Origin of the sequence: Calidifontimicrobium sp. SYSU G02091 (genome assembly GCF_022631395.1) — a bacterium.
Classification (GTDB): Bacteria; Pseudomonadota; Gammaproteobacteria; order Burkholderiales; family Burkholderiaceae_C; genus Calidifontimicrobium; species Calidifontimicrobium sediminis.
This window is the reverse complement of sequence record NZ_JALBGB010000001.1, coordinates 1-54,341: the sequence shown is the minus strand read 5'-3', so window position 1 is coordinate 54,341 and position 54,341 is coordinate 1. Positions and strand designations below refer to the sequence as shown.

The window sequence follows — 54,341 nt, the reverse complement described above, 5'->3', positions numbered from 1 at the left end:
GGTCGGCCGCGTACGCCGGCTTGCCGTCGCGGTGCTTCAGGCGGCAGAAGATACCCAGCACCTTCAGGTGGCGCTGCAGCCCCATCCACTCGAGCGCGCGCCAGCACTCGCCGAAGTCCTGGCCGATCGGGTGCTCGCCGAACAGCCCCGCGTCGCGCGCCTGCTGCCACCAGCGCACCGCCCAGTCGATCTCGCGCTCCTCGTCCCACGAGACGAAGGCGTCGCGCAGCAGCGACGCGATGTCGTAGGTCACGGGGCCGCGCACCGCGTCCTGGAAGTCGAGGATGCCGGGGTTCGGCTGCGCGACCATCAGGTTGCGCGGCATCCAGTCGCGGTGCACCGCGACCACCGGCTGCGCCAGCGCGCTGGCCACCAGCAGCGCCGTCAGGCGCTCCCAGCTCGCGCGCTCGCGCTCGCCCCAGGCGATGCCGTACTCGCGCTGCACGCACCACTCGGGAAACAGCGCGAGCTCGCGCTGCAGCAGCGCGGCGTCGTACGGCGGCAGCGTGGTGGCGTCGACGTCGCGTTGCCAGCGCACCAGCGCGCCGATCGCGTCGCGCATCAGGCGGTCGGCGCCGGCGGCATCGGCGGCGGAAAGCGCCTGCAGGTACGGCGTCTGGCCGAGGTCGGCGAGCAGCACGAAGCCGAGCGCTTCGTCGGCGGCCAGCACGCGCGGGCTGTGCAGCCCAGCGCGCTCGATCAGCGCCGCGACGTGCAGGAACGGGCGCACGTCTTCCTGCGGCGGCGGGGCATCCATCACGATCAGGCTGCCGCCGCCGTCGGTGTCGACGCGCAGGTAGCGGCGAAAGCTCGCGTCGGCCGACGCCGGGCGCAGCGTGTCGAGCCGCAGGCCGTGGCGCGCCGCCAGCGGCGCGATCCAGGCGGCGAAGCCGTCTCGACGGGCCGGGGTGGCCCAAGTCACGCGGTCGGGCAGGGGCATGGTGTGGATGGGCGGCGGCTCACGCGCCTCGCTGGTGGCGAAATCGGGTGCGGGCCTCGCAGATAATGAATTCTACGGATCGCCGCCGCGGGCACGGACCGGCCGCGTGCGGGGTCCGGGCAGCGATCCTGCACTCACCCGCACGCCCCGTCGCGTCCACGCCGCGCCCTTGCCTTCCGTGCCACCGTTTCCGGTCCACCCGCTGTCGCCACCGTGCACGATGCGCCGCATCGCCAGCGCCGTGCTGGCGCTGACGGCGGCCGCGCTGGTGTCCGCCTACGCGCAGCCGGCCGGCGAGCCGGTCGAACTCGAGGCCGCGCGCATCGACGCGCGCACCGACGTCGACGCCGTGGCCAGCGGCGACGTGCGGCTGCGCCGCGGCCCGCTGACGATTCGTGCCGACCGCCTGAGCTACACGGTGGCCACCGACGTCGCGCGCGCGAGCGGCGCGGTCGAGATCCGCGCCAACGGCGACGTCTACCGTGGCCGCGAGCTCGAGCTGCAGCTCGAGCGCTACGAGGGCTACTTCCTCGAGCCGGACTACTTCATCTCGCGCGCGCAGGCCGGTGGCCGCGCCGAGCGCATCGACTTCATCGACCGCCAGCACGCACGCATCGTCGACGGCGACTACACGAGCTGCGCGCGCGACGGCACCGGCGCGCCCGACTGGCTGCTGTCGGCGCGCCGTGTCGACCTCGACTTCGAGAACAACGAAGGACGCGCCGAAGGCGCCGTGCTGCGCTTTCTCGGCGCGCCGATCCTGGCGGCCCCGGTGCTGACGTTTCCGCTGACCTCGGCGCGCAAGTCCGGGTGGCTGCCGCCGGACCTGAAGTTCGACAGCCGCAGCGGCCTGACGGTGGGCGTGCCGTACTACTGGAACATCGCGCCACCGTACGACGCCACGCTGGTGCCCACGGTCTACGCGAAGCGCGGAGCGGGGCTCGGCGGCGAGTTCCGCTACCTCGGTGCGGCGTATCGTGGGATCGTGCGCGCGCACGTGCTGCCCGAAGACCGCGTCGCCGAGCGCACGCGCTCGGCGCTGGCGCTGCAGCACGAGGGCGTCCTCGACGGCTGGCGTTACCGCGCCGACCTGCAGCAGGTCTCCGACGACGATTACTGGAAGGACTTCGACCGCGACGGCGCGCGCTTCACGCCCCGCCTGTTGCCGCGCGAGCTCGAGGTACACCGCCGCTTCGGGGTGTTCGGCCGTGAGTGGACGGCGTATGGCGGGCTGCAGCACTGGCAGGTGCTGCAGGGCGATCCGCTGGCGGTGATCGTCGCGCCGTACCAGCGCAGCCCGCAGCTGGGCGTGCGCGGGCGCGGGCGCTTCGATTCCGGCGTCGAATACGGGCTGGAGACCGAATTCAACCGCTTCGACCGCCCGCCCGGCAGCGATGACACGCTGCCCACCGGCCAGCGCGTGCACCTGCTCGGCAGCGTCGCGTGGCCGCTGCGTGCGTCGTACGGCGCGCTGGTGCCGCGGCTCGCGCTCAACGCGGCGGCGTACGACACCGACGAGCCGATGGCCGACGGCCGTCGCCAGGCCGCTCGCGCGATCCCGACCCTCAGCGTCGACGGCACGCTGCTCTTCGAGCGCCGCACCCGCTGGCTCGGCCTGGATCTGCGGCAGACGCTCGAGCCGCGCATCCTGTACGCGCACACGCCGCGGCGTGACCAGTCCGCGCTGCCGAACTTCGATGCGGCGCCGAAGGACTTCAACGAGGTCTCGATCTACAGCGACAACGCGTTCAGCGGCATCGACCGCGTCTCCGACGCGCACCAGGTCACGGCCGGCGTGTCGACGCGCTTCGTCGACGTCGCCACCGGCGTCGAGAAGCTGCGCTTCGCGCTCGTGCAGCGCTACCTGTTTCGCGACCAGCGGATCTCGGCCGAGGGGCCGCCGCTGACGCAACGCTTCTCTGACGTGCTGCTCAGTGCGTCGTCGACGCTGTCGCCGCAGTGGACGCTCGACGCGTCGGCGCAGTACAGCCCGAGCCTGGGCAGCACGACGCGCTCGATCGTCGGCGCGCGCTACTCGCCGGGGCCGTTTCGCACCGTCGGTATGCGCTACCGCCTCGCGCGCGACCTGAGCGAACAGGTCGAGGCTGGCTGGCAGTGGCCGCTGTTCGGACCCGTCGAGGGCGAGCGCCGCGACGCAGGTGCCTGCAAGACGAGCGCCTACAGCGTCGGGCGGCTGAACTACAGCCTGCGTGACCAGCGGTTGACCGACTCGCTGCTCGGCGTCGAGCTCGACAGCGGGTGCTGGATCGCGCGCATCGTCGCCGAGAGGACGTCGACCGGACGCACCGAAGCGGTGTCGCGCGTGATGCTGCAGTTGGAGCTCGTCGGCCTGTCGCGGCTGGGTTCGAACCCGCTGTCGACGCTGAAGGACAATATCCCCGGCTACCGACTGCTGCGCGAGCCGGACACCACGCCGCCGCCACCCCGAAGCTATGACTGATCGATCGATTGCCGGCGAGCCGGTGCGGGTGCTGCGCCTCGTCGTGGCCGCTGTCGCCGTCGCGCTGGCCGGTGCCGTCGTCGCGCCCGGCGCAGCCGCCCAGCCGCGCACGGCCGACTACATCGTCGCCGTCGTCAACCAGGAGTCGGTGACTGCGGTCGAGATCGACCAGCGCCTGGCGCGCGTGCGCGAGGGCGCTGCGCGCGCCAACACCCCGCTGCCGCCACCGGCACAGCTGCGCCGTGAAGTCCTCGACAGCCTGATCGACGAGCGCGTCGTGCTCAGCTTCGCGCGCGACAGCGGGGTGCGCATCGACGACGCCGAGCTCGAGCGCGCGCTGGCCAGCGTCGCGCTGCAAAACCAGATTCCACCTGGGCAGCTGCGCGCGCGTATCGAGCGCGAAGGGATGGACTTCAACCGCTTCCGCGCCGACATCCGCGACCAGCTGCTCGTCGAGCGCGTGCGCGAGCGCGAGGTTGCGCGGCGCATCCGCATCACCGACGAGGAGATCGACGCCTACCTCGCCGAGCGCCGCGCCGCGGCGGCCGGCGCGCGCCAGTTCAACATCGCGCAGATCCTCGTGCCGGTGCCCGAGGGCGCCGACGCCGCCGTCGAGGCCGAGCGGCGCGCGCGCGCCGAGGCGGCTCTGGCGCGCGTGCGTGCCGGCGAGGACTTCGCCGCCGTCGCGCGCGAGCTGTCGCAGGACCCGAACCGCGAGCGTGGCGGCGAGATCGGCCTGCGCCCGGCCGACCGCCTGCCCGAGCTGTTCGTCGATGCGGTGCGCGATCTGCGCGCCGGCGACGTGGCGCCGTCGCTGGTGCGCAGCGGCGCGGGCTTCCACGTGCTCAAGCTCGTCGAGCGCCGCGACGCCAACGCGTTCGTCGTCACGCAAACGCGCGCGCGCCACATCCTGCTGCGGCCGAGCACGCCGGCGGGCACGTCGGCGGCGCAGCGCCAGCTCGCCGAGGTGCGCCGCGCGATCACGACGGGGGCGCGGCGCTTCGAGGACGTCGCGCGCGAAATCTCCGAGGACGCGTCGGCGCCGCAGGGCGGCGACCTCGGCTGGACCGCGCCGGGCAGCTTCGTGCCCGAGTTCGAGCAGGCGATGAATGCGCTGCCGGTCGGCGGGGTGTCCGAGCCGGTCGTCTCGCGCTTCGGCGTGCACCTGATCCAGGTGCTCGAGCGGCGCAGCGTCGAGCTCGACGCGCGCCAGCAGCGCCAGCTGGCGACCAATGCACTGCGTGAGCGCAAGTACGAGCAGGCGTACCGCGACTGGGTACGCGAGCTGCGCGCGCAGGCGTACATCGAACTGCGCGACGACGCGCGTTGAATGCGCGGGTCGGGGCGCCGGTGAAGCACATCGCGCGCAAGCGCTTCGGCCAGCATTTCCTCGTCGACGCCGGCGTCATCGACGCCATCGTCGCCGCCGTCGACCCACGGCCTGGCGACGCGCTCGTCGAGATCGGGCCCGGCCTGGGGGCGCTGACGGCGCCGCTGCTCGCGCGCTGCGGCGCGCTCACCGTGATCGAGCTCGACCGCGACCTCGCCGCGCGGCTGCGCCAGCGCGCCGGGCTCGACGTCGTCGAGGCCGACGTGCTGACGGTGGACTTCGCGGCATTGGCGCGCGGGCGCGGCCAGCCGCTGCGCATCGTCGGCAACCTGCCGTACAACATCTCGACGCCGATCCTGTTCCACCTGCTCGACGCCGCCGCGCACTGGCGCGACGCGCACGTCATGCTGCAGAAGGAGGTCGTCGAGCGCATGGCGGCGGCGCCCGGCGGCAAAGACTACGGGCGCCTGACGGTGATGCTGCAGTGGCGCTGCGCGGTCGAGCCGCTGTTCGACGTGCCGCCGCAAGCCTTCGAGCCGCCGCCGCGCGTCGACTCGGCCGTCGTGCGGCTGCGCCCGCACGACGCGCCGCCGGCCGTCGACGCCGAGCGGCTCGGCGAGCTGGTGACGGTGGCGTTCTCGCAGCGGCGCAAGCTGCTGCGCCACACGCTAGGGCGCTGGCTCGACGCGCAGCACTTCGCCGGGTCGTTCGACCTGCAGCGGCGCGCCGAGGAGGTGCCGGTGGCCGAGTACGTCGCGCTGGCCGCAGCATTGCCGCGCTGAAAGCAACAGCGGCGGCCCGCAGGCCGCCGCCGTTCACGCCGCGGGCCGGGCCGGCCTCAGGCGGCGTCGAGCCACATCGCAGTGTCGAAGGCGCTCGTCATCATCGGCATGTTCATGCCGAAGTGGGGATTCACGCCGTTCTTCGGCACCGCGATCTTCGCCGCCGGCTTCAGCGTGCTGTTGTGGGCCACTTCCGTCGCCCGCTCCCATGACCCGATTTCCTGGGAGCGGGCTACCGAAAAGAATAGAAGCACCTGAACGGTACCTTGCGCTCGGCCCAGAAGTCGGCCGCGTCGCGGAACACGTCGAGCAGCTGTTCGCGTGCTTCGCGGTCGAAGCGCGGGTTGTCCGGGATCTGGTCGAGCACGACGACGAATCCCGGCTGCGCGCCGGCCTTGTGCACGAGGTCGGTCATGCAGTCGTACAGCGCGTCGAGGTTCTTGCCGAAGTGCGCCGGGAACAGGAACGACTGCGCGATCGTCTCGAGCACGTCCTGCTTGGTCTGCGCCTCGCCGAGGTTGGCGTACAGGAAATGCTGGCCCGCGGTCTGCGCGGCCTGCATCAGGTCATCGACGCGGTAGGCGCGTATCGCCTGCACGATGTTTGGTCGGACGGTCTGCAAGAGCATGGTCACGATCCTCCAGGATCACGAAAAACGAAACCGGCTCACGGTGCCTGCACGATGCGCGCGAAGCTCGCATAGTGGTCGGCGGTGTAGTAACAGGCCTGCGGCGCGGTCGGCACCGTCCCGCCGCAGACGATGCGCCGCGCGCCGCGGTGGGGCGCGCCGGGCGTGGGCACCGTGTACTCGCGGTACCAGCCGCGCGGCTGCGCAGGCAGCAGGCGCTCGCGGTTGAAGAACACGGTGCCGTCCTTCGCGTAGGGAAACGGCCCACCGCTCACGATGCGCTGGTGCGTCTCGCGCGCCTGCGGCGGCAGCTCGGACCACGCCACCGTCGGCAGCGTGTCGGCCGGCGCGCGCGCCGACGCAGGTGCCGAAGCCAGCAGCGAAGCGGTCAACGATGCCGCCAGCGCGACGCCGGCCACCCACGCCGCGCGCGGCCGCCGACGATTCCACGGCCGGTCGGCCCGTGCCGTGTGAGCGTTCACCAACTCGCTTCGAGCGGGCGACGACGGCGGCAGACCGGACTCAGACACGGGGTAACCCTGACTGGAAAACCCGTCATGGTACTGAAACGGGCCGAAAACCTCAAGCCGGACGGGCTGGAAACGCAGGTGCGCAGAGGTAAATAAGTGTGAGCTCACATCCTCTCAACGGCTGTCGTGTCGAGCGTTTCACGTTGCGTGTCGTCCTTCAGTGGTCCGGCGGCACGGTGGCCAGGCGCGCCGCGACCGCGTCACCGACGTGCTGCATGAAAGCGCGCACCCGCGCGGTCTGGCGCAGATCCGGGTGGGTGAGCATCCACACCGGCACCGACAGCTCGGGGATCGGGTCCGACACCGGCACCAGCTCGGGATGACGCGCCGCCATGAAGGTCGGCAGCACGCCGATGCCCACGCCGGTGCGCAGCATCGCCGCCATCGCGTTGAAGATGTCCACCCGCACCCGCACGCGCGCCTGCGCGAGTTGGCTGCGCATCCAGCGGTCGTAGACCCGCGCGTGGGCGTCGCGCTCGAACGCGACCCACGGCACCTCGCGAACCAGCGTCTCGAGCGGCTGCACCGACTGCGGCAGCCCGGCGCCGCCGCGCAGCGCGTAGGCACGGCACTGCGTCGTGCCGAGCTGGCGACCGACGAGGTGCTCGGCCACGTGCGTCGACATGCGCAGCGCGACGTCGGCCTCGAGCCGGGCCCAGGTCTGCGCCTGGTCGGCGTGGCGGCGCGACAGGTCGACGAGGAACGCGTTCTCGACCACCTCGACCTCGATGCCGGGGTAATCACGCGCGAAGGCCGCCAGCGGGTGCGGCAGCAGGTGCTCCATGATCACGAACGCCGTCGTCACCCGCAGCAGGCCGGTCAGCTCGCGGTCGCGGCCGAGCACCCGGCGCTCGATCTCGTCGGCCTGGTCGGCCATGCGGCGCGCCTGCTCGATCACGAGGCGTCCCGCGTCGGTGGGTACGTAGCCGCGCCGCGAGCGGTCGAACAGCCGTGCGCCCAGGCGTGCCTCGAGTGCGTCGAGGCGGCGCAGCACCGTCGTCGCATTGACGCCGAGTCGGCGCGCCGCCGCGCCCAGCGAACCGGCATGACCCACCGCCAGTGCGTACCGCAGGTCGCTCCAGTCGAGCTCGGCCATGCATCGCCCTTTGTTGCTGCAATTTTGCAGCGAAGATCTGCAAAGATGATTATTGCGTGCACATCCGCAAAGCCTCTACAGTTTTTGCGTAGGCACTAACCCTCAGTCCGTGCGAGGAGTCGGAATGGGTACTTGGGTTCAACCGGCGAGCGGCTCGTCAGCGTTTTCCACGCCACTCGAGACGGCCCCGCTGCGTCTGCTCGAACGCCGCCCGAGCGCGCGCCGCAGCGACGGCACGGCGCGGCCGCAGGCGGTGGCGCGCCCAGACTGGCTCAGCCGGCTGGCGGCTTGGGCCGAGGCGCAGCCGGTGCACCGTCGCTTCGGCAGCTGGACACGGTTGCCGTGAGACCGCACCGGCCGGGGCGGCTCCGCGATCGGGCTGCCTAGAATCGGCCGATGCCGCTTCCGCCCGCCGCTCCGCCCCCCGGTTCCGCGGCGCGGCAAAGCAGGCTCCCCGGGGTGGCCGAACGCCTCGCGCGGGCGCACCGCCTCGTCGTCGTCACGCTGCTCGGCTTCGCGTCAGGGCTGCCGCTGGCGCTGACCGGTCAGGCCCTGCAGGCCTGGATGACGGTCGACGGACTCGACGTCGCGACGATCGGCTTCCTCAGCCTGGTCGGCCTGCCGTACACGTTCAAGTTCCTGTGGGCGCCGCTGATGGACCGCTTCGACCTGCCGTGGCTCGGCCGGCGGCGCGGCTGGCTGGTGGCCACGCAGCTCGCGCTGGCCGCGGTGCTGTGGGCGCTGTCGCACACGTCGCCGGCCGGTGCGCTGCAGGTCTTCGCGCTGCTGGCGGTGGCGCTGGCGTTCGCGTCGGCGTCGCAGGACGTCGTGATCGACGCCTACCGCACCGACCTGCTGCCGGCGGCCGAGCGCGGGCTCGGGTCGTCGCTCAACGTGCTCGGCTACCGGCTGGCGATGATCGTCTCCGGCGGCGTCGCCTTCATCTGGACCGACCCGGCCGGCGCGACGGCCGGCGGTGCGTGGACCTGGCCCGAGGTCTACCGCCTGATGGCATGGCTGATGGTCGCTGCCGCGGTGCTGTCGGCCACCGTGCTGCCCCGCGTGCCGCGCCCCGACGCGACGCCGACGCTGGCGCGTCATGACATCACCGGCTTCTTCGCCGTCGTCGCCGCGGTCGCCGCGGGCTACGTGCTGACGCAGCAGGCCTTCGTGCCGCTGGCCGGCGCGCTGCTCGGGCCGTGGCTCGACGCGAGCGCCCTCGTCGAGCCGCTGCGCCGCCGCTGGACCGACCTGCTCGCGCTGCTGCTCGGGCTCGCGGTGACGCTGCCGCTGGCGGCGTGGGCGGCGCGGCGTGCCCGCTTCCACACGCTGCTCGACGGCCTGCACAACTACTTCAGCCAGGCGGGCGCCTGGGGCTTCCTCGCCTTCATCGTGCTCTACAAGCTCGGCGACGCGTTCGCCGGCGCGCTGATGACGCCGTTCCTGCTCAAGGCGATGGCCTACAGCTCGGCCGAGGTCGGTGTCGTCAACAAGGTGATCGGGCTGTGGCTCACGATCGGCGGCGCGCTGGTCGGCGGCGTGCTGATGCTCAAGCTCGGCCTGTGGCGCTCGCTGATGCTGTTCGGGCTGTTCCAGATGGCAAGCAACCTCGGCTTCTGGTGGCTGGCCGTCAACGGCCGCGGCGTGCTGCCCGGGCTCGAGCTGCCGGCCTTCGACTGGGGCTTCGTCGCGCTCGCGCAGCCCACGCAGGTCGACGGCGGGCTGCTGATGGTGATCGCGTTCGAGAACTTGTCGGGCGGCATGGGCACGGCCGCGTTCGTCGCGTTCCTGATGAGCCTGTGCAACCAGCGCTTTACCGCGACGCAGTTCGCGCTGCTCAGCGCGTTCGCATCGGTCGGGCGCGTGTGGGTCGGCCCGCTGGCCGGCGTGCTCGCCGAGAGCATCGGCTGGCCGACGTTCTTCGTCGTCAGCACCGTCGCTGCGCTGCCGGCGCTGGTGCTGTTGTGGGTGCTGCGTGCACCGGTGCGTGCGCTCGAGGTCGACCCGGCCACGGCGGGCGCCAGCGAAGACTGAGGCCGCCGCCCGCTGCCTAGAATGGGCCCGCGCGCTGCAGGGGGAACCCCCTGCAGCCGACCCGGGTCCGAGACCGTATGCCACGCCACGCCTTCCGCACCGACGCCGACCTGACGCCGGCCCCGATCGGCATCGGGGCGCACGGTGCCGGCTGCCGCTGTGCCATGCACGGCCGGCGGGCGTTCACCGCCGGGCTGGCCGGTGCGGCGCTGCTGCCGCTGCCAGCGCTCGCCGAAGGCGTGCGCGACGATGTCGGTCGCACGTCGCGCTTCGCGCAACTGGTGCCGGCGCAGGAGGTCGAGCGCGCCGCGGCGGCGCAGTACCAGCAGATGACGCGCGAGGCCGCGCAGCAGCGCGCGCTCGCGCCGGCGACGCACCCGCAGGTCGTGCGGCTGCGCGCGATCGCGCAGCGCATGATCCCGCACTGCGAGCCGTGGAACCCGCGCGCGAAGCAATGGCAGTGGGAAGTCAACCTGCTGGGCAGCGGGCAGATCAACGCGTTTTGCATGCCCGGCGGCAAGATCGCTTTCTACTGGGGCATCCTGCACAAGCTGCAGCTCAACGACGACGAAGTGGCCGCCATCATGGGTCACGAGATGGCGCACGCGTTGCGTGAACACGCGCGCGAGCGCATGGGCAAGACGGCGGCCACGCGCGTCGGTGCCAACATCGTGTCGTCGCTGCTCGGCTTCGGCGCCGTCGGCGACACCGTGCTCGGCATGGGCGCGCAGCTGCTGACGCTCAAGTTCAGCCGCGACGACGAGAGCGAAGCCGACATCGTCGGCATGGAGCTCGCTGCGCGCGCGGGCTACGACCCCGCCGCCGGAATCACGCTGTGGGAGAAGATGCTCGCGGCCAACCGCAACGCGCCGCCCGAGTTCATGTCGACGCACCCGGCCGGCGAGACGCGCATCCGAGACATCCAGGCCAAGCTGCCGAAGGTGCTGCCGCTGTACCAGCGCGCCGAGAAGCCCGCGCAGCGCTTCGGCCCGCCACCGAAGGCCTGAGCCCGCGGCTGCCTGCGTGCCTGCGCACGCACGGACGGGCGAAGGGGCCCGAGCTCTGCGAGGGCGCGGCCGGTACGGCCTGTGCCCGGGGCTCCACACGGTGGTGCGTCACGACGACGCCGCGGCCCGTCAGGTGCCGCCGACGTAGGGGTTGTCGCGCCGCTCGCGCCCGAACGTGCTCTCGGGCCCGTGGCCGGGGATGAACACGGTGTCGTCGCCCATCGGCCACAGCCGCTCGACGATGCTCGCGATCAGCTGCTCGTGACTGCCGCCGGGGAAGTCGGTGCGTCCGATGCTGCCGGCGAACAGCACGTCGCCGACGAAGCAGCGCCGCGCCGCCGCGCTGTGGAACACGACGTGCCCCGGCGTGTGGCCCGGGCAGTGGCGCACGGTGAGCACTTCGTCGCCGACTCGCACCGTGTCGCCGTCGGCGAGCCAGCGCGTCGGTGTGAACGGCTCGGCCGGCGGGAAGCCGAACATGCGGCTTTGCTGCGGCAGCGCGTCGATCCAGAACTGGTCGCCCGGATGCGGGCCGATCACCGGCAGGCCCTCTTCGCGCGCGAGCGTGCCGGTGGCCCCGGCGTGGTCGATGTGTGCATGCGTGAGCCAGATCGCCACCGGGCGCACGCCGAGCTCGGCCACCGCGGCGCGCAGCCGCGGCAGGTCGCCGCCGGGGTCGACGATGACGGCGTCGAGGGTGTGGTCGCACCAGACGATCGAGCAGTTCTGGGCGAACGGCGTGACGGGGACGGTCAGGTAGCGCAGCATCGCGCGCAGCCTACCGCACGCCGGCTCGCCGCGTGCTCAGCGCGCGGGCGTCGCGATCGGCGCCACCGGCTCGGGCGCGAGCAGGCTGCCGTCGCGCAGCCCGCGCAGTGTGCCCAGCAGCAGCCCCGCGATCACGAGCGAGGTCAGCGCCAGCAGCACGACGCCGGCCAGCGCGATCGCGCTGCCCGGCGAGGCCAGGCGCAGCGTCAGCGCCGTGAGCGCCGCCAGCGGGAACGACAGCGCCCAGTGCGGCAGCGAGAACGGCAGCGCCGCCAGACGCCGCAGCTGCGTGCCCACCCACAGCAGCGTGAACAGCGCCATGCCCCACAGCGCCCACGCCACCGGCAGCGGCGCGCCGAGCTGCAGCAGCGCGAGCGCCGACACCGCCGGCGGCGCGATCAGGATGAACACCGTCGGCAGCAGGCGCTCGGGGAACATGCCCTGCACGGCGATGCGCACCAGCACCAGCGTCAGCACGACGGGCCAGAAGAGCAATCCGATGCCGAACTGCGCGGCCGCCCACTCGGCGTGACCGAGCGGCACGCCGGCCAGCGGCGGCAGCACGTTGCCGACGACCGGGATGAACAGCGCCGGCGTCACGCCGGCCCACGCCAGCCCCGGCGGCAGGCCTTCCTTCAGGTTCGCGTTCTGGTTGCCGCGCCACCAGCGCCCGAGCACCCACATGGTGGCGACGAGCTGGCTGCCGCAGCCGAGCCACCACAGCGCACCGGCCCACCACGACGGCCCGAGCAGCGCCACCGCGACGGTGGCCAGCAGCAGGATCGCGATCGGCAGCGTCGCGACGAAGCTGTGGCGCACCGGGTGCAGGCGGTCCTCGCGCCACGCGTCGGCGTGGTAGAGGCCGCGCAGCACGGTGGCCACCGCGAGCACGGCGAACACGCCGGCCGCGAGCGCGCCGACGACGAGCGCGACGCCGGTGGCCATCGCGCCCATCAGCGGCTCGGCGCGGTGCCACGCCAGTGCCAGGCCGGTCAGGCCCATCACGATCGCGTACCAGCCGGGAAACAGGTAGCGCAGCTTGGGCAGCACGGCCCGCGTCGCGGTCGCGGCGGCTTGCGGGTTGGGCGATGTCGAGGTCGTCACGCGTGCCTCCTCCTCAGGGTGTGGCCCGGCGGCTGCCGGCCATCGCACCGAGCGGCCACGCGAACGCGGCCGCGACGAGGCCGAAGCCGGCGGCCAGCGCCAGCAGGTTGGCCCAGTCGACCCAGTAGGCCATGTCGGCGAGCGACGCTTGCGTCGCCCCCGGCAGCCACAGCACGGTGGCCACCGCCGCCAGCACCGCGGCGCCGAGCGCGAACTTGACGCCGCCGCGCCAGTTCGCGCCGCGGCGGCGCAGCGCGGTGACCATCAGCGCGGCCCACAGCACGGCCGCACCGAGCAGCAGCGGCCACAGGTCGAGCGCGATCTCCCAGACGATGTTGATCACGAGCCAGATCTCGTACATGGCGTTCTCCTGCGCGCGTCAGACGCGGCCCTTGAGCACCGCGAGGTACGCGGGCTTGAGCATGCGGTACTTCATCAGCCACGCCATCCAGCTCTCCTGCAGCGGCTCGATCATCGGCAGCGACGGCGTCAGCCTGCCGTCGTAGTCGAACTCGATCAGCATCGCCGAGCCTTCGCGCACGATCAGCGGGCACGAGGTGTAGCCGTCGAACTTCTGGTCGGCGTCGCGGCCGGCGACGACCTCGACCAGGTTGTGCGCGACGATCGGCGCGCTCTTCTTGACCGTCGCGGCGGTCTTGCCGCGCGGCGTGCCGTTGATGTCGCCGATGCCGAACACGTTCGGGAAGCGCTTGTGGCGCAGCGTGTCCTTGTCGACCTCGAGCCAGCCGCCGGGCGCCATCGGCCCGTCCTGCGCGGCCAGCGCGCTGTTCTTGACCGCGTCGGGCGCGCGCATCGGCGGCACGACGTGGAGGAAGTCGTACGGCACCTCCTGCCGATCGCCCTCGGGGCTCGCGAAGGTCGCGCGCCGCGCACCGATGTCCACCGCCACCAGCTTGCTCAGGTGGTGGCGCTCGACGCCGAACGCGTCCCAGTACGCGAGCACCTTGTCGTTGACGACCTTGACGCCGAACACGGTGTCTTGCGGCAGCCCGGTGTGGAACAGGATCTTCGACGCGGCGAGCGTGCCGGCCCGGCGCAGCCGGTCGGCGACCATGAACGTCATCTTCAGCGGTGCGCCGGCGCACTTCAGCGGCCCGGCGGGCAGCGTCATCAGCGCGGTGCCGCCGCGCCTGCGGAATGCGTCGAGCGCGCTCCACGTCGCCTGCGCCGCCTGCGGGCTGGCGTAGACGCTGGCCAGGCCGTCGCGGCCGATCGCGCCCACGTCCATGCCCTCGATCTGCGCGTAGTCCAGGTGCAGGCCGGTGGCGACGACGAGGAAGTCGTAGCCGATGCGCCTGCCGCTGGTGGTCACGACGGTGTTGGCCGCGGGGTCGAACTCGGCCACCATCTCCTGCACCCATTCGACCCCGGCGGGCATGAAGCGCGCGTTCGCGTCGCGCACCTTGCCCACCGGCCACACGCCGGTGGCCACCAGCGTGTAGCCGGGCTGGTAGTTGTGTTCCTTCTTCGCGTCGACGACGGTGATCTTTGCGCCGTCGAGCATGCGGCTCAGGCGGTTGGCGATCGCCAGCCCGCCGAGCCCGCTGCCGGCGATCACGATGCGCGCGTGGGTCTTCAGCGCGGCAGCGCGCGCGGCGCCGGCCGGCACCAGCGCCGCGCCGCCCGCCGCCAGGCCGACCACACCGACGCCTTGCAGCCAGCGCCGCCGCGACGCGTCGGCCAATGCGCCGGGCGCGGGGATGGGGTCTCGGATCATGACGGTCTCCTTCATCATGCGCCGTGCGGCGGCGGTCCCGCCGCACGGTGTGCAGCCTGACCCGTGCGGCGGCCGGCGGCCTTGATGCCTGTCAAGACTCCCGCCCGGATTGCGGGTGCCGTTGGCGTCTTTGATACCCAGTGAGGTATCATACGTTCCCGATGGTTGCGACACGTGATCCAGATCAAGACCTCCCGGGCGTCTCAAGATTGGTGCATGATTGAGTACGCATACACGGCGCTGACTGCCGCGCCCCCGCCGAGGATCCAACCATGCACGGCCTGAGACAGATCGACCCCGCGACCGCGCTGGAGCACCTGCGCGCTGGTGCCTTGCTGATCGACGTGCGCGAGCCCGGCGAGGTGCAGCGGCTCGCGTTCGACGCGCCGAACGTCGTGCAGATGCCGCTGTCGCAGTTCGCGCAGCGCTACCACGAGCTGCCGCGCGACCGCGAACTGATCATCGCCTGCGCCAGCGGCGCGCGCAGCTTCCAGGCGATGCAGTTCCTCGTCCACCACGGCCACAACCACGTCTCGAACCTGCAGGGCGGCATCGGCATGTGGCGCCTGCACGGCCTGCCGGTGGCCGCCGCCTGAGCGCGGGCGGCGCTGTCACGCGCCTGCCACGCACCCGTCCCACACTGGGCGTCGATGGAGACCTCGACGCCGGACGGCGACGTCGCCGAGTGGCGCGCGCTCGCCGATCGGCTGGCCACGCTGCGCGCCGACATGCTCGCCGACGAGCGTCGCCTCGCGTCGCGCCTGCAGGCCGTCGACGCGCGGCACCGCGCGAGCGCGCGCAACCTCGTGCACTACCTCGCGCTGCGCCGGCACGACCTGCGCAGCCTGCAGGACGCGCTCGCGCGGCATGGACTGTCGTCGCTCGGCCGCGCCGAGGCCGACGTGCTGCCGGCGCTCGAGCGCGTGCTCGGCGTGCTGCACCGCCTGCTCGGCGAGCCGGCGGTTGCGCCGAGCGCCTCGATGGGCGGTCGGCAGCAGCTCGCCGCGCACGCCGACGCGCTGTTCGGTGCGGCGCCCGACGGCCGCACGGTGCGCATCATGGTCACGCTGCCCGACGAGGCCGCGCACGACGACGCGTTGGTCGCGGCGCTGGTGGCGCGCGGCATGGACGTCGCGCGCATCAACGCCGCGCACGGCGACGCCGCGTCCTGGACCGCGATGGCCGCGCGCGTGCGGCAGGCGGCGGCAGCGGCCGGGCGCCATGTGCGCGTGCAGTTCGACCTCGCCGGCCCCAAGCTGCGCACCGGCGCGCTGCCGCCCGGGCCGGCGGTGCTCAAGCTCAAGCCGCAGCGCGACGCCTGGGGCCGCGTGCAGGCGCCGGCGCGCGTCGTGCTGGTGGCCGAAGGCGACACGCCGTCGCCCGAGGCGGACTCGGTGCAGGTCGACGCCGACTGGTGCGCCGCGCTGCGCGCCGGCGACGCGATCGACCTCGTCGATGCGCGCGGCGCGCAGCGCCACTGGACCGTCGTCGCTGCCGACGGCCGCCGCGCGGTCGCCGAGTGCACGCACACCACCTACCTTGCGCCCGGCGTGCGGCTGCTGCACCCCGGCCCGCGCGGCGTGCAGACCACCGGCGTCGGCGGCCTGCCGCGCGCTGCCGGCGCCCTCGAGCTCGTCCCCGGCGACCTGCTGCGCGTGTGCCGCGACGCCGATGCCGCGCTGCATGCCGAAGGCGCGCTGCGCATCGGCTGCACCCTGCCCGAGGTGTTCGCGCAGGTGCGTGCCGGCGAGCGCGTGTGGTTCGACGACGGGCGCATCGGCGGCGTCATCGAAGCCACCGACGCCGACGGCTTCGACGTGCGCATCACGCGCACGCGCGACGGCGGGGCACTGCTGCGCGCCGACAAGGGCATCAACCTGCCCGACAGCCGTCTCGCGCTGCCGGCGCTGACCGCGAAGGACCGCGCCGACCTCGACGTCGCGGTGCGCATCGCCGACATCGTCGCGCTGTCGTTCGCGCAGGACGCCGACGACGTCGCTGCGCTGCGCGCCGCACTGGCCGAGCGCGGCGCGTCGCACCTCGCACTCGTGCTGAAGATCGAGACGCGCCGCGGCTTCGAGCAGCTGCCCGAGCTGCTGCTGGCCGCGCTCGCGCACCCGGCTGCCGGCGTGATGATCGCGCGCGGCGACCTCGCCGTCGAATGCGGCTGGGAGCGGCTGGCCGAGGTGCAGGAGGAGATCCTGTGGGCGGCCGAGGCGGCGCGCGTGCCGGTGATCTGGGCCACGCAGGTGCTCGAGAGCCTGGCCAAGGGCGGCGCGCCGTCGCGCGCCGAGATCACCGACGCCGCGATGGGCGTGCGCGCCGAGTGCGTGATGCTCAACAAGGGCCCGCACCTCGTCGAGGCGATCGCCACACTCGACGACATCCTCGTGCGCATGCAGTCGCACCAGACCAAGAAGCGCTCGCTGCTGCGCGCACTGCGCGCGTGGGCCGAGCCCGCCGCCGCGACGCCCTGACCCCGTGCCGCGCGCGGGGCCGCGCCGGCGCAGCCCGCACAATCGGCGCCTCGGCCGACCCCGTCCCGCCCATGACCTCGTCACCTCCCTTCGTCGCACCGGCGTCGTTCGACGACGCCGACGCCGCACTCGCGCAGGTGCAGCGCATCTACGCCGCCAGCGTGCAGCACCTGCGCGACGCGCTGCAGCGCTACGTCGCCGGCCGCGACCCGGCGCAGCCGGTGCGCGCGTGCTACCCGTTCGTGCGCGTGCGCACCGACACCGTCGCGCGCGCCGACTCGCGGCTGGCCTACGGCTTCGTCGCCGGGCGCGGCGTCTACGAGACGACGCTGACGCGCCCCGACCTGTTCGCGCGCTACTACCGCGAGCAGTTCGAGCTGCTGCTGCGCAACCACGGCGTGCCGCTCGAGGTCGGCACCGGCACGCAGCCGATCCCGGTGCACTTCGCGCTCGCCGACGACGCCGCGTTCGACGGCCCGCTCGACGCCGAGCGCAGGCTGCGGCTGCGCGACCTGTTCGACCTGCCCGACCTCGCCGCGATGGACGACGGCATCGCCAACGGCACGCACGAGCCCAAGCCCGGCGAGCCGCAGCCGCTGGCGCTGTTCACCGCGCCGCGCGTCGACTACTCGCTGCACCGGCTGCGCCACTACACCGGCACCGCGGCCGAGCACTTCCAGAACTTCGTGCTGTTCACGAACTACCAGTTCTACGTCGACGAGTTCGTGCGCCTGGGCCACGCGCTGATGGCGCGCACCGACAGCGACTTCGTCGCGTTCGTCGAGCCGGGACACGTCGTCACGCGCCGCGCGGGGCTGCCGGCCGAGCCCGGCGACGACGCCGGCGCGCCGCCGCCGCGCATGCCGCAGATGCCCGCGTACCACCTCGTGCGCCCGGACGGCAGCGGCATCACGATGGTCAACATCGGCGTCGGCCCGGCCAACGCGAAGACGATCACCGACCACATCGCCGTGCTGCGCCCGCACGCGTGGATCATGCTCGGCCACTGCGCCGGGCTGCGCAACACGCAGCAGCTCGGCGACTACGTGCTCGCGCACGGCTACGTGCGCGAGGACCACGTGCTCGACGAGGAGCTGCCGCTGTGGGTGCCGATCCCGGCGCTGGCCGAGATCCAGGTCGCGCTCGAGCAGGCGGTGGCCGACGTCACGCAACTGCGCGGCTGGGAGCTGAAGAAGATCCTGCGCACCGGCACCGTGGCCAGCACCGACAACCGCAACTGGGAGCTGCTGCCGCACCCGGGGCCCGAACGCCGCTTCAGCCAGAGCCGCGCGATCGCGCTGGACATGGAGAGCGCGACGATCGCCGCCAACGGCTTCCGCTTCCGCGTGCCGTACGGCACGCTGCTGTGCGTGTCCGACAAGCCGCTGCACGGCGAGATCAAGCTGCCCGGCATGGCCAACGCGTTCTACCGCGAGCGCGTCGACCAGCACCTGCGCATCGGCATGCGCGCGCTCGACATCCTGCGCGGCCAGCGCCTCGAGGCGCTGCACAGCCGCAAGCTGCGCAGCTTCGCCGAGGTGGCGTTCCAGTAACGGGGGCGCCCCACGCGCTTCACGAAGCTTCACGCGCGGCCGCACGGCCGAAACGCGCCGCGGGCATCATCGTTTTGACCTGTGTCATGCGCCGCGACGCCGGCACGACGAAGACCGCCCCCCGTGACGACACCCGACCCGACCACGACGCTGCGCGCGGCACGCCGCCTGGCCTGGGTGGCGCTGGCGCTGCTCGGCAGCGGCTGCGCGTCGCTGCAGCAGCCGAGCGCGCCGCCGCCGGCCGACCCGGTGCCCGCCGCGTGGACCGCGCCGGTGCCCGCCGCCGCGCCGGCCGACCTCGCGCAGTGGTGGACGCGCTTCGGCGACCCGGCGCTGCCCGGCCTCGTCGCGCAGGCGCTGCAGGCGAACACCGACATCGACGTCGCGCAGGCGCGGCTGCGCCAGGCGCGCGCGGCGCGCGATCTCGCCGCCGCCGGGCTGCAGCCGCGCTTGGGCGCGAGTGCCTCGGCGCAGGGCAACTGGAGCGAAGCCACCGGCCGCACCACCGAGAGCTGGCGCACCGGGCTCGACGCGAGCTGGGAGGCCGACCTGTGGGGCGCGGGCGCGGCCGGCGTGCGCGCCGCCGACGCGACCGAGCGCGCCGGCGCGCTGACGCTCGCGCAGGCGCGCGTGAGCGTCGCGGCCGAAGTCGCGCTCACGCTGCTGCAGCTGCGCGGCACGCAGGCGCGCGAGGCGATCGCGCGGCGCAACCTCGCGAGCCAGCAGCAGACGCTGCAGATCACGCGGTGGCGCCGCGACGCGGGGCTGGTGACCGAGCTCGACGTCGCGCAGGCGCGCACCGCGGTCGAGCAGACGCGCGCGCAGCTGCCCGCATTGGCCGGTGCCGCCGAGCAGGCGATGAACGCGCTCGCGGTGCTCACCGGCCGCGCGCCCGGCGCGCTGCATGCCGAGCTGGCGGCGCGCGACGACGCCGTGCCGCCGTCCGTGCCCGCCGACCTCGCGGTGGCGTTTCCGGCCGACGTGCTGCGCCAGCGCCCCGACGTGCAGGCCGCCGAGCGGCGGCTCGCCGCCGCCGCCGCGCGCGTCGAGCAGGCCGACCTGCAGCGCCTGCCGGCCTTCACGCTCGGCGGCTCGATCGGCCTGAGCGCACTGAGCCTCACCGCGCTGGGCAGTGGCGCCGGCGTCGCGTCGCTCGCGGCCAGCGTCAGCGTGCCGGTGTTCGACGCCGGGCGGCTGCAGGCGCAGGTGCGCCAGCAGGAGGCCGCGCGCGACGAGGCCGCCGCGGGCTATCGCGCCGCCGTGCTCGCCGCGCTGCAGGAGGTCGAGGACGCGCTGGTGTCGCTGGCGCGCACGCGCGAGCAGCTCGCCGCGCAGCAGGCCGCCGCCGCGTCGGCACGCCGCGCCGCCGTGCTCGCCGAGCAGCGCTACGCGAGCGGGCTGGTCGACTTCCAGAACGTGCTGCTCAGCCAGCGCACGCTGCTCGCCGCCGAAGACGCCGTCGCCGCGACGACGACCACGCTCGCCACCGCCCACGTGCGCCTGTACAAGGCGCTGGGCGGCGGCTGGACCCCCGAACCGACACCGACCGCCTCGCGATGAACACGCCCGCCCGTGACGCCCCCGACACCGACGCGCTCGACGCCCTGCTCGGGCCGGGCGGCGGCCGCACGCGCTGGTGGCACCGCCCCGGCGTGTGGATCGGCGCCGTGCTGCTGGCGGTGGCTGCCGCGGGCGCCTGGTGGTGGCTCGGCCAGCGCCAGGCCGCGTCGGCGCCGCAGTACCAGACGCAGCCGGTCGCGCGCGGCGCGCTGACGGTGACCGTCACCGCCAGCGGCACGCTGCAGCCGATCCGCCAGGTGGCCATCGGCAGCGAGCTGTCGGGCACGGTCGCGCGCGTGCACGTCGACGTCAACGACCGCGTGAAGAAGGGCCAGGTACTCGTCGAGCTCGACGACGCGCGGCTGCGCGACCAGGTCGCCGCGTCGCGCGCCGCGTTGGCCGCTGCCGAGGCCGCGCTCGCGCAGGCGCGCGCGACCGCCGCCGAGGCGCGCGACACGCTGGCGCGGCTGCGCGACGTCAGCCAGCGCAGCGGCGGCCTCGTGCCGTCGGCGGCCGAGCTCGACGCCGCGCAGGCCGCGGCCGCGCGCGCCGAGGCCAACGTCGCCAGCGCGCGCGCCGGCGTCGAGCAGGCGCGCGCGACGCTCAGCAGCAACGAGACCAACCTGCGCAAGGCGTCGATCCGCTCGCCGATCGACGGCGTCGTGCTGTCGCGCGCCGTCGAGCCGGGCAACGCGGTGGCCGCGTCGCTGCAGGCGGTCACGCTGTTCACGCTCGCCGAGGACCTCAAGCAGATGAAGCTGCAGGTCAACGTCGACGAGGCCGACGTCGGCCAGGTGCGCGAGGGGCAGGCGGCCAGCTTCACCGTCAGCTCGTACCCGAACCGCCGCTACCCGGCCAAGGTCCTGCGCGTGGGCTACGGCTCGACGGTCAAGGACAACGTCGTCACGTACCTGACCGACCTCAGCGTCGACAACGACGACCTGTCGCTGCGCCCCGGCATGACGGCCACCGCGACGATCACGACCACCGAGCGCACCGACGTGCTGCTCGTGCCGAATGCGGCGCTGCGCTACTCGCCGCAGGCGGCGGCTGCCGCGCCACGCGCCGGCGGCGGCAGCAGCTTCGTCTCGAGCATGATGCCGCGCCCGCCCGGCGCCGGGCAGCCGCCGCGCCGCGCCGGCACGAACATCGCGCAGGTGCGCCAGGTGTGGGTGCTCGAGGGCGGCCAGCCGCGCGCGGTGCCGGTCAAGCCGGGTGCCAGCGACGGCCGCCAGACCGAGGTGACCAGCGACGAGCTGCAGCCCGGGATGGCGGTCATCGTCGGCCAGACCACGGGCGCGGCGCGATGAGCGAGGCCACGGCCGCCCCGGCGACCTTCACGCCGCTGATCCGCCTGCGCGGCGTGACCAAGGTCTACGGCAGCGGCTCGGCCGCGGTGGCCGCGCTGCGCGGCATCGACCTCGACATCGACGAAGGCGAATTCGTCGCCATCATGGGCCCGAGCGGCTCGGGCAAATCGACCGCGATGAACATCCTCGGCTGCCTCGACACGCCCAGCGCCGGCGCCTACCTGTTCCGCGGCGTGCCGGTGCAGCGCATGGACCGCGACCAGCGCGCGCTGCTGCGCCGCCGGCACCTGGGCTTCGTGTTCCAGGGCTTCAACCTGCTGCCGCGCACGACGGCGCAGGAAAACGTCGAGCTGCCGCTGCTGTACCGCGGCGCGCCGCGCGCCGCGCGCCACGCCGCCGCACGCGAGGCGCTGGCCGCGGTCGGCTTGGCCGGGCGCGAGCACCACACGCCGGCCGAGCTGTCGGGCGGGCAGCAGCAGCGCGTCGCGATCGCGCGCGCACTCGTCACGAACCCGACGGTGCTGCTCGCCGACGAGCCCACCGGCAACCTCGACACGCAGCGCGGGCGCGAGATCATGGACCTGCTCGCCGGCCTGAACCGCGAGCGCGGCATCACGGTGCTGATGGTCACGCACGAGCCCGACATGGCCGCCTACGCGCGGCGCGTCGTGCGCTTCCGCGACGGGCGCATCGACAGCGACCGCGCGCAGGCGCCGCTGGACGCCGCCGCGGCGGAGACGCGCTGATGTGGTGGAACACGCTGCTGCTGGCGCTGCGCGAGATCCGGCGCAACCTGCTGCGCTCGTTCCTGACGATCCTGGGCATCGTGATCGGCGTCGCGGCGGTGATCACGATGGTCACGGTGGGCCGCGGCGCGACGCAGGCCGTGCAAGACCAGATCACGAGCCTGGGCACCAACCTGCTGATGGTGCGCCCGGGCCAGCGGCTGGGCCCCGGACGCGACGCCGCCGGTGCGCCGCCGTTCCGGCAGGCCGACGCCGAGGCGATCGCCGCGCAGGTGCCCGGCGTGCGCAGCGTCGCGCCGCAGGCGGCCACCGGCGCGGTGGCGGTGTACGGCGCGCGCAACTGGTCGACCGTCGTCCACGGCACGACCAATGCCTACTTCGAGACCAACAACTGGACGCTGGCCGACGGCCGCACCTTCGAGGAGGCCGAGCTGCGCGCCGGCAGCGCGGTGTGCGTGATCGGCGCCACCGTGCGCCGCGAGCTGTTCGGCGCCGAGGAGCCGGTGGGCTCGCGCCTGCGCGTGCGCAACGTCAGCTGCGAAGTCATCGGCCTGCTGCGCAGCAAAGGCCAGGCCGCGATGGGCATGGACCAGGACGACGTCGTCGTGATGCCGATCAACGCCGTGCAGCGGCGGCTGACCGGCAACCTCAACGTCGGCACGCTGCTCGTCTCGATGGACGACGGCGCCGACGCCGAACGCGTCAAGGCCGACCTCACGCGCCTGCTGCGCGAGCGGCGCAAGCTCGCCGACGGCGACGAGAACAACTTCAACGTGCTCGACACGCAGCAGCTCGCGCAGACGCTGTCGAGCACGACGCAAGTGATGACGACGCTGCTCGGCGCCGTGGCCGCGGTGAGCCTGCTCGTGGGCGGCATCGGCATCATGAACATCATGCTCGTCAGCGTGACCGAGCGCACGCGCGAGATCGGCATCCGGCTCGCCATCGGCGCGCTCGGCCACGAGGTGCTGCTGCAGTTCCTGATCGAGGCCGTCGTGCTCGCCGCGCTCGGCGGGCTGGTGGGCATCGTGATCGCGACCGCCGCGTCGATCGCGCTGACCGGCGTGATGGGCGTGCCGTACCTGTTCGACCCGGCGATCAACGTGCTGTCGTTCGCGTTCGCCGCGGCGATCGGCGTGCTGTTCGGCTACTTCCCGGCGCGCCGCGCCGCGCAGCTCGACCCGATCGAGGCGCTGCGGCACGAGTAGACCGCCGGCGTCGGCGTGCAAAGCATTGCAAATTGAGCGTGCGCCGCTCAACGTGCAACCATGCTGCCCCGCCAGGCCGAGCCCACGCTGCAGGAGCGTCTGCGCTGCTTCCCGGCCGTGGTGCTCGTCGGTCCGCGGCAGGTGGGCAAGACCACGCTGGCGCGCGCCGTCGCGGCGCGCTACCCGGGGGCGGCCTTCTTCGACCTCGAACGCGAGTCCGACCGCGCCGCGCTGCGCCAGCCCGAGCTGCTGTTGCCCACGCTGCGCGACCGTCTCGTCGTGCTCGACGAGGTGCAGCTGGCCCCCGGGCTGTTCGCGGCCCTGCGGCCAGAGATCGACGACGACCGACGCCCGGGGCGGTTCCTGCTGCTGGGGTCTGCGTCGGGCGGGCTGCTGCGGCAAGGCGCCGAATCGCTGGCCGGCCGGGCGGCTACCGTCGAGTTGACGCCCTTTCTCGCGTCGGAACTGCAGCCCGACTTGCCGGCGCTGCAGTCGCGTTGGCTGCGCGGCGCACACCACCGTCGGCCGGTACCTGGACACGCTGGTCGACGCGTTGATGGTGCGCCGCCTGCAGCCAGTGCTGCCCAACGCGGGCAAGCGGCTCGTCAAATCACCGAAGGTGTACGTGCGCGACAGCGGGCTGCTGCACGCGTTGCTGGGCATCACCGACGTCGCCGCGCTGCAGGGCCACCCCGTGGCTGGCGCATCGTGGGAAGGATTCGTCGTCGAGCAGGTGGCCGGCGCGGTGCCCGCCGACGCGACGCTCGGCTTCTACCGCACCGCGGCGGGCGCCGAGATCGACCTCGTCGTCGAGCACCGCGGCCGGCGCGTCGGCTTCTGGCAGGCGCTGGAAGACCTGCGGCTGGAACGCGCGTTCGTCGTGGCGCCCGTGGCGCGGCGCTATCCGCTCGAGCCCCGCGTCGAGGTCGTGGGCGTGAACGATTTGGCAGCTGCCTTGGCCGGCACCTGACCCCGCCGGCTTTCAGACCGGCCGGGTGGCCGCAGGCGTCGCAGACGCGGCCTTCGGCAGGCGTTGGACGACCTGCAACCGCCGCGCGTCTTCGCGTCGTTCGGGCGCCAGCGCCTCGTGGCGATGGCGCTGGCACTGCGCGTCGAGGGGCCACGCGTGATGGACCCGGCCAAGGCCCGCGGCGCCGACCGCGCCGTGCGACGAGTGACGCGTTTCGTCGGCGCGCGGCACAGCCGGTCGGCCGCGGGTGACGCGTTTGGTCAGCTGCTGCGCATCCGGGCGCGCCGCCGCGTGAGCTGCGTCACGAATGCGCCCGCACGCCGGGCTGGCACGGCCTTCGCATGAAGCGAGCCGTCCCTGTCCTTCACCCCCATCGCAAAGGAGCGATTCATGAAGCGAGTGCAACAAGGTTTCACGCTGATCGAACTGATGATCGTCGTCGCGATCATCGGCATCCTGGCCGCCGTCGCGCTGCCGGCCTACCAGGACTACACGGTTCGCTCGCGTGTGTCGGAACTGGCGATCCAAGCGTCGGGCATGAAGGCGACGGTCGGTGAGAACATCGCCAATGCAGGCACGAGTCTGCCCTTGGCTTCCGGCGCATGTGCCGGTGTAACGAACATCAGCACTGATACGAAGAATACTGCCGCCAGCACATGCAACGACACCACCGGAGTCATTACCGTCACCGGTACGGCGGCTGCCAAGGGCGTGCAGTTGACGTACACACCGACGCTTACGGCTGAGGGGGTGATCGACTGGCGGTGCTCGACGGCTGCGGCAAACTTCAAGTACGTGCCTGCTGAATGCCGTAACGCGACCGGCACCTGATTGACGGCAACGATCGACCACAAAGCAGATGGGGCCCCTTGGGGCCCCATTTGTATTTCTACCGTTCCGGCTCCTGTACCCTCATGCGCGTTCCGACAATTCGCCATGGTGTCTATGCCTGTCTTGTGCTCGTTCCGTTGCTGCTGAGTGTCGTGAGCGGCGTGAGGCCATACGACACGGCGCGCATCGCGCAACTGGGGCTGGCACTGATTTGTGCCGTGGCGCTGACATCGCCGTCAGCCACGGCCCGCCCCCTTGGAGTGTGGTCTGCTGGCACGGTGGCCGGGGCAATCGGTGCCGTCGTGCTCGGGCTCGCGTCGACCGCACTTGCCGCTGTGCCGTCGATGGCCTGGCGCGAGGTCGCGGTGATCGCCGGCTGCCTGTGCATTGCCGCCATCGTCGCCAGACACCAGGGGCGTCGCGATGAGTTCGTGCGCACCGTGGTCGTCGCGTCACTGTTGTACGTCACGGTGGTCTGGCTGCTCGTGGCAGCAATCCACGTCAGCGGGCAACCGCTCGAACGCGCCGAGCTGTTCGTCGGCTACGACAACTACCGCTTCTTCAACCACGTCCAGACGGTGGCGCTGCCGTTGCTGGCACTTGGCACGGCGCTGTCGGCATCGGGGCGGCGCTGGCGTGCCGCGGCCGCAGCTGCTCTTGTCGGCGGTTACGCACTGCTGATCGCGACGGGGGGTCGCGCGACACTGATGGCTCTCGGTGTCGGGTTTGGATCGGCCGTGCTGCTGTTCGGTCGTGCCGCGTGGCCGCTTTTGCGTGCGACCGTGTTTGCTGCAATCGCGGCGGCGCTGCTCTACGTCTTGGCGTTCGGCGTACTGCCCGCCTGGACCGGCGCCACCCCTGATGCCGCCGAGGCTTACCACGGCGCTCGCGAAAGCAGCGTGCACGCACGCTATTACTTGTGGGACATTGCCCTGCAGCAGGTGGCACGATCGCCGTGGCTGGGCGTTGGACCAATGCACTTTGCCCACGAAGTGAATCTCAAGGCGGCGCACCCGCACAACGTCTATCTGCAGGTGGCGGCGGAATGGGGGTTGCCGATGCTCGCGCTGCTGCTCGTCGCCGCCGTGCTGGGACTAAGGCGACTTGCGGCGGCCGCGCGCAGGTCCAGCGACATGCCATTCCGACTGGAAGGCATCGCACTACTGACGACGTGGATCGCGATTGCCGTCGATGGCGCCTTCTCGGGCAACTTCGTGATGCCGGTATCCCAGGTTTGGATCGCCTTCGTGGGCGGTTGGACCGTGGCGTGGATGCGGGGAACACAGGCGGACGCGGATGCCGCGCCGATTCGTCACGGTGTCGAGCTCGTGCGGCGACCGCTACCGTGGATCGCCCTCTTGCTGCTGGTCTGGCTGTTGTGGGAGATCGCGCCCGAAGTGCGCGACCTGCGGCAGCACCTGCAGGTACAGATCGAGAGGTTTCCGCCTTCACCCAGGTTGAGCCCCCGCTTCTGGGTTCATGGCTGGTTTTAGCCAGCCGCCGGCCCGCACGAGTGAGATCAGGCTGCGCTAACCTGAATTCATGCTGCTGTGCCACGCCACCCTCCCCGACGGCCGCACCGGCATCGACCTCCTCGTCGAGCACGGCCGCATCGCCGCGGTCGGCCCGAACCTGCAGGCCCCGCCTGGCGTCGAGGTGATCGACGCGGCCGGCTGGCTCGTCAGTCCGCCGTTCGTCGATGCGCACTTCCACCTCGACTCGGCGCTGACCTACGGCACACCGCGCGTCAACCGCGCGGGCACGCTGCTCGAAGGGATCGCGCTGTGGGGCGAGCTCAAGCCGCAGCTGACGCAGGACGCGATCGTCGAGCGTGCGCTGGCCTATTGCGACTGGGCGGTGGCGCGCGGGCTGCTCGCGATCCGCTCGCACGTCGACGTGTGCGACCCGCGGCTGCTCGCCGTCGAGGCGCTGCTGCACGTGCGCGAGCGCGTCAAGCCCTACCTCGACCTGCAGCTCGTCGCGTTCCCGCAGGACGGGCTGCTGCGCTCGCCCGGTGCGCTGGCGCAGCTCAAGCGAGCGCTCGACCTCGGCGTCGACGTCGTCGGCGGCATCCCGCATTTCGAGCGCACGTCAGCTGACGGCGCCGAGAGCGTGCGCGTGCTGTGCGAGCTCGCGGCCGAGCGCGGGCTGCGCGTGGACATGCACTGCGACGAGAGCGACGACCCGATGAGCCGCCACATCGAGACGCTGGCGTTCCACGCGCAGCGCCTCGGGCTGCACGGGCGCGTCGTCGGCTCGCACGTCACGTCGATGCACTCGATGGACAACGACTACGTCGCCAAGCTGATCCCGCTGATCGCCGAGGCCGGCGTCGGCGTCGTCGCGAACCCGCTGATCAACATCACGCTGCAAGGCCGCCGCGACACCTACCCCAGGCGCCGCGGCATGACGCGCGTGCCCGAGCTGATGGCCGCCGGCGTCACCGTCGCGTTCGGCCACGACTGCGTGATGGACCCGTGGTACCCGCTCGGCAGCGCCGACATGCTCGAAGTCGCCGCGATGGGGCTGCACGTCGCGCAGATGACGGGCACCGACGCGATGCGCGCGTGCTACGACGCCGTGACGGTCCACGCGGCGCGCCTGCTCGGGCTCGACGGCTACGGCCTCGAACCCGGCTGCCGGGCCGACTTCTTGCTACTTCAGGCGCGCGACCCGGTCGAGGCGATCCGCCTGCGGGCGACACGCCTGCTCGTGGTGCGCGCAGGCGAGGTGATCGCCCGCTCACCGGCCGCGGCCAGCACGCTGCACCTGCCCGGCCGGCCGGCGACGGTGGACTTCACGCGGCCGCGCTGAAGGCACGGCGGCCCGCCTCCCGCTCGGCGGGCGCGCGGGAGGCGATCGCTAGAATCGGTTACACGCGACAACCCGACGGACGGACCCAGGCATCCATGAAGCTCATCGGCTCACTGACCAGCCCTTACGTGCGCAAGGTGCGCGTCGTGATGGCCGAGAAGCGCCTGGACTACCACTTCATCGTCGAGGACCCGTGGGCCAGCGACGCGGTGCTCAAGTCCAACCCGCTCGGCAAGGTGCCCTGCCTGGTGATGGAAGGCGGCGAGGCCGTGTTCGACTCGCGCGTCATCGTCGAGTACGTCGACACGCTGTCGCCGGTGGGCAAGCTGATCCCGCCGTCGGGGCGCGAGCGCGTCGAGGTGCGCACCTGGGAGGCGCTGGCCGATGGCCTGCTCGACGCCGCGGTGGCCGCGCGCATGGAGCAGACCTGGTCGGGCCGGCGCGACAGCGAGCGCTGCCAGGCCTGGATCGACCGCCAGATGAGCCGCGTGCACTCGTCGCTGAAGGCGATGAGCCTGGGCCTGGGCGACCGTGCGTGGTGCGCCGGCGGCAACCACCTGTCGCTGGCCGACATCGCGGTCGGCGTCGCGCTCGGCTACCTCGACTTCCGCTTCGCGCACATCGACTGGCGCACCGACTACGCGAACCTGAAGAAGCTCTACGACAAGCTCGCCGCGCGGCCGAGCTTCGTCGATACCGCGCCGCCGGGCATGGCGCCGGTGGCCTGAGCGCGCGGCCCGTCAGGCCACGGCCACTTCGTCGCTGCGGCGCACCTTGATGCCACCGGCGACCGGCGCGGCCGCGGGCGGCGTGCCGGCCGGTGCGAACGTCGCCGCATCGGCCAGCGGCCAGTACAGCCGGTACACGTTGTGCGGCCAGTCGGCCTCGCCGCGCACCGCCGCGAGCAGCTCGCCCGGGCGCACCTGCGGCAGCAGGTTCGCGAGCAGCCGCACCTCGCTCCTGCTGACGCGGCGCACGATGTGCGTCGTGCGGAACTCGCCCGGGTGCGTGAGGCCCGCGGCCTGCGTCAGCTCCTTGAGCGCCTCGAGCGTGCTCTGGTGGAAGCGCCAGACGCGCTCGGCCTTGTCGGGGACGACGAGCGCGCGCTGGCGGCGCGCATCCTGCGTCGTCACGCCGGTCGGGCAGGTGCCGGTGTGGCAGGTCTGCGCCTGGATGCACCCGAGCGCGAACATGAAGCCGCGCGCCGAGTTGCACCAGTCGGCGCCGAGCGCCATCGCGCGCGCGATGTCGAACGCGCTGACGATCTTGCCCGACGCGCCGAGCCGCACGCGATCGCGCAGACCCAGCCCGACGAGCGTGTTGTGCACGAGCAGCAGCCCTTCCTGCAGCGGCGCGCCGACGTGGTCGCTGAACTCGAGCGGCGCCGCGCCGGTGCCGCCCTCGGCGCCGTCGACGACGATGAAGTCGGGCGCGAGGCCGGTGGCGAGCATCGCCTTGCAGATCGCGAACCACTCCCACGGGTGGCCGACGCACAGCTTGAAGCCGACCGGCTTGCCGCCCGACAGCTCGCGCAGCCGATGCACGAACTGCAGCAGCCCGATCGGTGTGTCGAACGCGCTGTGCCGCGCCGGGCTGACGCAGTCGACGCCCACCGGCACGCCGCGCGCGGCGGCGATCTCGGGCGTGACCTTCGGCCCCGGCAGCACGCCGCCGTGGCCGGGCTTGGCGCCCTGGCTGAGCTTGACCTCGACCATGCGCACCTGCGCGTCGGCGGCCTGCGCTGCGAAGCGCGCGGGGTCGAAGCGGCCGCGCGCGTCGCGGCAGCCGAAGTAGCCCGAGCCGATCTCCCAGATCAGGTCGCCGCCGTGCACGCGGTGATGGGCGCTGATCGATCCCTCGCCGGTGTCGTGCGCGAAGCCGCCCTTCTTCGCGCCGGCGTTGAGCGCGAGGATCGCGTGGGCGCTCAGCGACCCGAAGCTCATCGCCGAGATGTTGAACACGCTCGCCGCGTACGGCTGCGTGCAGCCGTTGGCCGCGTCGCCGACCGGCACGCGGAAGTCGTGGCTGGCGAGCACCGTCGGCACCAGCGAGTGGTTGATCCACTCGTGGCCGTCGGCGTGCACGTCGAGCTGGGTGCCGAACGGGCGCTTGTCGGGCTGGCCCTTGGCGCGCTGGTACACGAGGCTGCGCTGCGTGCGCGAGAACGGCGTCGCCTCGTTGTCGCCCTCGATGAAGTACTGCCGGATCTCGATGCGCACGAACTCGAACAGGAAGCGCAGGTGCCCGATCACCGGGTAGTTGCGCAGCACCGCGTGGCGCGACTGGCGCACGTCGCGCCAGCCCAGCGCCACCAGCGCGGCACCGGCGAGCGCCGGCAGCGCGGGGCCGCCGGCGGCCCACCACAGCGCACCGGCCAGCGCGAGCCCGGCGCTCGCGAACCAGGCGCCGTAACGCAGCGGCAACAGCGAGTCGACGCGGGCGAGCCAGGCGTGCATGCGGCCTCCGGGCGCAGTGACGGTGCGTGCAGCGTAGGCGCGCGCGGCGCCGGCGACGGCGCGAAAAGACCGGCGTCGCGGTGCCAGATCGCGGCGGGCGGTGTCAGCGCGCGAAGAAGTCGAGCAGCGCCTGCGCCGTCTCGGCGGGCCGCTCTTCGGGGATGAAGTGCCCGGCCGGCATCGCGTGCCCGCTGACGGTGCCGGCGCACTGCGCGCGCCACAGCGCCAGCGGGTCGAACAGCCGGTGCACGACGCCGCGCTCGCCCCACAGCACGAGCAGGTCGCAGGCGATCTGCTCGCCGCGCTCGCGCGACGCGCGGTCGTGCTCGAGGTCGATGCCGGCGCTCGCGCGGTAGTCCTCGCACGCAGCGTGGATCGCGTCGGCGCGCGCGAAGCAGCGCTCGTACTCGGCCAGCGCCCTCGGCTCGAGGTGCGCGAGGCCGCCGCTGCCCCAGCCGCCGAGCTTGGCGTGCAGGTAGAACCGCGGGTCGGCGCCGATCAGCCGCTCGGGCAGCGGCGCCGGCTGGATCAGGAAGAACCAGTGGTAGTAGGCGCGCGCGAACGCCATGTCGGTGGCGACGTACATGTCCAGCGTCGGCGCGATGTCGATCACCGCGAGCCGGGCCACCGCCTGCGGGTGGTCGAGCGCGAGGCGGTGCGCGACGCGGCCGCCGCGGTCGTGGCCGGCGACGAAGAAGCGCGCGTGGCCGAGCGAGTGCATCAGCGCGACGACGTCGGCGGCCATCGCGCGCTTGCCGTAGGCGGCGTGGTCGGCACCGCCCGGCGGCTTGGCCGAGTCGCCGTAGCCGCGCAGGTCGGGCAGCACGAGGCGGAAGTGCGGCGCGAGCCGGCGCGCGACGCGGTGCCACATCGCGTGCGTCTGCGGGAATCCGTGCAGCAGCACGAGAGGCGGCGCGTCGGCGCGCCCGCCGGTGCGCGCGAACAGGCGCACACCGTTGACCTCGTACTCGCCGGCGTCGAAGCCGTCGAACCAGCCGTCAGCGTCCATCGTCGGCGTCCTTCAGCGCGAGCGCGCGCCCGTACAGCGCGTTGCGCGGCGCGCCCGTCACCTGCGCCGCGATCGCGACCGCCTGCTTCAGCGGCAGCGCCGCCAGCAGCGCCGGCAGCCAGCGCAGCGCCTCGGCCAGCGCCGGTGACGCCGCGTCGTCGCGCGGCACCGGCGCGCGCGCGTGCAGCACGAGCACGAACTCGCCGCGGCGGCGGTCGGCGTCGGCGGCGAGCCAGCCGGGCAGCGCGCCGGCGGGCATCGTCGCGACCGTCTCGAACTGCTTGGTCAGCTCGCGCGCGATCGTCAGCGGGCGCTGCGCGTCGAGCGCGGCCAGCGCGCGCGCGAGCACCTCGATGCGGTGCGGCGCCTCGAACGCGACGACGCAGCCGTCGTCGGCGTGCAGCGCCTGCAGCCAGCGCTCGCGCTCGGCGCCCCTGGCCGGCGCGAAGCCGGCGAAGCGGAAACCCTGCGCGTGTGCGTCGCCGGCGGCGCTGAGCGCCGTCGTGACGGCGCTCGCGCCGGGCAGCGGCAGCACGCGGTGGCCGGCCGCACGCGCCGCCGCCACCAGCCGCGCGCCGGGGTCCGAGACGGCCGGCGTGCCGGCGTCGCTGACGTAGGCCACGCGCTCGCCGCGCGCGAGGCGCTCGACGACGGCCGCAGCCGCGGCCTGCTCGTTGTGCTCGTGCAGCGCGAGCAGCGGCTTGTCCAGGCCGAGGTGGCGCAGCAGCGCGCCGCCGACGCGCGTGTCCTCGCACGCGACGGCGTCGGCGAGCGCGAGGGCGTGGATCGCGCGCAGCGTCAGGTCGGCGAGGTTGCCGATCGGTGTGGCGACGACGTACAGCGTCGCTGCCGGATACTGCTGCGCACCGGCGGCCTCGGCGGCCGCGCGCTTCAGGGTGGAGTCGATGCTCAAGCGACGGACGACCAGGCAGGTGGGCGACGCGGCCGAGGCGCTGGCGCTGGCGCACCTGCAGCGCGAGGGCCTGAGTCTCGTCGCGCGCAATTATCGGGTCGGCGGCGGCCCGCACCGGCCTGCCGGCGAAGTCGACCTGATCGTGCGCGAGCGCGACGGCACGCTGGTCTTCGTCGAGGTGCGCGCGCGCCGCGACGCGTCGCACGGCGGCGCGGCGGCCAGCGTCGGCGCGGCCAAGCAGCGGCGGCTGATCCGCGCGGCGCAGCACTTCCTGCTGCGCTGGCCGAGCCCGCCGCCGTGCCGCTTCGACGTCGTGGCCGTCGACGGCGAACGCATCGAGTGGCTGCGCGGCGCGTTCGACGCCGGTGCCTGAGCCGCGCGATGCCCCCGGGCTTGGCGCGGGCGCGGCGCGGCCCCAGAATCGGCCGCGAGGCATGTGCCTCGCTGGTTCGGAGGTGCACGTGATGAAGGGTCTCCCGCATTGGATCGTGGCGCTGGCGCTCGCCGGCGCGAGCGGTGTCGCGCTGGCCGGGATGGGCTGCGACGACAAGATGGCCGACGGCCTGCACGACGAAGTGCCGCCGCCGAAGGCCGCCAAGGCGACGACGCCGGCGCGCGACGCGCGTGCATCGACGGCCACGGCCGCGACGACCCGCGCGCCGGCGCGCGCCGACGCGAAGGTCGTGCAGGCGACGAAGTAGGCATCACCCGCGTCGCCGCGTTCGAGGCCGCCGGCGGGACACCCCGCGGCGGCCTCGTCGCTTGCGGGCCCCACCGATGCTGCACGCGGCGTGCAATCGCGCTCAACCCCGCGGCCGCCGCCGGCCCGTACAGTGCACGCCATGGACACGCCGACCCTGCCCCTTTCCGTCACCCGCCCGCGCAGCGTCGAGCGCCTGGTGGCCGGCACGCCGACCCGCGACGGCGCCGGCGTCAGGCTCACGCGCGTGCTGACGCAAGACCTGCAGCGCCGGCTCGACCCGTTCCTGATGCTCGACGCGTTCGGCACCGACAACCCCGACGACTACATCGCGGGCTTCCCCGACCACCCGCACCGCGGCTTCGAGACCGTGACGTACATGCTGGAAGGCCGCATGCGCCACCGCGACAGCGCCGGCCACGAAGGCCTGCTCGGCCCCGGCGGCGTGCAGTGGATGACGGCCGGGCGCGGCGTGATCCACAGCGAGCTGCCCGAGCAGGAGGAGGGCCGCATGGAAGGCTTCCAGCTGTGGCTGAACCTGCACTCGAAGGACAAGATGCGCCCGGCGTGGTACCGCGACATCCCGTCGGCCGAGATCCCCGAGGTGACGACGGTCGACGGCGTCACGGTGCGCGTGATCGCGGGCGCGAGCCACGGGGTGGCCGGTGCGATGCAGCGCGAGACGACCGAGCCGCTGTACCTCGACCTGCACCTGCCGGGCGGCGCGCCGTTCGCGCAGCCGCTGCCGGCGGCGCACAACGCGTTCGTCTACGTGTACCGCGGCAGCGTCGCGATCGAAGGCACCGCGGTGCCGGTGCAGCGCATGGCGATCCTCGCGAACACGCCCGGCAGCGACGGCGTCGTGCTCGCCGCGGGCCCCGACGGGGCGCGCGCGCTGCTGATCGCCGGGCGGCCGCTCAACGAGCCGATCGCGCAGTACGGCCCGTTCGTGATGAACACGCACGACGAGATCTTCCAGGCCGTGCGCGACTTCCAGGCCGGCCGGCTCGCCTGACGGGCGCGCGGCAGGCGCGCCTCTGGCCCGGCTTCGGGCGTACAGTGCCCGTGAGCGTCGATCCAGGAGGTGCGCGATGTCGTCCGGCAAGATCCTCGTCGCCCAGGGCGGCGGCCCGACCGCCGTCATCAACCAGTCGCTCGTCGGCGTCGTGCTCGAGGCGCGGCGGCACCACGGCGTCACGCGCGTCTACGGTGCGCGCCACGGCGTGCGCGGCATCGTCGACGAGGACTTCGTCGACCTGACGCAGGAGACGAGCCACAACCTCGAGCTGGTCGCGAACACGCCCGCGTCGGCGCTCGGCTCGACGCGCGACAAGCCCGACCTGCAGTACTGCCAGCAGATTTTCGAGGTGCTGCGCGCGCACGAGATCGCGCACTTCTTCTACATCGGCGGCAACGACAGCGCCGACACGGTGCGCATCGTCGCCGACGAGGCGCGCGCGGCCCGCTACCCGCTGCGCAGCATCCACATCCCGAAGACGATCGACAACGACCTCGTCGGCAACGACCACACGCCGGGCTTCCCGAGCGCGGCGCGCTTCGTCGCGCAGGCGTTTGCCGGCGCGAACCTCGACAACGCCGCGCTGCCGGGCGTCTACGTCGGCGTCGTGATGGGGCGGCACGCCGGCTTCCTGACTGCCGCCTCCGCCTTGGGCAAGAAGTTCGACGACGACGGCCCGCACCTGATCTACGTGCCCGAGCGCGCGTTCGCGCTCGAGCGCTTCCTCGCCGACGTCAAGGCGACGTACGACCGCCTCGGGCGCTGCGTGATCGCGGTCAGCGAAGGCATCCACGACGGGTCGGGCACGCCGATCGCGGCACGGCTCGCGAAGGACCTCGAACACGACGCGCACGGCAACGTGCAGCTGTCGGGCAGCGGCGCGCTCGCCGACCTGCTGTGCGAGGAGATCAGGACGAAGCTGAAGATCAAGCGCGTGCGCGGCGACACCTTCGGCTACCTGCAGCGCAGCTTCGTCGGCTGCGTCAGCGACGTCGACCAGCGCGAGGCGCGCGAAGTCGGCGAGAAGGCGGTGCAGTACGCGCTGTGGGGCGACCGCGACGGCAGCGTGGCGATCGAGCGCACCGGGTTCTATTCGGTCGACTACAAGCTTCAGCCGCTCGAGATGGTGGCCGGCAAGACGCGCACGATGGACGATGCCTTCATCGCCGCCAGCGGCACCGACGTCACCGACGCGTTTCGCCTGTACCTGCGCCCGCTGCTCGGCTCGGGCATGCCCGACGCGTTCCGCCTGCGCCCGGCGCCGGTGCCGAAGGTGCTGGGTCGGGGGCGGTGAGCGCGCCCGCGCCGCCGCTGCCCCCGCCGGTGGCGGGCGAGCTTGTCGAGGTCGGAACCGCGGCGACGGGGCGCGTCGCGGCCTGGGTCGCCGGCCCCGCCGGCACGCGCGCGCTGCTGCTCGTGCACAGCGTCAACGCGGCGGCTTCGGCGGCCGAGGTGCGCCCGCTGTTCGAGCACTACGCGCGCACGCGCCGCGTCTGGGCGCCCGACCTGCCGGGCTTCGGCGCCTCCGAGCGCAGCGACCGCGCCTACACGCCGCGGCTGATGACCGATGCACTGCTCGCGACGCTCGAGGCGATGCAGCGCGAAACCGCAGACGTGCCCGACGTACTCGCGGTGTCGCTGGGCTGCGAGTTCGCCGCGCGCGCCGCCGTCGAGCGCCCGGGCACGCTGCGCAGCCTCGCGCTCGTGAGCCCGACCGGCTTTCGCGGCACGCGCGCGTTTCGCGGCGCGCCGGGCAGCACTCGCAGCGTGCCGTTGCTGTACCGCACGCTGCGCGGCCCCGGCTGGGGTGGGGTGCTGTTCCGCCAGCTGACGCGCCCGGGAGTGATCCGCTACTTCCTCGAGCGCACCTGGGGTGCAAAGGCGATCGACGAGGACCTGTGGCGCTTCGACGTGCTGACGACGCGCCAGCCCGGCGCCGAGTTCGCGCCGCTGCACTTCCTCGCCGGCCACCTGTTCAGCGCCGACGTGACGACGCTGTACGAGTCGCTCGCGCTGCCGGTGTGGATGAGCCACGGCGTGCGCGGCGACTTCACCGACTACCGCGGCAAGCGCGTCGTCGAAGCGCGTGCGAACTGGCACTTCACGGTGTTTCCGACCGGCGCGCTGCCGTACTTCGAGCGGTGCGACGAGTTCGTCGCCGCGTACGACGCGTTCCTTGGCGGGCTGGCTTGCTGAACCCGCGCCGCGGTCTCGGGCCGCGGCCTCGGCGCGACGTCGGGGCAGCGATCTTGCCCGCCCGCTCATGCGCACCGCGGCGGCGCCGCTACAGCCAGCCCTTGCGCTTGAAGTACCAGAACGGCGTCGCGACGCTCAGCGCCATCAGCACCAGCGAGAACGGGTAGCCGAAGCGCCAGCTCAGCTCGGGCATGTGCTCGAAGTTCATGCCGTAGACGCTGGCGATCAGCGTCGGCGGCAGCAGCGCGACCGACGCGACCGAGAAGATCTTGATGATGCGGCTCTGGTTCAGGTTGATGAAGCCGACCGTCGCGTCCATCAGGAAGTTGATCTTGTCGAACAGGAACACCGTGTGGCTGTCGAGCGAGTCGATGTCGCGCAGGATCTGGCGCGCGTCCTCGAACTGCTCGGCGTTGAGCATGCGGCTGCGCATCAGGAAGCTCAGCGCACGGCGCGTGTCCATCACGTTGCGGCGGATGCGCCCGTTGAGGTCCTCCTCGCGGGCGATCGCCGCCAGCGCCTCGGCGGCCACCGCGTCGGTGACGTTGGCGTTCTGCCCCAGCACGCTGGCGCTGACCTTCTCGAGGCTGTCGTAGACGCCCTCGAGCACGTCGGCCGAGTATTCCGCGTCGGTGTCGTAGAGCTTGAGCAGCACGTCCTTCGCGTCTTCGATCAGCGCCGGCGTGCGCCGCGCGCGCAGGCGCAGCAGGCGGAACACCGGCAGGTCCTCGGCGTGCACCGAGAACAGCACGTTGTCGCGCAGGATGAAGGCCACGCGCACGTTGCGCGCCGTCTTGCCGCCCGGCTCGTCGTCGTTCTCGATCAGGAAGTCGGAGCGGATGTGCACCTCGCCGTTGTCTTCCTCGTAGAAGCGCGCCGATTCCTCGATGTCCTCGTCGGCGACGTCCTCGGGAATCACGAGACCGAAGCGCCCGGCGATCCAGCCCTTTTCCTCGGCGGTCGGCGACTCGAGGTCGACCCACACCGGCCGCAGGTCGGCCAGCGCGGCGGCGCTGTCGATTTCTTGCTGGACCAAACGCCCGTTGGCCAGCGTGAAGACGTTGAGCATGGCGATCTCCGGCGCCACGCAGGGCCGCGAAGGGGTCCGGCTGCGGGCGGGGTGACGAGTGGAAACCGTCTCACCCCGCAGCCCCGGGCGGTCGTGTCGGGCCGAGCCCGCCGCCAGCGGCCGATCCGGAGTGGACGGTCACCGAGGGTGACTCTGATCCAACGTGCGGTCTCCGAGAAACAGCCGCCGATTATGGCATCGGCGATCGCGGCGAAGGCGGCTGTCATCGGCTTGTCACGCGGGACCTTCGGCGGCACACTGACCCGGGCGGGCCCGCTCGGCGCGAGGCGCCCGGCGGTGTGTCCCGCCCCACCCGAAAGGAGCGACCTCATGAATCTGACGATCAGCGGACACCACCTCGAAGTGACACCGGCCCTGCGCGAGTACGTCGTCACCAAGCTCGACCGCGTGACCCGCCATTTCGACCAGGTGGTCGACGTCAACGTACTGCTGACCGTCGAGAAGCTCAAGGAGAAGGAGCGCCGCCAGAAGGCCGAGGTGACGGTGCACGTCAAGGGTCGCGACATCTTCGTCGAGCACTCGCACGAAGACTTGTATGCCGCGATCGACCAGCTGATGGACAAGCTCGACCGCCAGATCGTGCGCCACAAGGACAAGACGCAGGATCACCATCACGTGCCGGCGAAGCGTCTGGACGCAAACCTTTGAGCCGAAGTGGGCGCGCGCCTGCGGCGGGCGGCGGCCCGGGGGCTTGTTGCGGCGCAGCATCCGTGCAACACCTGACGAATGGCGCCTTGACGTCGGTGGCACCGGCCGGCGGCGGTGCCTAGAATGCAACGCTCTGTCACACCGGCCGGGTCTGCGCCGCCCAGCGGCCGCCAACCGGCGCCCCCGACATGAACCGTCTCGCCGCCATCCTGCCCGCCAGCAACGTGCTGGTGAACGTGGACGCCACCAGCAAGAAGCGCGTGTTCGAGCAGGCGGGCCTGCTGTTCGAGAACCAGCACGCGATCGCCCGCGCGACCGTGACCGACAACCTGTTCGCGCGCGAACGCCTCGGCTCCACCGGGCTCGGTCACGGCGTGGCGATCCCGCACGGGCGCATCAAGGGGCTGAAGAACCCGCTGGCCGCGGTGCTGCGGGTGCAGCACCCGATTCCGTTCGACGCGCCGGACGACGAGCCGGTCACGCTGCTGATCTTCCTGCTCGTGCCCGAGGCCGCGACGCAGCGCCACCTCGAGATCCTGTCCGAGATCGCCGAGATGCTCAGCGACCGCGAGCTGCGCGAACGGCTGAAGACGGAGCCCGAGGCCGAGACGCTGCACCGGCTGATCTCGAACTGGGAGCCGCTCAAATCGGTGGCCTGATGCCGCGCGGCGCGATGCCGCTTTGCGCATGAAGCCGACCACGCTCAGCGCGGAGGCGCTGTTCGAGGAGCACCGCGCGACGCTGCGCTGGGAGTGGATCGCCGGCCACGCCCGCCCCGACCGCCGCTTCGACGAGGCGGCGATCCGCGAAGCCGGCTCGGCCGCCGATCTGATCGGCTACCTGAATTACATCCACCCGTACCGGGTGCAGATCGTCGGCCGGCGCGAGGTCGCGTACCTGAACGACGCCGCGCCCGAGGTGCAGGAACGACGCATCGCGCGCATCGTCACGCTCGAGCCACCGGTGCTGATCGTCGCCGACGCGCAGGTGCCGCCCGACCGGCTGGTTGCGCTGTGCGACCGCGCCGACATCCCGCTGTTCGTCACGCACGAACCCGCGGGGCACGTGATCGACGTGCTGCGCGCCTCGCTGTCGCAGCGCTTCGCCGAGCGCACGACGCGCCACGGCGTGTTCATGGACATCCTCGGGCTGGGCGTGCTGCTGACCGGCGAATCGGGCCTGGGCAAGAGCGAGCTCGGGCTGGAGCTGATCTCGCGCGGCCACGGCCTGGTGGCCGACGACGCCGTCGACCTGTACCGCGTCTCGCAGACCGCGATCGACGGCCGCTGCCCCGAGCTGCTGATGAACCTGCTCGAGGTGCGCGGCATCGGCCTGCTCGACATCAAAGCCATCTTCGGCGAGACCGCGGTGCGGCGCAAGATGCGGCTGAAGCTGATCGTGCACCTCGTGCGCAAGGAGACGCTCGAGCGCGACTTCGAGCGCCTGCCCTACGAGCCAATGTACGAGGATGTGCTCGGCGTGCCGGTGCGCAAGGTCGTCATCGCGGTCGACGCCGGGCGCAACCTCGCGGTGCTCGTCGAGGCCGCGGTGCGCAACACGGTGCTGCAGCTGCGCGGTATCGACACCTACCAGGAGTTCATCGCACGCCACCAGCGCGCAATGGAGCAAGGCGGCACCGACTGAGTGCGGCTACTTCGGCCGGTGCGGGCACGCGGCCTTGGTGCACTCGGCGTACAGCGCCAGCGTGTGCTCGCGCAGCGCGAAGCCGCGCGTCTCGGCGACCGCGCGCTGGCGCGCCTCGATCTCGGCGTCGAAGAACTCCTCGACGCGCCCGCAGGTCAGGCACACGAGGTGGTCGTGGTGCTGGCCTTCGTTGAGTTCGAACACCGATTTGCCGCTTTCGAAGTGGCTGCGCGTCAGCAGCCCGGCCTGCTCGAACTGCATCAGCACGCGGTACACGGTGGCCAGCCCGATGTCGGAGCCGTCGGCCAGCAGCGCCTTGAACACGTCTTCGGCGGTCATGTGGCGCTGGCTGCTGCGCTGGAAGACCTCGAGGATCTTGATGCGCGGCAGCGTGGCCTTCAGGCCGCTGCTCTTGAGTTCTTCGACGTGGGTCATCGCACGGGGTCGGGGCGGTCCGGCGCTGCGCGCCGCTAGAATTTCTGATCATAACGACGCGCCTTGACCTTGCCGAGCGCGCGCCTTCCGATGAGCCTCCCTGCCCCCTCTTTGCTGTCGCCGCTCGCGCGCGCACTGCTGCTGAGCACTGCCGTGACGCTGGGGGCGTGCTCGACGAGCGCCCCGCAGGACCGCCTGTTCGGCCTCGTCACGCCGTACCGCATGGAGATCGTGCAGGGCAACGTCGTCACGCGCGAGCAGGTCGAGCGGCTGCGCCCGGGCATGACGCGCGAGCAGGTCGCCGCCGTGCTCGGCTCGCCGCTGCTGGCCAGCGTGTTCCACGCCGACCGCTGGGACTACGTGTTCACGATCCGCCGCCAGGGCGCCGAGCCGCAGCGGCGCAGCATCGTCGTCTGGTTCAAGGGCGACCGCTTCGAGCGCGCCGAGGTGCCCGAGCTGCCGAGCGAACGCGAGTTCGTCGCGACGATCAGCAACGTGCGGCCGGCGCCGGTGCCGCGGCTGCAGCTCAGCGACGAAGAGATCGCAAAGCTGCCGGCGACGACGCGGCCCGCGGCCGCGACCGGCACCGAGCCGCAGGGGCCGGCGCGCAGCTACCCGCCGCTGGAGCCGCGATGACACCGCCGGTGCTGCGCGTGGCCATCGCCGGCGCCTCGGGGCGCATGGGCCGCATGCTCGTCGAGGCGGTGCTGCAGTCGGCCGACTGCACGCTCGCCGGTGTGTTCGACCGCGCCGGCAGCGCCGTCGTCGGCCAGGACGCCGGCGCCTTCCTCGGCCGCACGACGGGCGTCGTCGTCACCGACGACGTGCGCGCCGCGCTGGCCGGCGCCGACGTCATGATCGACTTCACGCGCCCCGAAGGCACGCTCGCGCACCTGGCGCTGTGCCGCGAGCTCGGCGTCAAGGCGGTGATCGGCACCACCGGCTTCACCGACGCACAGAAGGCGCAGATCGCCGAGGCGGCGCGCGACGTCGCGATCGTGATGGCGCCCAACATGAGCGTCGGCGTCAACGTCGTGCTCAAGCTGCTCGACACCGCCGCGCGTGCGCTCGCCGAGGGCTACGACATCGAGATCATCGAGGCGCACCACCGTCACAAGGTCGATGCACCCAGCGGCACCGCGCTGGCGATGGGCGAGGTCGTCGCGCGCGCGCTCGGCCGCGACCTCAAGGCCTGCGCGGTCTACGGGCGCGAAGGCGTCACCGGCGAGCGCGACCCGTCGACGATCGGCTTCGCGACGATCCGCGGCGGCGACATCGTCGGCGACCACACCGTGCTGTTCGCCGGCACCGGCGAGCGCATCGAGATCACGCACAAGAGCGCGAGCCGCGCCACCTACGCGCAGGGCAGCCTGCGCGCGGCGCGCTTCCTCGCCGACAAGCCGAGCGGCCTGTACGGCATGGACGCCGTGCTCGGGCTGGCCTGAGTTCCGCCGCGCGCATGGCCGGTTTCGCCCCGTTCTGGGACCAGAGCGACGCCGTCGGCCGCGCCGTTGCGCTGCTGCTGCTCGCGATGTCGGTCGCGACGTGGATGCTGATCTTCTGGAAGGGCTGGGTGCTGCGCCGCGTGCGGCACGATCTCGCGCGCGGTGTGGCCGCGTTCTGGGCCGCACCGAGCGTCGAGGCGGCACGCGAGCGGCTGGCCGCGATCGACCGCGAACAGGTGCTGCTGCCGCTGGTCGATGCCGCGCAGCAGGCGCCGGCCGGCGGCTCGCTCGAGACGCGCGCGCACCTGGACTCGCAGCTCACGCGACGGCTGCGCGGCGCTCTGCACCGCGCAGTGGCGCACCTGCAGTACGGGCAGGTCGTGCTCGCGTCGGTCGGTGCCACCGCGCCGTTCGTCGGGCTGTTCGGCACCGTCTGGGGCATCTACCACGCGCTGCTGGCGATCGCCGCGGCCGGCGCGGTGACGATCGACAAGGTCGCGGGGCCGGTCGGCGAGGCGCTCGTGATGACTGCCGCCGGCCTCGCGGTCGCGATCCCGGCGGTGCTCGCCTACAACGTCTACGGCAAGTGGGTCGCGGCCAGCGAGGCCGAGCTCGAGGGTTTCGCGCACGACCTGCGCGAGATGACGATCGACGCGGCGCAAGGGCGATGAGGCCTCCCGCCTGCGACGCCGTCGCTGCGCCGCCGCCCGAGGCGGGGGCGGGGCACGGCCCGGTGCCGGGCGCCGTCGTGAGCGCGACATGAGCTTCGGCCGCCTGGGCCGCGAGACGAGCGGCCGCCCGATGAGCGACATCAACATGACGCCGCTGATCGACGTCATGCTCGTGCTGCTCGTGATCTTCATCATCACGGCGCCGCTGATCGCGCCGGCGCTGCGGCTGGACCTGCCGCAGGCCGAGGGCGGCGTCGCCGACGTCCCCGAGTTCGTCAGCGTCGCGATCGACCGCGACGGCACGCTGTTCCTCGGCGACGCCGCGATCGACGCCGAGCAGCTCGCCGCGCGGCTCGCCGAGACCGCGCGACGCAACCCGCGCACCGAGGTGCAGCTGCGCGCCGACCGCGCGGTGCCCTACGGCCGCGTGGCCGAGCTGATCGACCTCGTGCAGCGCGCAGGGCTGAGCCGCGTGGGCTTCGTCACCGAGGCACCGGCCGCGCGCTGAGCGCGCGCCGGCGACCGCGCCCGGCGCAGGGCGCTCCCTACAATCCCGCGCATGAACGAGAAATACGTCCCCGCCGAGGTCGAAGCCGCGGCGCAGCGCCACTGGGCCGAGCGCGATGCGTACCGCGTGCGCGAAGACGCCGGCAAGCCGAAGTACTACGCCTGCTCGATGCTGCCGTACCCCAGCGGCAAGCTGCACATGGGGCACGTGCGCAACTACACGATCAACGACATGCTCGCGCGCCAGCTGCGCATGCGCGGCTACAACGTGCTGATGCCGATGGGCTGGGACGCCTTCGGCCTGCCGGCCGAGAACGCGGCGATGAAGAACAAGGTGCCGCCGGCCGAGTGGACGTACTCGAACATCGCGCACATGAAGGGCCAGATGCAGGCGATGGGGCTGGCCATCGACTGGTCGCGCGAGGTCACGACGTGCAGGCCCGACTACTACAAGTGGAACCAGTGGCTGTTCCTGAAGATGCTCGACAAGGGCATCGCCGAGCGGCGCACGCAGGTCGTCAACTGGGACCCGGTCGACCAGACCGTGCTCGCCAACGAGCAGGTCATCGACGGGCGCGGCTGGCGCTCGGGTGCACCGGTCGAGAAGCGCGAGATCCCCGGCTACTACCTGAAGATCACCGACTACGCCGAGGAACTGCTCGCCGCCGTCGCCGACCCGGCCGACAAGAACTTCCTCGCCGGCTGGCCCGAGCGCGTGCGGCTGATGCAGGAGCACTGGATCGGCAAGAGCGAGGGCGTGCGCTTCGCGTTCCTGCACGACATCCGCGGCGACGACGGGCAGCCGATCGGCGGCGGGCGGCTGTACGTGTTCACGACGCGCGCCGACACGATCATGGGCGTCACGTTCTGCGCGGTGGCGCCCGAGCACCCGCTGGCCGCGCACGCGGCCCAGACCGACCCGGCGCTCGCCGCGTTCATCGACGAGTGCAAGAAGGGCGGCACGACCGAGGCCGAGCTGGCGACGAAAGACAAGGCCGGCCTGCCGACCGGGCTCACGGTGACGCACCCGCTGACCGGCGAGGCGGTGCCGCTGTGGGTCGGCAACTACGTGCTGATGGGCTACGGCGACGGCGCCGTGATGGGCGTGCCGGCGCACGACGAGCGCGACTTCGCGTTCGCGAAGAAGTACGGCCTGCCGATCAAGCAGGTCATCGCTGTCGAGGGGCAGACGTTCTCGACCGACGCCTGGGCCGAGTGGTATGCCGACAAGGCACGCGGGCGCTGCGTCCACTCGGGGGTGCTCGACGGGCTCGACCACAAGGCCGCCGTCGACAAGGTTGCCGCGCTGCTCGCCGCCAAGGGGCTGGGCGAGAAGAAGGTCACCTGGCGCCTGCGCGACTGGGGCATCAGCCGCCAGCGCTACTGGGGCACGCCGATCCCGATCATCCACTGCGACGCCTGCGGCGTCGTGCCGGTGCCCGAGAAGGACCTGCCCGTCGTGCTGCCCGAGGACCTGATCCCCGACGGCAGCGGCAACCCGCTGGCCCGGTGCGCGTCGTTCCTGAACGTCGCGTGCCCGACCTGCGGCCAGCCCGCGCGGCGCGAGACCGACACGATGGACACCTTCGTCGACTCGTCGTGGTACTTCATGCGCTACTGCGACCCGACGAACGAGCACGCGATGGTCGGCGAGGGCACGCGCCACTGGATGCCGATGGACCAGTACATCGGCGGCATCGAGCACGCGATCCTGCACCTGCTGTACGCGCGCTTCTGGACCAAGGTCATGCGCGACCTCGGCCTCGTGCAGATCGACGAGCCGTTCACGCGCCTGCTCACGCAGGGCATGGTGCTCAACCACATCTACTCGCGCCGCGGCGACAAGGGCGGCATCGAGTACTTCTGGCCGCACGAGGTCGAGAACGTCTACGACGACGCCGGCAAGATCGTCGGCGCACGCCTCAAGAGCGACGGCTCGCCGGTCGACTACGAGGGCGTGGGCACGATGTCGAAGTCGAAGAACAACGGCGTCGACCCGCAGGAGCTGATCGACCGCTACGGCGCCGACACCGCGCGCCTGTTCGTGATGTTCGCGAGCCCCCCCGAGCAGACGCTCGAGTGGAACGACGCCGGCGTCGAGGGCGCGCACCGTTTCCTGAAGCGGCTGTGGGCGTTCGGCGTGCGCCACGCGGCGGCGATCCGGCGCGCGGCCGCGGGCGACTTCAGCGCCGCGGCGCTGCGCGCCGAGGCCAAGGCGCTGCGGCGCGAGGTGCACCTCGTGCTGCGCCAGGTCAGCTACGACTACGAGCGGCTGCAGTACAACACCGTCGTCTCGGGCTGCATGAAGCTGCTCAACGCGCTCGAGGGCTTCGCGCCCGACGGCAGCGACGGCGACACCGCCGTGCTGTGCGAGGCCACGTCGGTGCTGCTGCGCGCGCTGTACCCGGCGTGCCCGCACGTCACGCACGCGCTGTGGGTCGAGCTCGGCTACGCTGCGCGCCTCGGCGACCTGATCGACGCGCCGTGGCCGCAGGTCGACGACGCGGCGCTGACGCTCGACGAGGTCGAGCTCGTGCTGCAGGTCAACGGCAAGCACCGCGGCGCGATCCGCGTGCCGGCGCAGGCCGACCGCGCCGCGATCGAGGCCGCCGCGGTCGCGAGCCCCGAGTTCGCGCGCTTCGCCGAGGGGCGTGCGCCGAAGAAGGTCGTCGTCGTGCCGGGCCGGCTCGTCAACGTCGTCGTCTGAGGCATGCCGACGCGGCGCGACGGTCTGCACGCCTTCGCGGCCATGGCGGCGTCGGCGGCGCTGCCCGGCTGCGGCTTCGAGCTGCGCCGCGCGCCGGCACTGCCGTTTCGGCGCATGGCGCTGGTCGGCTTCTCCGACCGCACGACGACCGCCGACGAACTGCGCCGCGCGCTGCCCGACGACGTCACCGTCGTCGACGACCCGCGCGACGCCGACGTCGTGCTCGAGGCGCTGGCCGACCAGCGCCGGCGCAGCGTCGCGGCGAGCACCGCGGCCGGCCAGGTGCGCGAAGTCACGCTGGTGTCGACGCTGACCTACCGGCTGAGCACACGCGGCGGCAAGCCGCTGCTGCCGCCGGCGACGGTCGAGCTGCGCCGCGACATGAGCTACAGCGAGACGCTCGCGCTCGGCAAGGCCGACGAAGAGCAGACGCTGTGGCGCGCGATGGAAGCCGACATCGCGATGCAGGTGCTGCGCCGGCTGGCGGCCACGCCGCCGCTGTGACCGCGAGCGCCCGGATGCAACTGCGCCCCGAGCAGCTCGCTGCGCACCTGCGCGACGCGCGCGGCCTGAAGCCGCTGTACACGGTGCACGGCGACGAGCCGCTGCTCGCGCAGGAGGCCGCCGATGCGATCCGCGCCGCTGCGCGCGCGGCCGGCTACGGCGAGCGGCAGGTGTTCACCGTCGGCGGCGCGCACTTCGACTGGAGCGCCGTGCTCGGCGCGGCGCAGGCGATGAGCCTGTTCGCCGAGCGGCGCCTGATCGAGATCCGCATCCCATCCGGCAAGCCGGGCAAGGAGGGATCGGAGGCGCTGCAGCGCTACTGCGACGCGCTGCCCGACGACGTGCTGACGCTGGTGCAGCTGCCGCGGCTGGACGGCCAGCAACTGAAGAGCGGCTGGTTCGCCGCGCTCGATGCCGCCGGCGTCACGGTGCGCGTCGACCCGGTCGAGCGGCGCGAGCTGCCGCGCTGGCTCGCGCAGCGGCTGGCCGCACAGGGCCAGCGCGTCGCCGACGGCGACGAGGGCGAGCGCACGCTCGCGTTCTTCGCCGACCGCGTCGAGGGCCACCTGCTCGCTGCGCAGCAGGAGCTGGGCAAGCTCGCGCTGCTGTACCCGCCGGGCGTGCTCGGCTTCGAACAGGTCGAGCGCGCGGTGCTCAACGTCGCGCGCTACGACGTCTTCAAGCTCGGCGACGCGGTGCTCGCCGGCCAGGTCGGCCGCGCGCTGCAGATGCTCGACGGCCTGCGCGCCGAGGGCGAGGCGCCGGTGCTCGTGCACTGGACGCTGGCGTCCGACCTGCTCGCGCTGCAGCAGGTCAAGCGCGCGCTCTCCGCCGGCCGCCCGCTGCCGGTCGCGCTGCGCGAGGCGCGCGTGTGGGGCCCCAAGGAGCGCCTGTTCGAGCGCGTGCTGCCGCAGCTCGGCGAGGCCACGCTCGCGCGCCTCGTCGACGCCGCGAGCGTGTGCGACGGCATCGTCAAGGGGCTGCGCCACCCGGGCTGGCCGCTCGACGCGTGGGACGCGCTGCGCCGGCTCGTGCTGCTGACGGTGCAGGCCTTGCGGCCGGCGGGCGCGCCGGCGCTGGCGCTCGACGCGTGAGCCGCCCGCCTCAGTAGCCGCGCGCGCGGTCGACCCAGCCCGGCAGCGCCTGTGGCGCACATCCGGCGCGCCACGCGGCGAGGTTGGCGGCGACGACGTCTGCGGCGCTGCGCTCGTCGGTCAGCGCGGCCGCGTGCGGCAGCAGCGTCACGCGCGGGTGCGTCCAGTACGGGTGCCCGGGCGGCAGCGGCTCGGTCGCGAACACGTCGAGCACGGCGTCGCGCAGGTGCCCGCTGTCGAGCGCGGCGAGCAGGTCGGCGTCGACGACGTGTGCGCCGCGCGCGACGTTGACGAGCCCGGCGCCCGGCGGCAGCGCGGCGAGGAAGCGCGCGTCGATCAGCCCGCGCGTGGCCGGCGTCAGCGGCAGCAGGTTGACGACGACGTCGCTCGTGCGCAGCAGCGGCTCGAGCGCGTCGCGGCCGGCTGCGCGCACGATGCCGTCGCCGGCCGCAGGGTGCGCATGCAGCGTCCACGCCTGCACGCGGTAGCCCAGCGGCACCAGCCGCCGCGCCGCGGCCAGACCCATCTGCCCGAGCCCGAGCAGCGTCACCGTGACCTCGTCGGCGCGGCGCTGCGCGTGCACCTGCCACTGACGCTCGCGCTGGCGGCGCGCATAGGCGAAGAAGCCGCGGTGCAGCGCGAGCACGGCCCACAGCACGGTCTGCGCCATCGCGTCGTTCATCGCCGGGTCGACCATGCGCACGAGCGGCACGCGCGCCGGCAGCGTCGCGTCGGCGAGCAGCCGGTCGACGCCGGCCCACAGCGAATGCACGAGTTTCAGGTTCGGCCACGCGGCGAGCGTGCCCGGCGCCGGGTTCGCGACGACGGCGGCCTCGATCGCCGCCGGGTCGAACGCGTCGTGCTCGTCCCACAGCCGCACGCCCGGGCACCTCGCGGCCAGCGCCGGCGCGAGTGCGGCGTGCCAGCGCCGCCGTTCGGCGGCGTCGAGATCACCGGCGAGCACGACGTCCATGCCGCGAGCCTAGCGCAGCGGCTACGGGTTGCTCGCGGCGAGCACTTCGGCGAGGTCGGTCAGCCCGGCGGCAATTGCACGGCCGGCGCGCGCGAGCCGATCCGCCACCGCGCGCCAGCCACAAACCGTGACAGTCGCGCGGGGTGCGGGGACCCTTGGATTCGGCGCGCGTGGCGCCATCTTGAGCCCATGGACCAGCCCACCGCCCACGTCGCCTGCGCCCGCTGCGGCGCGACCAACCGCATCCCCACCGCACGCCTGGCCGACGACCCGGTGTGCGGCAAGTGCGGCCACGCGCTGCTCGACGGCCACCCGGTCGAGCTCGACGACCGCAACTTCGACGCCTTCGTCAAGGCCACCGACCTGCCGGTGCTGGTCGACTTCTGGGCGCCGTGGTGCGGCCCGTGCCGGATGATGGCGCCGCAGTTCGAGCAGGCCGCACGCCAGCTCAAGGGGCGCGCCGTGCTCGTCAAGGTCAACAGCGACGAGGCGCAGCGCACCGCGGGGCGCTTCGGCATCCGCAGCATCCCGACGCTGGTCAAGCTGCAGGGCGGGCGCGAAGTCGCGCGCCAGTCGGGCGCGGTGCCCGCGTCGGCGATCGTCGCGCTGGCGCAGCGCTGATCAGCCGGCGCCGGCGGCGCGCCGGCGCGCGAACTCAACGTACCAGTCGACGCAGTCGGCGTTGGCCATCGCGTCGCGGTTCATCACCTTTGCCGGGTCGGCGCCGAGCAGCAGCTTCTTGACCGGCAGCTCCATCTTCTTGCCCGAGAGGGTCCGCGGGATCGCCTTGACCTGCACGATCTCGCTGGGCACGTGGCGCGGCGACAGCGCGGTCCGGATCTCGTCGCGGATGCGCTTTTCCAGCGCGGCGTCGAGCACGACGCCGTCGCGCAGCACGACGAACAGCGGCATGTAGCTCTCGCGGCCGAGGTACTCGAGGTCGACGACGAGGCTGTCGAGCACTTCGGGCAGCGCCTCGACCGCGCGGTACAGCTCGGCGGTGCCCATGCGGATGCCGTGGCGGTTGATCGTCGCGTCGCTGCGGCCGTAGATGATCGCGCCGCCGCGCGGCGTGATGCGGATCCAGTCGCCGTGCCGCCACACGCCGGGGTAGACGTCGAAGTAGCTGTCGTGCAACCGGGTACCGTCCGGGTCGTTCCACAGATACAGCGGCATCGACGGCATCGGCTTCGTGCACACCAGCTCGCCGACTTCGTCGACGAGCGCGCGTCCCTGCTCGTCCCAGGCCTCGACCGCGGCGCCGAGGCAGCGGCACTGCATCTCGCCCTCGACCACCGGCAGCGTGCGCAGCCCGGCGATGAAGGCGCCGGCGAAGTCGGTGCCGCCCGAGATCGACGTCAGCCAGATGCGCTCGCCGTCGACGCGCGGCAGCCGCTCCCAGATCCAGCGGTAGCCCTCGACCGCCAGCGGCGAGCCGGTCGAGCCCACGGCGCGCAGCCGCGAAAGGGCTGCCGCGTGCTGCGGCTTCACGTCGGCCTTCAGGCACGACGCATAGAACGCCGCACCGGCGCCGAAGAACGTCGCGCCGGCGAGGCCGGCGAAGCGCCACAGCGTCGTCCAGTCGGGCGCGCCGTGCGGACCGGCGGGGCTGCCGTCGAACAGGCAGATCGTCGTGCCGCCGAGCAGGCCGCCGACCTGGCAGTTCCACATGATCCAGCCGGTCGAGCTGTACCAGTGGAAGCGATCGCCGGTGTCGACGCTCGCGCCGACGTCGTTGTGCAGCACGCCGAGCTTGAGCGCCTCGAGCATCACGCCGCCGTGCCCGTGCACGATGGCCTTCGGCAGCCCCGTCGTGCCGCTCGAGTAGACGATCCACAGCGGGTGGTCGAACGGCAGCCACGCGGGCTCGAAAGCCACGTCGTCGGCCACGAGCGTGCCCCACTCGTGGGCACGGCGCCGCGCGCCGGCGAAGGCCTGCGCGTCGGTGCCGGCGTCGAGCCGCGGCCAGACGACGACGTCGGTGAGTGTCGGCAGTTCGGCGAGCAGCTGGTGCAGCAGCGGCCGGCGGTCGTGTGCGACGCCGCCGAACACGTAGCCGTCGCAGGCGATCAGCACTTTCGGCTCGATCTGCCGGAAGCGGTCGAGCACCGCCACCGGCCCCATGTCGGGCGAACAGACCGACCACACCGCGCCGACGCTCGCGCACGCGAGGAACGCGACGACCGTCTGCGGCGTGTTCGGCAGCACCGCGACGACGCGGTCGCCCGGCGCGACGCCCATCGCGCGCAGCCGCGCCGCCAGCGACGCGACCTGCCGGCGCAGCTCGGGCCACGACACCTCGCCGAGCTCGCCGCGCGCGAGCATCGCCTCGTCGGCGTGCACGATCGCCGGGTGGCCGGCGGCGTGCGCCGCGTCGGCGTGGCGCATCACCTGCTGCGCATAGTTGACCTGCACGCCGGGGAACCAGCGCGCGCCCGGCATGCGCGCGTCGGCGAGCACGGTGGTCACCGGCGTCGGCGAGCGCAGGTCGAAGTGGTCCCAGATCGAGCGCCAGAACGCGTCGAGGTCGCCCGTCGACCAGCGCCACAGCGCGTCGTAGCTGGCCTCGTCGCCGACCGTGAAGTCGAGCCCGCGCTGTGCGCGCAGCCAGCGCAGGTAGCCGAGGATGCGCGGCTCGGGGCTCATCGCGGACTCCCCGCCGCCGATGCCGTCGCGCGCGCGGGCAGCAGGCGGATGTCGCCGTACCACGCGAGCGCGTCGGACTTCGTGTTGTCGCTGTCGGTGAGCACGCCCACGCCGATCAGCCGCCCCGGCTCGGCGCCGAACGCGCGCCGGTAGTCGGCGACGTAGTCGCGCTCGAAGCGCTGCCAGCGACCCGCCGCGTCGGCGCCGCGGGCGACGACGACGGTCTTGACCTGCGCCGTCACCGCGTGCGGCACGACGCTGCCCTCGGGCAGCCGGTTGTCCCACGCGTAGACCAGCGTCGCGAACGGCACCGCCTGCCCGGTCAGCAGTGCGGCCTTGTCCATCAGCAGCCGCTCGCGCAGCGGCAGCGTCGCAGCGTCGCCGTCGAAGAACAGCAGCACGCGCGCCGGCGAGTCGTCGTGGTGGCGGTCGGCGAGGTTGGCCACCGGGTTGGGGTGTGCGAGCCGCCACTCCCATGCGACGACGGGGCGCTGCGCCGGATCGACGTCGAGCCGCTGCCTGAGCCCCGATGCCGCGCGCGTGGCCAGCGCCTGCAGCACGACGCGCTGCGACGCGGCATCGACAACGAATTCGTACTGCGTCGGCGTCTTGGCCGGGCCGATGATCCACGGCTGCCACGGCGACGCGCCGTCGCCACCGGGGCGCTGGGCCGAGAACGGCGTGACGTCGGCCAGCGGCGCGGGGCGGTCGACGCTGGCGCAGCCGGCCAGCGCCAACGCTGCGGCCAGCGCGGCGGCGGCCGCGAACGACGCGGGACGCGAGCGGGGTGTGGACATGGCGCGCGAGCTTAGCCGGCGTTCGTGACGGCCGCCTCGGGACGCACCCGCGGTGCGCACGTCAGCGCCCGCGCCGCCGTGCGCGCTCGGCCGGGTCGACGTCGACGTACTTCCAGAAGTCGCGCACGAACAGGTGGCGGTGGTAGCCGATCACCCACGGGTGCGCGAGGTCGGTGCCGATGCGGTGCACGTGGATCTTGTACGGCATGTAGGCCACGAGCAGCTTCTTCGCCTCGGTCATCAGCGCGAGCCGCTCGGGCCCGTCGGGCAGCGCGCGCTGGCGCTCGTACAGCGCGTTGAACGCGGGCAGGTCGAAGCGCGCGTGGTTGGCCTGGCCGCGGTTCGGCCCGTAGCCCAGCGCGAGGAAGGTGTCGCCGTCGGGCGCACCGGCGCTCCAGCCCACCCCCCACATCATCAGCTGCCCGGCGCGGCTGGCCTTGAGCTGCTCGGGCCACTTGGCGACCCTGAACTCGATGCGCACGCCGATCGCGTGCATGTGCTTGCGCCACAGCTCGGCCAGCGCGCGCGCGGTCTGGTCGGGGCTGGTGGCGTACTCGAGGACCAGCGGGCGGCCGTCGGGCTGGTCGCGCCAGCCGTCGCCGTCGCGGTCGACCCAGCCGTACAGGTCGAGCAGCGCCTTCGCGCGCGCGACGCTGTGCTCGCCCATCTCGGAGCGGAAGTCGGGGTCGTAGCCCCAGGTCTGCGGCGCGATGACCGACTGCGCCGGGATCGCCTGCCCGCGGCGCACGAGGCGGATCTCGCGCTCGACGTCGACCGCCAGCGCGATCGCGCGGCGCAGCGCGACCTGGTGCGGCGCATAGCCGCCCACCAGCGGGTGCTCCATCGCGAAGTAGGTCAGCGCGACGTCGGCGCGCGGGTAGCGCAGCATCGTGATGCCGCGCTGCGCGAGGTGTGGCGCGAGCCGGTTGTTCGGCAGCGCGACGTCGGCGAACTCGGGCGGCACGAGCTCCTGGATGTCCTGCTCGCCGCCGAGGAACGACAGCCAGCGCGGCTGCGCCTCCTCGATGATGGCGATCTCGACGCGGTCGACCATCGGCAGCCGGCGGCCCTTGAGCTGCGCGGCGATCGCGACCAGCCGCGCGTCGTCGGGCGGCGGGTGCTCGTCGTAGCGCACCTCGCGGTAGTTCGGGTTGCGCTCGAGCACGATCAGCGACGAGCGCCGCCACTGCGCGAGGCGAAACGGCCCGGTGCCCACCGGGTGCTCGCCGATGCGGTCGCCGTAGCGCTCGACGACCTCGCGCGCCAGCGCGCCGGTGAACGAGCCGTCGGTGAAGTGGTAGAGGAACCGTGGCTTGGGCTCGGCCAGGCGGATCTGGAACGTGTAGCGGTCCAGTGCGCGCAGCCCCTCGACCTCGCGGTCGTAGTCGAACGGCTGCTTCTTCTCGATCGCTTCGCGGCGCAGCTCGGACAGGCCGAGGATCTTGTCGTTCTCGAGCAGGTACAGGTTGCCGCTCTTCCAGCGCGGGTCGTAGTGGCGCTTGAGCGAGTAGACGTAGTCGTGCGCCGTCAGCTCGCGCGGCCGGCCGCCGAAGGCCGGGTCGTCGGCGAAGTGGATGCCGGGCCGCACGCGGAACGTGAAGGTGCGGAAGTCGTCCGAGACCTCGGGCATCGCGGCCAGCGTGTTCGGCCGCAGCCGCGCCGGGCTGGCGAGGAATTCGAACTCGAGCGGGGCGTCGAAGATGCCGGCGGCGACCGTGCGCGAGTACAGGTCGGTGATCTGCGCCGGGTCGAAACTCGTCTCGGCCACCGGAAACGCGTAGCGCAGCACCTTGGGCGCGGGCGCGCCGGCCTGCGCGAACGCGCACGCGACGGCCAGCGCCGAGGCCGCCGCCACCAGCCACCGCTTCGCCGCCCGTGCCGCCACTGCCCGTCCTGCCGTTCGCACTGCGCGTGCAGTCTAGCGGCGCGCCTACACTCGCGCGTCGTTCCCACCTGCCGCGACGCGCGACGCCGATGGCCGCCTACCTGATCCGCCGCCTGTGGCAGACGGTGCCGACGCTGGCCGGTGTCGTCGTGCTGGTGTTCGCGCTGTTCAAGGTCTTCGGCGGCGACCCGGCCGAGATCCTCGGCGGCCTGAACGCGAGCGAGGAGCAGGTCGCCGCGATCCGCGCGCAGCTCGGCCTGGACCGGCCGTGGTGGGTGCAGCTCGGCTTGTTCCTCAAGCAGGTCGCGACCTTCGACTGGGGCACGAGCTGGGCCACCCACGAGCCGGTGGCGCAGCTGTTCGCCACCCGGCTGCCGGCGACGCTGACGGTGATGCTGCCGATCCTCGTGCTCGACACGCTGCTGGCGATCCCGATCGCGCTCGGCGTCGCGGTGCTGCGCGGCTCGCTGACCGACCGCGCCGTGATGGTGGCCACCACCGTCGCGCTGTCGATCAGCTTCCTCGTCTACGTCATCGTCGGCCAGTACCTGTTCGGCTTTCGGCTCGGCTGGTTCCCGGTGCAGGGCTGGAGCGACAGCCTGTGGACCAACCTGACGGTCTACGCGCCGCTGCCGGTGCTGCTCGCGGTGGCCGTCGGGCTGGCGCCGCAGACGCGGCTGTACCGCAGCTTCTTCCTCGACGAGATCGGGCAGGACTACGTGCGCACCGCGCGCGCCAAGGGGCTGGCCGAGCGCACCGTGCTGCTCAAGCACGTGCTGCGCAACGCGCTGATCCCGATCCTGACCAATGTCGCGCTCGCGCTGCCGGGCATCTTCGTCGGCTCGTTCCTGATCGAGGTCTTCTTCTCGATCCCCGGCCTCGGGCGCGAGGTGCTGCTCGCGGTCAACCGCAGCGACTACCCGGTGATCCAGGCGGTGACGGTCTACGTCGCGGTGCTGACGATGGCGATCAACCTCGTCGCCGACCTGCTCTACAAGCTCGCCGACCCGCGGGTGGTGCTGAAGTGAGACACCCTGTGTCAACCCCCCGCTGTTTTGAGCAACATTTGAAGTCCGCCGTGTGCGCTGGGGTCGTAGGGTTTGCGGTCGATCCAGG

Annotated in this window: 54 protein-coding genes and 1 pseudogene (1 of these 55 running past the window's edge); 37 read left to right on the top strand and 18 right to left on the bottom strand. The window is 72.8% G+C overall.

Features of this window, described 5'->3' with window-relative positions:
- Window positions 1-940 carry the 5' portion of an aminoglycoside phosphotransferase family protein gene (locus MOJ79_RS00275; protein ID WP_241922345.1) on the bottom strand. Its footprint begins 125 nt before the window's first position, so only the first 940 of its 1,065 coding nucleotides appear in the window; it begins with the start codon at window positions 938-940; the stop codon falls past the left edge of the window.
- 220 nt (window positions 941-1,160) lie between these two features.
- Between MOJ79_RS00275 and MOJ79_RS00270 the strand changes: the two genes are divergently transcribed.
- From MOJ79_RS00270 to rsmA, 3 genes are read left to right on the top strand one after another with little or no spacing between them, the layout of a single operon-like run.
- Window positions 1,161-3,401: an LPS-assembly protein LptD gene (locus tag MOJ79_RS00270; RefSeq protein WP_241922344.1), complete on the top strand. Its 2,241-nt coding sequence runs from the start codon at window positions 1,161-1,163 to the stop codon at window positions 3,399-3,401.
- Window positions 3,394-4,731, top strand: a complete 1,338-nt coding sequence (locus MOJ79_RS00265) for a peptidylprolyl isomerase (RefSeq protein ID WP_241922343.1) — start codon at window positions 3,394-3,396, stop codon at window positions 4,729-4,731. The genes MOJ79_RS00270 and MOJ79_RS00265 overlap by 8 nt, the downstream gene beginning before the upstream one ends.
- Before the next feature lie 20 nt (window positions 4,732-4,751).
- Window positions 4,752-5,513: a 16S rRNA (adenine(1518)-N(6)/adenine(1519)-N(6))-dimethyltransferase RsmA gene (gene rsmA / locus MOJ79_RS00260; protein ID WP_241922342.1), complete on the top strand. Its 762-nt coding sequence runs from the start codon at window positions 4,752-4,754 to the stop codon at window positions 5,511-5,513.
- Window positions 5,514-5,569: 56 nt separating this feature from the next.
- On the opposite strand, the gene MOJ79_RS18920 is transcribed toward rsmA, so the two are convergent.
- The 4 genes from MOJ79_RS18920 to MOJ79_RS00245 form a co-directional block, all read right to left on the bottom strand.
- Window positions 5,570-5,704: a hypothetical protein gene (locus MOJ79_RS18920; protein ID WP_259371667.1), complete on the bottom strand. Its 135-nt coding sequence runs from the start codon at window positions 5,702-5,704 to the stop codon at window positions 5,570-5,572.
- Between the two features lie 41 nt (window positions 5,705-5,745).
- A complete protein-coding gene (locus MOJ79_RS00255; protein WP_119354640.1) occupies window positions 5,746-6,141 on the bottom strand; it encodes a barstar family protein in 396 nt (131 codons plus the stop codon).
- Window positions 6,142-6,179: 38 nt separating this feature from the next.
- Window positions 6,180-6,518, bottom strand: a complete 339-nt coding sequence (locus MOJ79_RS00250) for a ribonuclease domain-containing protein (RefSeq protein WP_442863084.1) — start codon at window positions 6,516-6,518, stop codon at window positions 6,180-6,182.
- 310 nt (window positions 6,519-6,828) lie between these two features.
- The gene (locus MOJ79_RS00245; protein WP_241922341.1) at window positions 6,829-7,767 is read right to left on the bottom strand and encodes a LysR family transcriptional regulator; all 939 of its coding nucleotides are present in this window, start codon (window positions 7,765-7,767) and stop codon (window positions 6,829-6,831) included.
- Between the two features lie 124 nt (window positions 7,768-7,891).
- On the opposite strand from MOJ79_RS00245, the gene MOJ79_RS00240 reads away from it, so the two are divergent.
- The 3 genes from MOJ79_RS00240 (at window position 7,892) to MOJ79_RS00230 (ending at window position 10,808) form a co-directional block, all read left to right on the top strand.
- Entirely contained in the window at window positions 7,892-8,113 is a 222-nt protein-coding gene (locus MOJ79_RS00240; protein WP_241922340.1) for a hypothetical protein, read from the top strand.
- 113 nt (window positions 8,114-8,226) lie between these two features.
- Complete coding sequence (locus tag MOJ79_RS00235) at window positions 8,227-9,801, top strand: AmpG family muropeptide MFS transporter (RefSeq protein ID WP_442863078.1); 1,575 nt, start codon at window positions 8,227-8,229, stop codon at window positions 9,799-9,801.
- Between the two features lie 77 nt (window positions 9,802-9,878).
- Window positions 9,879-10,808, top strand: a complete 930-nt coding sequence (locus MOJ79_RS00230; protein ID WP_241922338.1) for a M48 family metallopeptidase — start codon at window positions 9,879-9,881, stop codon at window positions 10,806-10,808.
- A 129-nt stretch (window positions 10,809-10,937) separates the two neighbouring features.
- Here MOJ79_RS00230 and MOJ79_RS00225 read toward each other — a convergent pair whose 3' ends face one another.
- Genes MOJ79_RS00225 through MOJ79_RS00210 form a run of 4 tightly spaced genes read right to left on the bottom strand, consistent with a single transcriptional unit; the run spans window position 10,938 to window position 14,418 of the window.
- The gene (locus MOJ79_RS00225) at window positions 10,938-11,576 is read right to left on the bottom strand and encodes an MBL fold metallo-hydrolase (RefSeq protein WP_241922337.1); all 639 of its coding nucleotides are present in this window, start codon (window positions 11,574-11,576) and stop codon (window positions 10,938-10,940) included.
- Between the two features lie 36 nt (window positions 11,577-11,612).
- Complete coding sequence (locus MOJ79_RS00220) at window positions 11,613-12,680, bottom strand: SLAC1 anion channel family protein (RefSeq protein ID WP_241922336.1); 1,068 nt, start codon at window positions 12,678-12,680, stop codon at window positions 11,613-11,615.
- A 13-nt stretch (window positions 12,681-12,693) separates the two neighbouring features.
- Window positions 12,694-13,041 (bottom strand): hypothetical protein, encoded by a 348-nt coding sequence (locus MOJ79_RS00215; RefSeq protein WP_241922335.1) that lies wholly within the window; start codon window positions 13,039-13,041, stop codon window positions 12,694-12,696.
- A gap of 18 nt (window positions 13,042-13,059) precedes the next feature.
- Window positions 13,060-14,418, bottom strand: a complete 1,359-nt coding sequence (locus MOJ79_RS00210; protein WP_241922334.1) for an NAD(P)/FAD-dependent oxidoreductase — start codon at window positions 14,416-14,418, stop codon at window positions 13,060-13,062.
- Window positions 14,419-14,690: 272 nt separating this feature from the next.
- Between MOJ79_RS00210 and MOJ79_RS00205 the strand changes: the two genes are divergently transcribed.
- The 14 genes and pseudogenes from MOJ79_RS00205 to MOJ79_RS00135 all read left to right on the top strand — a co-directional run bounded on the left by MOJ79_RS00205 (window position 14,691) and on the right by MOJ79_RS00135 (window position 28,615).
- Window positions 14,691-15,014 carry a rhodanese-like domain-containing protein gene (locus MOJ79_RS00205; protein ID WP_241922333.1) on the top strand — a complete coding sequence of 108 codons (324 nt, stop codon included), beginning with the start codon at window positions 14,691-14,693 and terminating at the stop codon, window positions 15,012-15,014.
- 54 nt (window positions 15,015-15,068) lie between these two features.
- Window positions 15,069-16,895 carry a pyruvate kinase gene (locus MOJ79_RS00200; protein ID WP_241922332.1) on the top strand — a complete coding sequence of 609 codons (1,827 nt, stop codon included), beginning with the start codon at window positions 15,069-15,071 and terminating at the stop codon, window positions 16,893-16,895.
- 71 nt (window positions 16,896-16,966) lie between these two features.
- A complete protein-coding gene (locus MOJ79_RS00195) occupies window positions 16,967-18,448 on the top strand; it encodes an AMP nucleosidase (protein WP_241922331.1) in 1,482 nt (493 codons plus the stop codon).
- 123 nt (window positions 18,449-18,571) lie between these two features.
- On the top strand, window positions 18,572-20,008 hold the full coding sequence (locus MOJ79_RS00190; protein ID WP_241922330.1) for an efflux transporter outer membrane subunit: 1,437 nt from the start codon (window positions 18,572-18,574) through the stop codon (window positions 20,006-20,008).
- Window positions 20,005-21,318, top strand: coding sequence for an efflux RND transporter periplasmic adaptor subunit (locus MOJ79_RS00185; RefSeq protein ID WP_241922329.1), 1,314 nt, complete (start codon window positions 20,005-20,007; stop codon window positions 21,316-21,318). The genes MOJ79_RS00190 and MOJ79_RS00185 overlap by 4 nt, the downstream gene beginning before the upstream one ends.
- Complete coding sequence (locus MOJ79_RS00180; RefSeq protein ID WP_241922328.1) at window positions 21,315-22,064, top strand: ABC transporter ATP-binding protein; 750 nt, start codon at window positions 21,315-21,317, stop codon at window positions 22,062-22,064. The genes MOJ79_RS00185 and MOJ79_RS00180 overlap by 4 nt, the downstream gene beginning before the upstream one ends.
- Entirely contained in the window at window positions 22,064-23,272 is a 1,209-nt protein-coding gene (locus tag MOJ79_RS00175) for an ABC transporter permease (protein ID WP_241922327.1), read from the top strand. The genes MOJ79_RS00180 and MOJ79_RS00175 overlap by 1 nt, the downstream gene beginning before the upstream one ends.
- Before the next feature lie 60 nt (window positions 23,273-23,332).
- A pseudogene (locus MOJ79_RS00170) lies at window positions 23,333-23,680 on the top strand (AAA family ATPase); the annotation flags it as partial.
- A 148-nt stretch (window positions 23,681-23,828) separates the two neighbouring features.
- Complete coding sequence (locus tag MOJ79_RS00165) at window positions 23,829-24,242, top strand: DUF4143 domain-containing protein (RefSeq protein WP_241922326.1); 414 nt, start codon at window positions 23,829-23,831, stop codon at window positions 24,240-24,242.
- 123 nt (window positions 24,243-24,365) lie between these two features.
- The gene (locus MOJ79_RS00160) at window positions 24,366-24,587 is read left to right on the top strand and encodes a hypothetical protein (RefSeq protein WP_241922325.1); all 222 of its coding nucleotides are present in this window, start codon (window positions 24,366-24,368) and stop codon (window positions 24,585-24,587) included.
- A 45-nt stretch (window positions 24,588-24,632) separates the two neighbouring features.
- Window positions 24,633-25,073 (top strand): pilin, encoded by a 441-nt coding sequence (locus MOJ79_RS00150; protein ID WP_272885345.1) that lies wholly within the window; start codon window positions 24,633-24,635, stop codon window positions 25,071-25,073.
- 83 nt (window positions 25,074-25,156) lie between these two features.
- Window positions 25,157-26,566: an O-antigen ligase family protein gene (locus MOJ79_RS00145; protein ID WP_241922324.1), complete on the top strand. Its 1,410-nt coding sequence runs from the start codon at window positions 25,157-25,159 to the stop codon at window positions 26,564-26,566.
- A gap of 49 nt (window positions 26,567-26,615) precedes the next feature.
- Window positions 26,616-27,887, top strand: a complete 1,272-nt coding sequence (locus MOJ79_RS00140) for an amidohydrolase family protein (protein WP_241922323.1) — start codon at window positions 26,616-26,618, stop codon at window positions 27,885-27,887.
- Between the two features lie 95 nt (window positions 27,888-27,982).
- On the top strand, window positions 27,983-28,615 hold the full coding sequence (locus tag MOJ79_RS00135) for a glutathione S-transferase N-terminal domain-containing protein (protein ID WP_119355239.1): 633 nt from the start codon (window positions 27,983-27,985) through the stop codon (window positions 28,613-28,615).
- 12 nt (window positions 28,616-28,627) lie between these two features.
- Here the strand turns inward: MOJ79_RS00135 and MOJ79_RS00130 are convergent, their stop codons facing one another.
- The 3 genes from MOJ79_RS00130 to rsmI all read right to left on the bottom strand — a co-directional run bounded on the left by MOJ79_RS00130 (window position 28,628) and on the right by rsmI (window position 32,265).
- Complete coding sequence (locus MOJ79_RS00130; protein WP_241922322.1) at window positions 28,628-30,343, bottom strand: FMN-binding glutamate synthase family protein; 1,716 nt, start codon at window positions 30,341-30,343, stop codon at window positions 28,628-28,630.
- A 103-nt stretch (window positions 30,344-30,446) separates the two neighbouring features.
- Entirely contained in the window at window positions 30,447-31,352 is a 906-nt protein-coding gene (locus tag MOJ79_RS00125; RefSeq protein ID WP_241922321.1) for an alpha/beta fold hydrolase, read from the bottom strand.
- Window positions 31,342-32,265: a 16S rRNA (cytidine(1402)-2'-O)-methyltransferase gene (gene rsmI / locus MOJ79_RS00120; RefSeq protein ID WP_241922320.1), complete on the bottom strand. Its 924-nt coding sequence runs from the start codon at window positions 32,263-32,265 to the stop codon at window positions 31,342-31,344. Before rsmI ends, MOJ79_RS00125 begins: the two co-directional genes overlap by 11 nt.
- Here rsmI and MOJ79_RS00115 point away from each other — a divergent pair.
- The 5 genes from MOJ79_RS00115 to MOJ79_RS00095 all read left to right on the top strand — a co-directional run bounded on the left by MOJ79_RS00115 (window position 32,258) and on the right by MOJ79_RS00095 (window position 36,179).
- Window positions 32,258-32,638, top strand: coding sequence for a YraN family protein (locus MOJ79_RS00115; protein WP_119293129.1), 381 nt, complete (start codon window positions 32,258-32,260; stop codon window positions 32,636-32,638). The two genes, rsmI and MOJ79_RS00115, sit on opposite strands and share 8 nt — an antisense overlap.
- A 91-nt stretch (window positions 32,639-32,729) precedes the next feature.
- Entirely contained in the window at window positions 32,730-32,966 is a 237-nt protein-coding gene (locus tag MOJ79_RS00110) for a hypothetical protein (RefSeq protein WP_241922319.1), read from the top strand.
- Window positions 32,967-33,107: 141 nt separating this feature from the next.
- Window positions 33,108-33,980, top strand: a complete 873-nt coding sequence (locus MOJ79_RS00105; protein ID WP_241922318.1) for a pirin family protein — start codon at window positions 33,108-33,110, stop codon at window positions 33,978-33,980.
- 76 nt (window positions 33,981-34,056) lie between these two features.
- Entirely contained in the window at window positions 34,057-35,277 is a 1,221-nt protein-coding gene (locus tag MOJ79_RS00100) for a 6-phosphofructokinase (protein ID WP_241922317.1), read from the top strand.
- A 29-nt stretch (window positions 35,278-35,306) separates the two neighbouring features.
- Window positions 35,307-36,179 (top strand): alpha/beta fold hydrolase, encoded by an 873-nt coding sequence (locus tag MOJ79_RS00095; RefSeq protein WP_241922316.1) that lies wholly within the window; start codon window positions 35,307-35,309, stop codon window positions 36,177-36,179.
- Between the two features lie 88 nt (window positions 36,180-36,267).
- Here the strand turns inward: MOJ79_RS00095 and corA are convergent, their stop codons facing one another.
- On the bottom strand, window positions 36,268-37,248 hold the full coding sequence (corA, locus tag MOJ79_RS00090) for a magnesium/cobalt transporter CorA (protein ID WP_119354018.1): 981 nt from the start codon (window positions 37,246-37,248) through the stop codon (window positions 36,268-36,270).
- 330 nt (window positions 37,249-37,578) lie between these two features.
- Here corA and hpf point away from each other — a divergent pair, with 330 nt between their 5' ends.
- The 3 genes from hpf (at window position 37,579) to hprK (ending at window position 39,561) form a co-directional block, all read left to right on the top strand.
- Complete coding sequence (gene hpf / locus MOJ79_RS00085; RefSeq protein WP_119354012.1) at window positions 37,579-37,917, top strand: ribosome hibernation-promoting factor, HPF/YfiA family; 339 nt, start codon at window positions 37,579-37,581, stop codon at window positions 37,915-37,917.
- A 188-nt stretch (window positions 37,918-38,105) separates the two neighbouring features.
- Complete coding sequence (ptsN, locus tag MOJ79_RS00080; protein ID WP_241922315.1) at window positions 38,106-38,576, top strand: PTS IIA-like nitrogen regulatory protein PtsN; 471 nt, start codon at window positions 38,106-38,108, stop codon at window positions 38,574-38,576.
- A 28-nt stretch (window positions 38,577-38,604) separates the two neighbouring features.
- Window positions 38,605-39,561, top strand: a complete 957-nt coding sequence (gene hprK, locus MOJ79_RS00075) for an HPr(Ser) kinase/phosphatase (protein ID WP_119354011.1) — start codon at window positions 38,605-38,607, stop codon at window positions 39,559-39,561.
- 6 nt (window positions 39,562-39,567) lie between these two features.
- On the opposite strand, the gene fur is transcribed toward hprK, so the two are convergent.
- On the bottom strand, window positions 39,568-39,996 hold the full coding sequence (fur, locus tag MOJ79_RS00070; RefSeq protein ID WP_119293146.1) for a ferric iron uptake transcriptional regulator: 429 nt from the start codon (window positions 39,994-39,996) through the stop codon (window positions 39,568-39,570).
- Window positions 39,997-40,086: 90 nt separating this feature from the next.
- On the opposite strand from fur, the gene MOJ79_RS00065 reads away from it, so the two are divergent.
- From MOJ79_RS00065 to holA, 7 genes are all read left to right on the top strand, one after another.
- A complete protein-coding gene (locus MOJ79_RS00065) occupies window positions 40,087-40,632 on the top strand; it encodes an outer membrane protein assembly factor BamE (protein ID WP_241922314.1) in 546 nt (181 codons plus the stop codon).
- Window positions 40,629-41,441 (top strand): 4-hydroxy-tetrahydrodipicolinate reductase, encoded by an 813-nt coding sequence (gene dapB / locus MOJ79_RS00060; RefSeq protein WP_241922313.1) that lies wholly within the window; start codon window positions 40,629-40,631, stop codon window positions 41,439-41,441. The genes MOJ79_RS00065 and dapB overlap by 4 nt, the downstream gene beginning before the upstream one ends.
- Window positions 41,442-41,455: 14 nt before the next feature.
- Window positions 41,456-42,112 carry a MotA/TolQ/ExbB proton channel family protein gene (locus MOJ79_RS00055; protein WP_241922312.1) on the top strand — a complete coding sequence of 219 codons (657 nt, stop codon included), beginning with the start codon at window positions 41,456-41,458 and terminating at the stop codon, window positions 42,110-42,112.
- Between the two features lie 88 nt (window positions 42,113-42,200).
- Entirely contained in the window at window positions 42,201-42,620 is a 420-nt protein-coding gene (locus tag MOJ79_RS00050; protein ID WP_119354006.1) for an ExbD/TolR family protein, read from the top strand.
- A 51-nt stretch (window positions 42,621-42,671) separates the two neighbouring features.
- Window positions 42,672-45,326 carry a leucine--tRNA ligase gene (gene leuS / locus MOJ79_RS00045; RefSeq protein WP_241922311.1) on the top strand — a complete coding sequence of 885 codons (2,655 nt, stop codon included), beginning with the start codon at window positions 42,672-42,674 and terminating at the stop codon, window positions 45,324-45,326.
- A gap of 3 nt (window positions 45,327-45,329) precedes the next feature.
- Window positions 45,330-45,830: an LPS-assembly lipoprotein LptE gene (locus tag MOJ79_RS00040; RefSeq protein WP_241922310.1), complete on the top strand. Its 501-nt coding sequence runs from the start codon at window positions 45,330-45,332 to the stop codon at window positions 45,828-45,830.
- A 14-nt stretch (window positions 45,831-45,844) separates the two neighbouring features.
- Window positions 45,845-46,924 carry a DNA polymerase III subunit delta gene (gene holA, locus MOJ79_RS00035; RefSeq protein ID WP_241922309.1) on the top strand — a complete coding sequence of 360 codons (1,080 nt, stop codon included), beginning with the start codon at window positions 45,845-45,847 and terminating at the stop codon, window positions 46,922-46,924.
- Window positions 46,925-46,934: 10 nt separating this feature from the next.
- Here holA and MOJ79_RS00030 read toward each other — a convergent pair whose 3' ends face one another.
- Window positions 46,935-47,897, bottom strand: a complete 963-nt coding sequence (locus MOJ79_RS00030) for a 2-hydroxyacid dehydrogenase (protein WP_241922308.1) — start codon at window positions 47,895-47,897, stop codon at window positions 46,935-46,937.
- 189 nt (window positions 47,898-48,086) lie between these two features.
- On the opposite strand from MOJ79_RS00030, the gene trxC reads away from it, so the two are divergent.
- The gene (trxC, locus tag MOJ79_RS00025) at window positions 48,087-48,518 is read left to right on the top strand and encodes a thioredoxin TrxC (protein ID WP_241922307.1); all 432 of its coding nucleotides are present in this window, start codon (window positions 48,087-48,089) and stop codon (window positions 48,516-48,518) included.
- On the opposite strand, the gene MOJ79_RS00020 is transcribed toward trxC, so the two are convergent.
- The 3 genes from MOJ79_RS00020 to MOJ79_RS00010 all read right to left on the bottom strand — a co-directional run bounded on the left by MOJ79_RS00020 (window position 48,519) and on the right by MOJ79_RS00010 (window position 53,195).
- Window positions 48,519-50,543: an acetoacetate--CoA ligase gene (locus MOJ79_RS00020; protein ID WP_241922306.1), complete on the bottom strand. Its 2,025-nt coding sequence runs from the start codon at window positions 50,541-50,543 to the stop codon at window positions 48,519-48,521.
- On the bottom strand, window positions 50,540-51,340 hold the full coding sequence (locus MOJ79_RS00015) for a DUF3047 domain-containing protein (protein WP_241922305.1): 801 nt from the start codon (window positions 51,338-51,340) through the stop codon (window positions 50,540-50,542). Before MOJ79_RS00015 ends, MOJ79_RS00020 begins: the two co-directional genes overlap by 4 nt.
- Before the next feature lie 61 nt (window positions 51,341-51,401).
- On the bottom strand, window positions 51,402-53,195 hold the full coding sequence (locus tag MOJ79_RS00010) for an ABC transporter substrate-binding protein (RefSeq protein WP_241922304.1): 1,794 nt from the start codon (window positions 53,193-53,195) through the stop codon (window positions 51,402-51,404).
- 119 nt (window positions 53,196-53,314) lie between these two features.
- Between MOJ79_RS00010 and MOJ79_RS00005 the strand changes: the two genes are divergently transcribed.
- A complete protein-coding gene (locus tag MOJ79_RS00005; protein ID WP_241922303.1) occupies window positions 53,315-54,253 on the top strand; it encodes an ABC transporter permease in 939 nt (312 codons plus the stop codon).
- Window positions 54,254-54,341: the final 88 nt, after the last annotated feature.

Excerpts from the sequence above, each read along its gene's own strand:
- MOJ79_RS00270 (WP_241922344.1), top strand. The coding sequence starts at position 1,161 with ATGCGCCGCATCGCCAGCGCCGTGCTGGCGCTGACGGCGGCCGCGCTG.
- MOJ79_RS00265 (WP_241922343.1), top strand. The coding sequence starts at position 3,394 with ATGACTGATCGATCGATTGCCGGCGAGCCGGTGCGGGTGCTGCGCCTC.
- MOJ79_RS00255 (WP_119354640.1), bottom strand. The coding sequence starts at position 6,141 with ATGCTCTTGCAGACCGTCCGACCAAACATCGTGCAGGCGATACGCGCC.
- MOJ79_RS00245 (WP_241922341.1), bottom strand. The coding sequence starts at position 7,767 with ATGGCCGAGCTCGACTGGAGCGACCTGCGGTACGCACTGGCGGTGGGT.
- MOJ79_RS00240 (WP_241922340.1), top strand. The coding sequence starts at position 7,892 with ATGGGTACTTGGGTTCAACCGGCGAGCGGCTCGTCAGCGTTTTCCACG.
- MOJ79_RS00230 (WP_241922338.1), top strand. The coding sequence starts at position 9,879 with ATGCCACGCCACGCCTTCCGCACCGACGCCGACCTGACGCCGGCCCCG.
- MOJ79_RS00225 (WP_241922337.1), bottom strand. The coding sequence starts at position 11,576 with ATGCTGCGCTACCTGACCGTCCCCGTCACGCCGTTCGCCCAGAACTGC.
- MOJ79_RS00215 (WP_241922335.1), bottom strand. The coding sequence starts at position 13,041 with ATGTACGAGATCTGGCTCGTGATCAACATCGTCTGGGAGATCGCGCTC.
- MOJ79_RS00210 (WP_241922334.1), bottom strand. The coding sequence starts at position 14,418 with ATGATCCGAGACCCCATCCCCGCGCCCGGCGCATTGGCCGACGCGTCG.
- MOJ79_RS00205 (WP_241922333.1), top strand. The coding sequence starts at position 14,691 with ATGCACGGCCTGAGACAGATCGACCCCGCGACCGCGCTGGAGCACCTG.
- MOJ79_RS00200 (WP_241922332.1), top strand. The coding sequence starts at position 15,069 with ATGGAGACCTCGACGCCGGACGGCGACGTCGCCGAGTGGCGCGCGCTC.
- MOJ79_RS00195 (WP_241922331.1), top strand. The coding sequence starts at position 16,967 with ATGACCTCGTCACCTCCCTTCGTCGCACCGGCGTCGTTCGACGACGCC.
- MOJ79_RS00185 (WP_241922329.1), top strand. The coding sequence starts at position 20,005 with ATGAACACGCCCGCCCGTGACGCCCCCGACACCGACGCGCTCGACGCC.
- MOJ79_RS00180 (WP_241922328.1), top strand. The coding sequence starts at position 21,315 with ATGAGCGAGGCCACGGCCGCCCCGGCGACCTTCACGCCGCTGATCCGC.
- MOJ79_RS00175 (WP_241922327.1), top strand. The coding sequence starts at position 22,064 with ATGTGGTGGAACACGCTGCTGCTGGCGCTGCGCGAGATCCGGCGCAAC.
- MOJ79_RS00165 (WP_241922326.1), top strand. The coding sequence starts at position 23,829 with ATGGTGCGCCGCCTGCAGCCAGTGCTGCCCAACGCGGGCAAGCGGCTC.
- MOJ79_RS00160 (WP_241922325.1), top strand. The coding sequence starts at position 24,366 with ATGGCGCTGGCACTGCGCGTCGAGGGGCCACGCGTGATGGACCCGGCC.
- MOJ79_RS00150 (WP_272885345.1), top strand. The coding sequence starts at position 24,633 with ATGAAGCGAGTGCAACAAGGTTTCACGCTGATCGAACTGATGATCGTC.
- MOJ79_RS00145 (WP_241922324.1), top strand. The coding sequence starts at position 25,157 with ATGCGCGTTCCGACAATTCGCCATGGTGTCTATGCCTGTCTTGTGCTC.
- MOJ79_RS00140 (WP_241922323.1), top strand. The coding sequence starts at position 26,616 with ATGCTGCTGTGCCACGCCACCCTCCCCGACGGCCGCACCGGCATCGAC.
- MOJ79_RS00135 (WP_119355239.1), top strand. The coding sequence starts at position 27,983 with ATGAAGCTCATCGGCTCACTGACCAGCCCTTACGTGCGCAAGGTGCGC.
- MOJ79_RS00130 (WP_241922322.1), bottom strand. The coding sequence starts at position 30,343 with ATGCACGCCTGGCTCGCCCGCGTCGACTCGCTGTTGCCGCTGCGTTAC.
- MOJ79_RS00125 (WP_241922321.1), bottom strand. The coding sequence starts at position 31,352 with ATGGACGCTGACGGCTGGTTCGACGGCTTCGACGCCGGCGAGTACGAG.
- MOJ79_RS00115 (WP_119293129.1), top strand. The coding sequence starts at position 32,258 with ATGCTCAAGCGACGGACGACCAGGCAGGTGGGCGACGCGGCCGAGGCG.
- MOJ79_RS00110 (WP_241922319.1), top strand. The coding sequence starts at position 32,730 with ATGAAGGGTCTCCCGCATTGGATCGTGGCGCTGGCGCTCGCCGGCGCG.
- MOJ79_RS00105 (WP_241922318.1), top strand. The coding sequence starts at position 33,108 with ATGGACACGCCGACCCTGCCCCTTTCCGTCACCCGCCCGCGCAGCGTC.
- MOJ79_RS00100 (WP_241922317.1), top strand. The coding sequence starts at position 34,057 with ATGTCGTCCGGCAAGATCCTCGTCGCCCAGGGCGGCGGCCCGACCGCC.
- corA (WP_119354018.1), bottom strand. The coding sequence starts at position 37,248 with ATGCTCAACGTCTTCACGCTGGCCAACGGGCGTTTGGTCCAGCAAGAA.
- hpf (WP_119354012.1), top strand. The coding sequence starts at position 37,579 with ATGAATCTGACGATCAGCGGACACCACCTCGAAGTGACACCGGCCCTG.
- ptsN (WP_241922315.1), top strand. The coding sequence starts at position 38,106 with ATGAACCGTCTCGCCGCCATCCTGCCCGCCAGCAACGTGCTGGTGAAC.
- hprK (WP_119354011.1), top strand. The coding sequence starts at position 38,605 with ATGAAGCCGACCACGCTCAGCGCGGAGGCGCTGTTCGAGGAGCACCGC.
- fur (WP_119293146.1), bottom strand. The coding sequence starts at position 39,996 with ATGACCCACGTCGAAGAACTCAAGAGCAGCGGCCTGAAGGCCACGCTG.
- MOJ79_RS00065 (WP_241922314.1), top strand. The coding sequence starts at position 40,087 with ATGAGCCTCCCTGCCCCCTCTTTGCTGTCGCCGCTCGCGCGCGCACTG.
- dapB (WP_241922313.1), top strand. The coding sequence starts at position 40,629 with ATGACACCGCCGGTGCTGCGCGTGGCCATCGCCGGCGCCTCGGGGCGC.
- MOJ79_RS00055 (WP_241922312.1), top strand. The coding sequence starts at position 41,456 with ATGGCCGGTTTCGCCCCGTTCTGGGACCAGAGCGACGCCGTCGGCCGC.
- MOJ79_RS00050 (WP_119354006.1), top strand. The coding sequence starts at position 42,201 with ATGAGCTTCGGCCGCCTGGGCCGCGAGACGAGCGGCCGCCCGATGAGC.
- leuS (WP_241922311.1), top strand. The coding sequence starts at position 42,672 with ATGAACGAGAAATACGTCCCCGCCGAGGTCGAAGCCGCGGCGCAGCGC.
- MOJ79_RS00040 (WP_241922310.1), top strand. The coding sequence starts at position 45,330 with ATGCCGACGCGGCGCGACGGTCTGCACGCCTTCGCGGCCATGGCGGCG.
- holA (WP_241922309.1), top strand. The coding sequence starts at position 45,845 with ATGCAACTGCGCCCCGAGCAGCTCGCTGCGCACCTGCGCGACGCGCGC.
- MOJ79_RS00030 (WP_241922308.1), bottom strand. The coding sequence starts at position 47,897 with ATGGACGTCGTGCTCGCCGGTGATCTCGACGCCGCCGAACGGCGGCGC.
- trxC (WP_241922307.1), top strand. The coding sequence starts at position 48,087 with ATGGACCAGCCCACCGCCCACGTCGCCTGCGCCCGCTGCGGCGCGACC.
- MOJ79_RS00020 (WP_241922306.1), bottom strand. The coding sequence starts at position 50,543 with ATGAGCCCCGAGCCGCGCATCCTCGGCTACCTGCGCTGGCTGCGCGCA.
- MOJ79_RS00015 (WP_241922305.1), bottom strand. The coding sequence starts at position 51,340 with ATGTCCACACCCCGCTCGCGTCCCGCGTCGTTCGCGGCCGCCGCCGCG.
- MOJ79_RS00005 (WP_241922303.1), top strand. The coding sequence starts at position 53,315 with ATGGCCGCCTACCTGATCCGCCGCCTGTGGCAGACGGTGCCGACGCTG.